Annotated in this window: 54 protein-coding genes and 1 pseudogene (1 of these 55 running past the window's edge); 35 read left to right on the top strand and 20 right to left on the bottom strand. The window is 68.8% G+C overall.

Annotated features, from left to right (window positions below):
* The 4 genes from AB0I89_RS13085 to AB0I89_RS13070 all read left to right on the top strand — a co-directional run.
* On the top strand, positions 1 to 1873 hold the 3' portion of the coding sequence (locus AB0I89_RS13085) for a BTAD domain-containing putative transcriptional regulator (RefSeq protein ID WP_357124889.1). 1370 nt of this gene lie to the left of the window's left edge; 1873 of the gene's 3243 nt are visible here — the last part of the coding sequence; the start codon falls outside the window, past its left edge; its stop codon occupies positions 1871 to 1873.
* Between the two features lie 180 nt (positions 1874 to 2053).
* Positions 2054 to 2875, top strand: coding sequence for an AfsR/SARP family transcriptional regulator (locus AB0I89_RS13080; RefSeq protein WP_357124886.1), 822 nt, complete (start codon positions 2054 to 2056; stop codon positions 2873 to 2875).
* Between the two features lie 223 nt (positions 2876 to 3098).
* A complete protein-coding gene (locus AB0I89_RS13075; protein WP_357124883.1) occupies positions 3099 to 4346 on the top strand; it encodes an ATP-grasp domain-containing protein in 1248 nt (415 codons plus the stop codon).
* Complete coding sequence (locus AB0I89_RS13070) at positions 4343 to 5554, top strand: hypothetical protein (RefSeq protein ID WP_357124880.1); 1212 nt, start codon at positions 4343 to 4345, stop codon at positions 5552 to 5554. The genes AB0I89_RS13075 and AB0I89_RS13070 overlap by 4 nt, the downstream gene beginning before the upstream one ends.
* 70 nt (positions 5555 to 5624) lie before the next feature.
* On the opposite strand, the gene AB0I89_RS13065 is transcribed toward AB0I89_RS13070, so the two are convergent.
* Positions 5625 to 8528, bottom strand: a complete 2904-nt coding sequence (locus AB0I89_RS13065; protein ID WP_357124877.1) for a BTAD domain-containing putative transcriptional regulator — start codon at positions 8526 to 8528, stop codon at positions 5625 to 5627.
* A gap of 173 nt (positions 8529 to 8701) precedes the next feature.
* On the opposite strand from AB0I89_RS13065, the gene gntA reads away from it, so the two are divergent.
* The 15 genes from gntA (at position 8702) to AB0I89_RS12990 (ending at position 24126) form a co-directional block, all read left to right on the top strand.
* A complete protein-coding gene (gene gntA, locus AB0I89_RS13060) occupies positions 8702 to 9406 on the top strand; it encodes a guanitoxin biosynthesis heme-dependent pre-guanitoxin N-hydroxylase GntA (RefSeq protein WP_357124873.1) in 705 nt (234 codons plus the stop codon).
* Complete coding sequence (locus AB0I89_RS13055) at positions 9403 to 9870, top strand: GNAT family N-acetyltransferase (RefSeq protein WP_357124870.1); 468 nt, start codon at positions 9403 to 9405, stop codon at positions 9868 to 9870. The genes gntA and AB0I89_RS13055 overlap by 4 nt, the downstream gene beginning before the upstream one ends.
* A gap of 57 nt (positions 9871 to 9927) precedes the next feature.
* Complete coding sequence (locus AB0I89_RS13050; protein ID WP_357124867.1) at positions 9928 to 10674, top strand: SDR family NAD(P)-dependent oxidoreductase; 747 nt, start codon at positions 9928 to 9930, stop codon at positions 10672 to 10674.
* On the top strand, positions 10674 to 11708 hold the full coding sequence (locus AB0I89_RS13045) for an amidinotransferase (protein WP_357124864.1): 1035 nt from the start codon (positions 10674 to 10676) through the stop codon (positions 11706 to 11708). Before AB0I89_RS13050 ends, AB0I89_RS13045 begins: the two co-directional genes overlap by 1 nt.
* Positions 11709 to 11760: 52 nt before the next feature.
* The gene (locus tag AB0I89_RS13040) at positions 11761 to 12381 is read left to right on the top strand and encodes a LysE family translocator (RefSeq protein ID WP_357124861.1); all 621 of its coding nucleotides are present in this window, start codon (positions 11761 to 11763) and stop codon (positions 12379 to 12381) included.
* A 43-nt stretch (positions 12382 to 12424) separates the two neighbouring features.
* Complete coding sequence (locus AB0I89_RS13035; protein ID WP_357124858.1) at positions 12425 to 13135, top strand: MOSC domain-containing protein; 711 nt, start codon at positions 12425 to 12427, stop codon at positions 13133 to 13135.
* Between the two features lie 324 nt (positions 13136 to 13459).
* On the top strand, positions 13460 to 14497 hold the full coding sequence (locus AB0I89_RS13030) for a hypothetical protein (protein ID WP_357124855.1): 1038 nt from the start codon (positions 13460 to 13462) through the stop codon (positions 14495 to 14497).
* 217 nt (positions 14498 to 14714) lie between these two features.
* Positions 14715 to 15416, top strand: a complete 702-nt coding sequence (locus AB0I89_RS13025) for a 2OG-Fe dioxygenase family protein (RefSeq protein ID WP_357124852.1) — start codon at positions 14715 to 14717, stop codon at positions 15414 to 15416.
* Positions 15413 to 17509: a molybdopterin-dependent oxidoreductase gene (locus tag AB0I89_RS13020; protein WP_357124849.1), complete on the top strand. Its 2097-nt coding sequence runs from the start codon at positions 15413 to 15415 to the stop codon at positions 17507 to 17509. Before AB0I89_RS13025 ends, AB0I89_RS13020 begins: the two co-directional genes overlap by 4 nt.
* Positions 17510 to 17545: 36 nt before the next feature.
* On the top strand, positions 17546 to 18598 hold the full coding sequence (locus AB0I89_RS13015) for an iron-containing redox enzyme family protein (protein ID WP_357124844.1): 1053 nt from the start codon (positions 17546 to 17548) through the stop codon (positions 18596 to 18598).
* Positions 18595 to 19497 carry a diaminopimelate epimerase gene (gene dapF, locus AB0I89_RS13010; protein ID WP_357124841.1) on the top strand — a complete coding sequence of 301 codons (903 nt, stop codon included), beginning with the start codon at positions 18595 to 18597 and terminating at the stop codon, positions 19495 to 19497. The genes AB0I89_RS13015 and dapF overlap by 4 nt, the downstream gene beginning before the upstream one ends.
* Before the next feature lie 155 nt (positions 19498 to 19652).
* A complete protein-coding gene (locus AB0I89_RS13005) occupies positions 19653 to 20435 on the top strand; it encodes an enoyl-CoA hydratase/isomerase family protein (protein WP_357124838.1) in 783 nt (260 codons plus the stop codon).
* Positions 20432 to 21850 carry an asparagine synthase C-terminal domain-containing protein gene (locus tag AB0I89_RS13000; RefSeq protein WP_357124835.1) on the top strand — a complete coding sequence of 473 codons (1419 nt, stop codon included), beginning with the start codon at positions 20432 to 20434 and terminating at the stop codon, positions 21848 to 21850. The genes AB0I89_RS13005 and AB0I89_RS13000 overlap by 4 nt, the downstream gene beginning before the upstream one ends.
* Positions 21851 to 21864: 14 nt before the next feature.
* On the top strand, positions 21865 to 22674 hold the full coding sequence (locus tag AB0I89_RS12995; protein ID WP_357124832.1) for a TauD/TfdA family dioxygenase: 810 nt from the start codon (positions 21865 to 21867) through the stop codon (positions 22672 to 22674).
* Between the two features lie 9 nt (positions 22675 to 22683).
* Positions 22684 to 24126 carry a class I adenylate-forming enzyme family protein gene (locus tag AB0I89_RS12990; RefSeq protein ID WP_357124829.1) on the top strand — a complete coding sequence of 481 codons (1443 nt, stop codon included), beginning with the start codon at positions 22684 to 22686 and terminating at the stop codon, positions 24124 to 24126.
* Between the two features lie 97 nt (positions 24127 to 24223).
* On the opposite strand, the gene argJ is transcribed toward AB0I89_RS12990, so the two are convergent.
* The 4 genes from argJ to AB0I89_RS12970 form a co-directional block, all read right to left on the bottom strand.
* The gene (gene argJ / locus AB0I89_RS12985) at positions 24224 to 25366 is read right to left on the bottom strand and encodes a bifunctional glutamate N-acetyltransferase/amino-acid acetyltransferase ArgJ (protein ID WP_357124826.1); all 1143 of its coding nucleotides are present in this window, start codon (positions 25364 to 25366) and stop codon (positions 24224 to 24226) included.
* 430 nt (positions 25367 to 25796) lie between these two features.
* Positions 25797 to 27188, bottom strand: coding sequence for a hypothetical protein (locus tag AB0I89_RS12980; RefSeq protein WP_357124823.1), 1392 nt, complete (start codon positions 27186 to 27188; stop codon positions 25797 to 25799).
* Positions 27189 to 27614: 426 nt separating this feature from the next.
* Positions 27615 to 28232: a response regulator transcription factor gene (locus AB0I89_RS12975; RefSeq protein ID WP_357124820.1), complete on the bottom strand. Its 618-nt coding sequence runs from the start codon at positions 28230 to 28232 to the stop codon at positions 27615 to 27617.
* Positions 28229 to 28549 (bottom strand): ATP-binding protein, encoded by a 321-nt coding sequence (locus tag AB0I89_RS12970; protein WP_357124817.1) that lies wholly within the window; start codon positions 28547 to 28549, stop codon positions 28229 to 28231. The genes AB0I89_RS12975 and AB0I89_RS12970 overlap by 4 nt, the downstream gene beginning before the upstream one ends.
* 77 nt (positions 28550 to 28626) lie before the next feature.
* Between AB0I89_RS12970 and AB0I89_RS12965 the strand changes: the two genes are divergently transcribed.
* Complete coding sequence (locus AB0I89_RS12965) at positions 28627 to 28752, top strand: hypothetical protein (RefSeq protein ID WP_357124814.1); 126 nt, start codon at positions 28627 to 28629, stop codon at positions 28750 to 28752.
* 238 nt (positions 28753 to 28990) lie between these two features.
* On the opposite strand, the gene AB0I89_RS12960 is transcribed toward AB0I89_RS12965, so the two are convergent.
* The 4 genes from AB0I89_RS12960 to AB0I89_RS12945 all read right to left on the bottom strand — a co-directional run bounded on the left by AB0I89_RS12960 (position 28991) and on the right by AB0I89_RS12945 (position 33721).
* Entirely contained in the window at positions 28991 to 29812 is an 822-nt protein-coding gene (locus AB0I89_RS12960; protein ID WP_357124811.1) for an ABC transporter permease, read from the bottom strand.
* Positions 29809 to 30648: an ABC transporter ATP-binding protein gene (locus tag AB0I89_RS12955; protein ID WP_357124808.1), complete on the bottom strand. Its 840-nt coding sequence runs from the start codon at positions 30646 to 30648 to the stop codon at positions 29809 to 29811. The genes AB0I89_RS12960 and AB0I89_RS12955 overlap by 4 nt, the downstream gene beginning before the upstream one ends.
* Positions 30649 to 30821: 173 nt before the next feature.
* Positions 30822 to 32987: an FtsX-like permease family protein gene (locus AB0I89_RS12950; protein ID WP_357124805.1), complete on the bottom strand. Its 2166-nt coding sequence runs from the start codon at positions 32985 to 32987 to the stop codon at positions 30822 to 30824.
* On the bottom strand, positions 32984 to 33721 hold the full coding sequence (locus tag AB0I89_RS12945; RefSeq protein WP_357125693.1) for an ABC transporter ATP-binding protein: 738 nt from the start codon (positions 33719 to 33721) through the stop codon (positions 32984 to 32986). The genes AB0I89_RS12950 and AB0I89_RS12945 overlap by 4 nt, the downstream gene beginning before the upstream one ends.
* 406 nt (positions 33722 to 34127) lie before the next feature.
* Here AB0I89_RS12945 and zwf point away from each other — a divergent pair, with 406 nt between their 5' ends.
* A complete protein-coding gene (gene zwf, locus AB0I89_RS12940; RefSeq protein ID WP_357124802.1) occupies positions 34128 to 35621 on the top strand; it encodes a glucose-6-phosphate dehydrogenase in 1494 nt (497 codons plus the stop codon).
* Between the two features lie 268 nt (positions 35622 to 35889).
* Here the strand turns inward: zwf and AB0I89_RS12935 are convergent, their stop codons facing one another.
* On the bottom strand, positions 35890 to 36105 hold the full coding sequence (locus AB0I89_RS12935) for a zinc-binding dehydrogenase (protein WP_357124799.1): 216 nt from the start codon (positions 36103 to 36105) through the stop codon (positions 35890 to 35892).
* Entirely contained in the window at positions 36060 to 37631 is a 1572-nt protein-coding gene (locus AB0I89_RS12930; RefSeq protein WP_357124795.1) for a nucleotidyl transferase AbiEii/AbiGii toxin family protein, read from the bottom strand. The genes AB0I89_RS12935 and AB0I89_RS12930 overlap by 46 nt, the downstream gene beginning before the upstream one ends.
* Positions 37632 to 37731: 100 nt before the next feature.
* Between AB0I89_RS12930 and AB0I89_RS12925 the strand changes: the two genes are divergently transcribed.
* Both AB0I89_RS12925 and AB0I89_RS12920 read left to right on the top strand, forming a co-directional pair.
* On the top strand, positions 37732 to 38187 hold the full coding sequence (locus AB0I89_RS12925; protein WP_357124792.1) for a hypothetical protein: 456 nt from the start codon (positions 37732 to 37734) through the stop codon (positions 38185 to 38187).
* Positions 38188 to 38710: 523 nt separating this feature from the next.
* Positions 38711 to 38839, top strand: a pseudogene (locus tag AB0I89_RS12920) (IS481 family transposase); the annotation flags it as partial.
* On the opposite strand, the gene AB0I89_RS12915 reads toward AB0I89_RS12920, so the two are convergent.
* Together AB0I89_RS12915 and AB0I89_RS12910 are read right to left on the bottom strand one after the other, a co-directional pair.
* Positions 38836 to 39228 carry a nuclear transport factor 2 family protein gene (locus tag AB0I89_RS12915; protein WP_357124789.1) on the bottom strand — a complete coding sequence of 131 codons (393 nt, stop codon included), beginning with the start codon at positions 39226 to 39228 and terminating at the stop codon, positions 38836 to 38838. The pseudogene AB0I89_RS12920 and the gene AB0I89_RS12915 overlap by 4 nt on opposite strands.
* A gap of 211 nt (positions 39229 to 39439) precedes the next feature.
* Complete coding sequence (locus AB0I89_RS12910; protein WP_357124786.1) at positions 39440 to 40039, bottom strand: helix-turn-helix domain-containing protein; 600 nt, start codon at positions 40037 to 40039, stop codon at positions 39440 to 39442.
* 92 nt (positions 40040 to 40131) lie between these two features.
* Between AB0I89_RS12910 and AB0I89_RS12905 the strand changes: the two genes are divergently transcribed.
* The 4 genes from AB0I89_RS12905 to AB0I89_RS12890 all read left to right on the top strand — a co-directional run bounded on the left by AB0I89_RS12905 (position 40132) and on the right by AB0I89_RS12890 (position 43478).
* Positions 40132 to 41100 (top strand): NADP-dependent oxidoreductase, encoded by a 969-nt coding sequence (locus AB0I89_RS12905; protein WP_357124783.1) that lies wholly within the window; start codon positions 40132 to 40134, stop codon positions 41098 to 41100.
* Positions 41101 to 41601: 501 nt separating this feature from the next.
* Complete coding sequence (locus AB0I89_RS12900; protein WP_357124780.1) at positions 41602 to 41856, top strand: hypothetical protein; 255 nt, start codon at positions 41602 to 41604, stop codon at positions 41854 to 41856.
* Between the two features lie 136 nt (positions 41857 to 41992).
* Positions 41993 to 42841, top strand: coding sequence for an alpha/beta hydrolase (locus AB0I89_RS12895; protein ID WP_357124776.1), 849 nt, complete (start codon positions 41993 to 41995; stop codon positions 42839 to 42841).
* A 106-nt stretch (positions 42842 to 42947) separates the two neighbouring features.
* A complete protein-coding gene (locus tag AB0I89_RS12890; protein WP_355047774.1) occupies positions 42948 to 43478 on the top strand; it encodes a VOC family protein in 531 nt (176 codons plus the stop codon).
* A gap of 157 nt (positions 43479 to 43635) precedes the next feature.
* Here the strand turns inward: AB0I89_RS12890 and AB0I89_RS12885 are convergent, their stop codons facing one another.
* Together AB0I89_RS12885 and AB0I89_RS12880 are read right to left on the bottom strand one after the other, a co-directional pair.
* Positions 43636 to 44733 carry a tartrate dehydrogenase gene (locus AB0I89_RS12885; protein WP_357124773.1) on the bottom strand — a complete coding sequence of 366 codons (1098 nt, stop codon included), beginning with the start codon at positions 44731 to 44733 and terminating at the stop codon, positions 43636 to 43638.
* Entirely contained in the window at positions 44730 to 45419 is a 690-nt protein-coding gene (locus AB0I89_RS12880) for a GntR family transcriptional regulator (protein ID WP_357124771.1), read from the bottom strand. The genes AB0I89_RS12885 and AB0I89_RS12880 overlap by 4 nt, the downstream gene beginning before the upstream one ends.
* Positions 45420 to 45517: 98 nt before the next feature.
* On the opposite strand from AB0I89_RS12880, the gene AB0I89_RS12875 reads away from it, so the two are divergent.
* Genes AB0I89_RS12875 through AB0I89_RS12855 form a run of 5 tightly spaced genes read left to right on the top strand, consistent with a single transcriptional unit; the run spans position 45518 to position 51161 of the window.
* Positions 45518 to 46777, top strand: coding sequence for an MFS transporter (locus AB0I89_RS12875; RefSeq protein WP_357124767.1), 1260 nt, complete (start codon positions 45518 to 45520; stop codon positions 46775 to 46777).
* Positions 46777 to 47721 (top strand): NAD(P)-dependent oxidoreductase, encoded by a 945-nt coding sequence (locus tag AB0I89_RS12870; RefSeq protein ID WP_357124764.1) that lies wholly within the window; start codon positions 46777 to 46779, stop codon positions 47719 to 47721. Before AB0I89_RS12875 ends, AB0I89_RS12870 begins: the two co-directional genes overlap by 1 nt.
* Positions 47718 to 49382, top strand: a complete 1665-nt coding sequence (locus tag AB0I89_RS12865) for an FAD-binding dehydrogenase (RefSeq protein WP_357124761.1) — start codon at positions 47718 to 47720, stop codon at positions 49380 to 49382. Before AB0I89_RS12870 ends, AB0I89_RS12865 begins: the two co-directional genes overlap by 4 nt.
* A gap of 29 nt (positions 49383 to 49411) precedes the next feature.
* The gene (locus tag AB0I89_RS12860) at positions 49412 to 50785 is read left to right on the top strand and encodes an acyclic terpene utilization AtuA family protein (RefSeq protein ID WP_357124757.1); all 1374 of its coding nucleotides are present in this window, start codon (positions 49412 to 49414) and stop codon (positions 50783 to 50785) included.
* On the top strand, positions 50775 to 51161 hold the full coding sequence (locus AB0I89_RS12855) for a DUF4387 domain-containing protein (RefSeq protein ID WP_357124754.1): 387 nt from the start codon (positions 50775 to 50777) through the stop codon (positions 51159 to 51161). Before AB0I89_RS12860 ends, AB0I89_RS12855 begins: the two co-directional genes overlap by 11 nt.
* On the opposite strand, the gene AB0I89_RS12850 is transcribed toward AB0I89_RS12855, so the two are convergent.
* The gene (locus AB0I89_RS12850; protein WP_357124751.1) at positions 51143 to 52153 is read right to left on the bottom strand and encodes an NAD-dependent epimerase/dehydratase family protein; all 1011 of its coding nucleotides are present in this window, start codon (positions 52151 to 52153) and stop codon (positions 51143 to 51145) included. The two genes, AB0I89_RS12855 and AB0I89_RS12850, sit on opposite strands and share 19 nt — an antisense overlap.
* A gap of 48 nt (positions 52154 to 52201) precedes the next feature.
* On the opposite strand from AB0I89_RS12850, the gene AB0I89_RS12845 reads away from it, so the two are divergent.
* Entirely contained in the window at positions 52202 to 52774 is a 573-nt protein-coding gene (locus tag AB0I89_RS12845) for a TetR/AcrR family transcriptional regulator (RefSeq protein ID WP_357124748.1), read from the top strand.
* Between the two features lie 35 nt (positions 52775 to 52809).
* On the opposite strand, the gene AB0I89_RS12840 is transcribed toward AB0I89_RS12845, so the two are convergent.
* Positions 52810 to 53610: an SDR family oxidoreductase gene (locus tag AB0I89_RS12840; protein WP_357124745.1), complete on the bottom strand. Its 801-nt coding sequence runs from the start codon at positions 53608 to 53610 to the stop codon at positions 52810 to 52812.
* Between the two features lie 139 nt (positions 53611 to 53749).
* On the opposite strand from AB0I89_RS12840, the gene AB0I89_RS12835 reads away from it, so the two are divergent.
* Complete coding sequence (locus AB0I89_RS12835) at positions 53750 to 54295, top strand: TetR/AcrR family transcriptional regulator (protein WP_357124741.1); 546 nt, start codon at positions 53750 to 53752, stop codon at positions 54293 to 54295.
* Between the two features lie 130 nt (positions 54296 to 54425).
* On the opposite strand, the gene AB0I89_RS12830 is transcribed toward AB0I89_RS12835, so the two are convergent.
* The 3 genes from AB0I89_RS12830 to AB0I89_RS12820 form a co-directional block, all read right to left on the bottom strand.
* On the bottom strand, positions 54426 to 54731 hold the full coding sequence (locus AB0I89_RS12830; RefSeq protein ID WP_357124738.1) for a hypothetical protein: 306 nt from the start codon (positions 54729 to 54731) through the stop codon (positions 54426 to 54428).
* Positions 54732 to 54799: 68 nt separating this feature from the next.
* Positions 54800 to 56221, bottom strand: coding sequence for an NAD(P)/FAD-dependent oxidoreductase (locus AB0I89_RS12825; RefSeq protein WP_357124735.1), 1422 nt, complete (start codon positions 56219 to 56221; stop codon positions 54800 to 54802).
* 1 nt (position 56222) lies between these two features.
* On the bottom strand, positions 56223 to 56783 hold the full coding sequence (locus tag AB0I89_RS12820) for a hypothetical protein (RefSeq protein WP_357124731.1): 561 nt from the start codon (positions 56781 to 56783) through the stop codon (positions 56223 to 56225).
* A 181-nt stretch (positions 56784 to 56964) separates the two neighbouring features.
* Between AB0I89_RS12820 and AB0I89_RS12815 the strand changes: the two genes are divergently transcribed.
* Positions 56965 to 57573, top strand: coding sequence for a TetR/AcrR family transcriptional regulator (locus tag AB0I89_RS12815; RefSeq protein WP_357124728.1), 609 nt, complete (start codon positions 56965 to 56967; stop codon positions 57571 to 57573).
* Positions 57574 to 57671: the final 98 nt, after the last annotated feature.

The raw sequence follows: 57671 nt of genomic DNA, 5'->3' as shown, positions 1-57671 counted from the left end.
CTGCGGTCGGCTCCCACTGGCCCTGCGGATCGCGGCGGCACTGCTGCACGACGAGCCGGACCTCGCGGTGTCGGCGTACGTGGGGCAGTTACGGCAGCGCAGCGTCGCCGCCCTGGCGATCGACGACGACCCGAGTGTCGCCGTGCAGACGGCGTTCGACCTCTCCTACACCCGGCTCCCCGGCGAGGCCCAGCGGATGTTCCGCCTCCTCGGCACCGTTCCAGGGCTCAGTCTGTCGGTCGACGCGGTCGCACACCTGGCGCAGACATCGGTGGACGCGGCCCGCCGGACGCTGGCCCGACTCTTCTCGGCACACCTGGTGGACTTCGACGACGATCGCGTCACGCTGCACGACCTGCTGGGTCGCTACGCGGGCCAACACAGTGCGCGGCAGGCCGGCCGGCCCGAGGCGCCTGCCGTCCTCGCGCGCCTGTTCGCGTGGTACCTGGTCCGCGCCCAGGCTGCCGGCGACCTGTTGGCGCCGGGGCGGGTCCGCCTGGAGCTGCCGACGGGCCTAGCGGCGGGTGACGCCGGCATCGGTGACCGTGCCACGGCACTGGCCTGGCTCGAGGCCGAGGAGTCAAACATGGTGGCGCTGATCAGGGCCGCCGCCGACAGCACGTCGAGGGCCGCTGCCGCCCTGCTCGCCGACCAGCTACGAACATACTTCTGGGTCACCCGCAACTCACTGAACTGGCTGCTCGTGGCGCAGGCGGCGCTGCACGCGTCAAACGGGGACGCGCACCCGTCTCTGCGGGCGTCGGCACACATGAGTCTGGGCAACGTGTACCACCTCACGGGCAACCAACTGGTCGCAATCGCGCACCTACGACGGGCGGGTCACCTGTTCCGCAGCGCCCGGCACGCGCAGGGTCAGGCCGCCGCAGCCGGCTCGCTCGGCGCGGTCTTCGGTGATCTCGGGCAACTGGCGACGGCGGCGGCCTGCTTCGAGCACGCGTTGCGGCTCAACGAGCGGATCCGCCACCGTTACGGCATCGCGGTGATGGCGAGCAACCTCGGGACGATCTACGCCATGGCCGGTCGACTGCGGCTGGCGGTCGAGCGACTCACCGCCGCCATCGTCATCCACCGGGAGGACGGCGGACGACCCAACGAGGCGGTCATCCTCACCAACCTCGGCCTGGTGCGCACCGTCCGGGGTGAGTACCCGGCCGCCCTGGGCGATCTCCACGCGGCGGTGCGGACGGCCCACGAGGTCGACATGGCCTCGATCGAGGCGAACGCACTGGCCGGGATCGGCCAGATCCACACACTACGCGGCGACGTGCCGGAGGCGAGGTCGGCGCTCGCAGCCGCGCAGCGTCTCGCCGACCGTACCGACGACTGGCACTGCAAGGCGTCGATCGACATCGCCGAGGGGGGCCTGCTCCGGCTGACCGGCAACCTCACCGGCGCGGCAGCCCGATATACCCGGGCCGCCGAGTGGGCCAGGTCGGCGCGCACGTTGGCGACGGAGGCCGAGGCCCTGGTCGGCCTCGCGACGTCCGTCGCCGAGCGGACGCCGCTGTTGGCCAGCTCCTCGTTGGAGCGGGCGGTCACGCTGGCCCGACAGTCCGGCGCCGCGGTGATCGAGATCGACGCGCTGGCTGCCTTGGGCGAGGTCGCCCGGCAGAACGGCGACGCCGTGCAGGCGGCCCGCCTCGCCGGCGAGGCGGCACATCGCGCGGAGGCGATCGGGGCACCCCTGGTACGCGCCCGCGCGCTGATCACCCTGGGTCACCTGGAGGACTCCTCGCGGGCCTGGCCGGAGGCGCTGGGCATCCTGGAAGCGCTCGGCAGTTCCGAGGCGGACGTCGTCCGGGCCCTACTGGAGCGGCACGACGGCCGCCCGGTCGGCGTCCCGGCCGGATAGCCGACGTTGCTCCGGGGCGGGAGCGGCGTCCGGGCGATGCGACGGTGATGGCGGGCTGACGTCGGGGGTGCTCCGGTTGGTCGGCAGCGCCGTACGACGCTGCCAAGGAAACGCCAACCCGTGCTGGGCAACCTGGTGACCAGGCCGTGCGAGGGGTGCGGTCGGCATGGAGGTCATTGCATGGATTTCCGGATCCTCGGTCCGCTGGAAGCGTCCGTCGAAGGAACGCCCCTGCCGCTCGGCGGCCGCCGGCAGCAGCGGATCCTGGCCGTGCTGCTGCTGCGGGTCGGCCGGGTGGTCCCGGCCGACAGGCTGGTCGACTGCCTGTGGCCGCTGCGGCCGCCGGCCACCGCGGCCAGTCAGATCCGCAACTGCGCCGCGGCCCTGCGCCGCCTGCTCATCGCCGGCGGCCTGCCCGAGCGCTCGCTCGTCCGGCGGCCGGGCGGTTACCTGCTGGATGTGGAGCCCGGCGAGCTGGACCGGACACGGTTCGACGACGAGGCCCACCGGGCTCGGCGGTCGCTGGCTGCGGGTCGCGCGGCGGAGGCCGTCGGGTATTTCCTGCGGGCGGAGAACCTGTGGCGCGGGCCGGCCATCGCCGGTCTCGCAGATGGCGTGCTGGAGCCCGAGGCCATGAGCCTGGAGGAGTCGCGGCTGCAGGTGATCGAGGATCGGCTGGAGGTCGAGCTGAGTCTGGGCCGGCACGCGCGAGCCGTACCGGAACTCACCGCGCTGGCCCGAACTCATCCCGGGCGTGACCGCCTGCAGGCGGCCTTCATGGTCGCGCTGTACGGCAGCGGGCGGGGTGCCGACGCGCTGGCCTCCTTCGACCGGCTGCGCTCGTCGCTGCGCCGTGAGCTCGGCCTGGAGCCGAGCCGGCGGCTGCGGGACCTGCGCCAGGCCATCCTCACCGAGGACGATGCCCGGCTGCCGCCGACGGGCGGGTGGGGGCCGGCGCGTGACGGCGAGCCGTACCGGCAGGCAGCTCTGCTTCGGCCGTGAGGGAGGTGACGCAATCGCGTCCACGCTGCCTTGTCAAGAAACCGTCAAGGTTTGTGCAACGCCGGGCGTGCAATCTCTGTATGGCAGGCATCGGTCACGAGAGGACGCAGCCGGTGCGACTGTCTGTTGTGGATGGTGCTAGCTTGATCGATCGTGTCCATCTGTCCCGCCACCGCCGTCGTCGTATGACAGTCGATGTGCAGTACACGACTCAAGAGGAACGATGACATCAGTACTCATCGTTGAACCGGTATCTTCCGGCAACGAACTCGTCGTCCGAGCCGCAGCCATGGGTTGGCACACCGTGGTTGCCAGCTTCGATGCCGACGACCGAACTCTGACGGCGGCGACCAAGGATCTGGCATCCGCCGTCGTGCGGGTAGATACGAATGACGCACACGCCATCGTTGAAGCGGTGAGTCGCTCGCCAGTGGGGGCGGGGCTCGATGGTGTCGTTGCCGGTTCGGAGTTTCACGTCGAGATCGCGGCCCTGGTTGCGGAGAAACTCGGCCTGCCGGGCCTGAACACCACCGATGTCGCGCTCGTTCGGAACAAGGCCGAGATGCGTGAGGCGCTGCAACGCGCAGGCGTCCCGTCGCCCCGGCATCGGAAGGTGGCCTCCCGCGCCGAGGCGGAGCTCGCGTGCGCGGCGCTGACGTTCCCGGTGGTGGTCAAACCGGTGGAGTCGTCAAGCAGCATCCACGTCTTGAAGGCGAGCGACACGGCCGAGGCGGTACGGGCGTACGCCGCCATCGAAGCCGATGGCATGATCGACCTCGGCAGGCCGCTCGGTGACGAGGTCGTCATCGAGGAGTACGTCTCCGGCGACGAATACAGCGCCGACGGATATGTTTGGCGCGGCGCCGTGCACATCGCCGCAGTGACCAGGAAGCTCCTCGGCCCCGAGCCGACCTTTGTCGAGTTCGGTCACATCACGCCCGCCCCGCTGGGACCGACCGATCTGGGTGCGATCGAGCGGTACGTCGGCCAGGTGGTCCGGGCGGTCGGGCTGGACAACAGCGTCTTCCATTGCGAGGTACGCCTGTCCACGAACGGACCGGTACTCATGGAGATCGCCGCACGGCTGCCGGGAGACCAGATCGTGCACCTGGTAGCCGACGTCACAGGTGTGTCGATGGCGGACGCCGCCTTGTTGATGGCGGTCGGCGCGAACCCGGAGACCTGCCTCGACGAACACGCGGCATCCGGGAGGGCTGCGGGCATTCGCTTTGTGGACCCCGGCGGCATCACCGCCTACACGCGTATCGAGGGATGGGACGACGTGCCGCGCTACGCCGATGTCGTGGAGCGAAAGGTGCTGGTCCCCGCCGGCGAGCAGATTCCCTCGACCTATGAGGCCCTTCGGCGTGTGGCCTATATCCGCTATCGCGCTTCCGATCCAGACACCGCTTTGACGATCAACGAGCGACTGGGTCGGGAACTGCGACCAGTCGCAGCGTATTTGTCGTGAGTATCGCGCGATATTATGCGATGCGGTTTGCCAGCTGGCTGTGCGACTACCTGGTCCTGTTCGCCGTACCGGTGCTCGCCTACAGCTTGACCGCCGATGTGCGCTGGTCGGGCGCAGCGGTCTTCTTCCAATGGGGACCGAGACTCCTGGGACTGTCGGCAGCGATCCTGCGGCTCGACAATATACGGCAGCGGACCCTGATGGTCGTGGCGGATCTGACCAGGACCGCGACGGCGCTCGCGGCTGGGCTGATAATGGCGGTGTATCCCGGTGCGGTGCTGCCGGTGCTGATGATATTCGCGATGGTCGTGGGCCTCTGCTTCGAATTGACTTTCGTCGGTGGCGAGAAGGTCGGACTGTCCTTGGTCCGCCCCGAGGGGCAGGAGCGATTCCAATCGCAGCTGACCGCCTTTGAGCAGGCGGCGATAGTCCTGGGGCCGGCGGCGGCGGGCGTGGTGCTGTCGTTCCCACCGCCGGTGCTGATGTTCGTGGCGGCGGGTTTGTTCGGAGTCTCGCTGCGGATGTCGATATCGGTCCCCTCGGACGGTACGGCGCACATCTCGACAGCGAAGCGGACCCTGCGCGCGACCGTACGCGGTGCGCTCGAGGACCCCGTCCTGCGCCGGATCGTCCTGGTCACCATGGGCCTGAATTACGTGCTCGCGCTGATCAACGGGGCTGCGCCCCAGATCGCGTTCGGAACGTTCGGGACAAGCAGCAGTGAGCTGGGCCTGATGTACGCGGCGAGCAGCGTGCCGGCCATCGTCGGTCTGTTGACCTTCCACCGGCTGACCTCGCGTGTGCCGCTGTCGACGATCGGGATCGCGGTCGCGGTGGGGATGTGCCTGGCCGCGTTGGGCGTAGCGCTGGGGGCCCGGCTCTGGGTTTTCGCTGGATGCCTCGGTGCGTTCCTGTTGCTCGACGCGTTCTTCAGCGTGTACATCCGGGTCGTTAGAGCGCGTCGGGTGCCACTGGAGAACTACGCGGCGACCGTGGGGCTCTTTGGCATGCTGCTGATTGTGCCGATGCCGCTCGCCGGGCTCACACTAGCCGCTGTCGGAAATTTCGTTGCCCCAGCGGTGCTCATCTCGGCGTCCGCTGCGGCCGTGCTTATCGCCGCCGTCACCGCATTACCGAGAGGGCGAGCCCTCCTGGTTGCCCCCGTCGCCCTCCCGGTAGGGACGGCCCACACCAGTCACGATTCCTGAGCCAACGACTCTGCCCCCGTTGGGCTGCCGCGAGCTCGGCCGGCCGGCCCGTGCCCGGCCGGCCGGGCGATCAGCGCCCCCAGCCGATCCCGGATTGCGCCTGCTCGAGACCGGTCAGCCTATCCCGCACCGTCTCGGCGTCGGGGTGATTCAACTCGTCGAGGATGACCACGGCCTGCTGCCAGCATCCCTTGGCACCCGCGAAGTCGCCCAGTGTCATCAGAGTGTTGCCGAGGTGGTGCTGGCTGTCAGCCTCGGCGTAACGGTTCCCGGCCTCCCGGTTCAACCTGATCGCCTCGCGGTAGCACTCGATCGCCTCGGCCGAATAGTGCAGCTGGTGGTTGATGTAGCCCAGGCTATCCCAGGTCGCCGCCTGCCCAGACGGATCGCCGACCTCCCGCAGCACCATCAGAGCCCGGCCGCAGTGGTCCTTGGCGGCCTCGTACTGCTCCAACATGGCCAGCGACCAGCCGACATTGTTGAGCGAGACCGCGTGCGCCAGCCGGTCATTCGCGATCTCGGCCAGCATGAGGGCGGCCTGATCGTGGTCGAGCGCCTCGCGGTGGCGGCCCTGCCGCTCGAAGACGCGCGCCAGGGCCAGATGCGCCTGCGCCTGATCACTCGTCGAACCGACCTCGCAGGCGAGGTCGAGCGCACTCCGGCTGTGTGTGTAAGCGTCGTCGTACTGGCCCAGCCAGGCATGGGCCACCCCGATGCCGCGGTGCGCCTGACCCATGGCGCGCCGGTCGCCGAGCCGCCGGGCCGCGTCCAGGGCGAGCCGCTGCGTGTTGATCTGATCCCGCCAATGGCCCTGGCGGTTGAAGTACTCCATCAGCGATCGAGCGAGGCTGCACAGGCTCGCGTCATGACCCTCGTCCGCGGCCCGGCGAACGATGTCGAGCAGCATCGCGTGCTCGGCGGTAAACCACTCCACCGCCTCCCGGGCCGTCGTGAGACGGGAAGATCCGGCGTCCGGGCCCTCCACCGCATCCTGGGACAGATGCCGCTCGAGCAGTACGGCGGCGCGGCGCGACGAGGTCACGTAGTGGGTGAGCAGCCGGCGAACAGCGGCCGACCGCTCCTCCGCGGTCTCCACCGCGCGGACCAGGTCCATCGCATAGCCCCGGAGCAACTCGTGCAAGGACAGCCGGGCCGGCTTGTGCTCGCTGACCATCTGGGCGTCCTGCAGCTCATTGAGCAACATCCTCGCCGTGGGCAGGTCCAGCGCCGCGAGGTGGGCCACGGCCAGTTCGTCGATGTCCGGACCGGGCGAGAGTCCCAGCAGGCGGAACAGTCTCGCCGCGGCCGGGCTCAGCGTCCGGTAGGTCCACACGAACACGACGTGGACGCCCCTCCCGGCCTCAGCCGGCGTTTCGGTCGATCCAACAGCCACGTCGAGCTCGTCGGCGAGCGTACGAAGATCCAGGTCAGGGTGGGTCGCGACGCGTGCGGCGACGAGGGCCAGGGCGAGCGGCAACCCGGCACAGCGGGCGATGAGCCGGTCGACGGCGGCACTGTCCGCCGCGACCCGCGCGGCGCCCAGCCGGTTGGAGAGCACCCGCCTGGCCTCGTCGTACGGCAACGGGCCCACGGCGATCGGATGAGCGCCCTCGCTCGCCACGAGGCTGGGCAGCGCACGACGACTGGTGACCAGGACCAGACAGTCGGCGGTGCCGGGCAACAGGGGCCGGACCTGGTCGACGTCACGCGCATTGTCCAGAACCACGAGCATTCGGCGACCAGCGACGTAGCTGCGGTACAACGCCGCCTGTGCCTCCAGGCTGACCGGGATGCTCTGCGGCGGCACCTGGAACGTGTCCAGGAACATGCGAATGACCTCTTCCGGCCGCACCACCACGCCGCTCGGCTCGAAGCCTCGCAGGTTGGCGTAGAGCTGCCCCTCCGGGAACTGCTGCGCCACCCGGTGTGCCCAGTGCACCGCCAGTGAGGTCTTGCCTGACCCAGCGGCACTCCAGAGGACGCACAGCGCGGGCTGCTTCTCCGCCTGGGAGCTTTCGAGAATGTCCGTCAACTGGGCCATCTCCGATTCGCGGCCGGCGAACCCCCGGACGTCGATCGGCAGCTGCGCTGGAACGACCAGGTGCCGACGCGGTGCGGGCCCAGCGACGGCATGGGTCGGGCGCTGCGGCGGGATCCGGACCTGCGGTGCGAGAACGGCGTCACGGCTGATCGCCGGGCCGGTAGGTCCGATCCGGTCGCCCTGCAGGATCGCCTGCTGCACCTGCTGCAGCTCGGGACCCGGCTCGATGCCGAGCGCATCGACCATCTGCCGGCGCACCGTCGCGTAGCGGTCGAGGGCCTCGCTCGTGCGTCCAGCAGCGTACTGGGCCTGAATCAGCGTCGCCGCCAGGCTTTCCACCAGCGGAAAGTCGTAGGCCAGCGCGTTCAGCTCCGCGATGACCGCCTGTGGGTCCCCGATCGCCAGCTCCGTCCGGGCCCAGGCGACCACGGCGTCCAGCCGCTCCAGCGTCCACGCGTTCCGAGTGCGTTCCGCCCAGGCGCTGGTCAGGCCGGCAAGTGGCTCGCCGCGCCACAGGGCGACGGCTTGCCGGAGCAGTACCCGCGCGTCGGCCTCGGAGCACAGCCGCCTGTCGGCCCGCTTCACCAACCTGCGGAAACGGTGTAGGTCGATGTCGTCGGGCTCCATGTCGAGGCGGTAGCCCCCGGAGCCCAGCAGCAGCCGGGCCGGATCCCCGGATCCCGTGTCGATTGTCTCCAGCGATCGCCGGATGCGGGTGATGTGACTGTGCAAGGTGCGCCGCGCCCGCTCGGGTGGCTCCTGGCCCCACACCCGCTCGACGAGCACATCGGCCGGCACCGTCCGTCCGACCTCCACGGCCAGCGCGGCCAGGACCGTGCACTGCTGCGGTCTTCCCATCGACGACGATCGACCCTGCGATCGACCCTCCACCGGCCCGAGAATGATCAAGCCCACAATGCCCCCGTAGATCACCTAAGCCCGAAATACCCTGCGGCCCAGGTAGCACCTCATCGTGTCGACGTCGCTGTCAACTCGCCGTCAAGAAATCAGCCTACATCACTGACCATGCTTGACCAAGACAGATGACCGGGGGGTCATGTTCGTGCCTATATCACGGTGGTGCAATCAAGTTACGGGGAATTTCAATGGCTCGACAGGATGAGTTTGCCCAGAAATCTAGGCCTCTGACATCAGCATTCGAGGATTGGATTGATGGTACCGCTTTCTCCTGCCTCGGAGCACGCGCGTCGTTGCGTCAGAAGCAATTGTATTGCGTCGAACTGAAGTCGATGCTCGACGTCGACAGCACTCGGGAACTGCACCGGGAGATTGTCGGCTTCGTCGACCGGACCCGGCTGCACGAAACCAGGTTCAGCTCCTTCGCAGCGATCTTCGAGAATCCGCGGCGGCTGAGCGAGGCGGAGTTCGAGCAAACCCTCTGGACGCAGCTCGCCATGCTTCGCCAAGTGGATCGGGAGAAATACGCGTGGGCGCCGGGTGTCTCCAGTGACCCCCACGCCCTGGACTTCGCCTACAGCGTCGCCGGACATCCGTTCTTCGTGGTGGGTCTGCACTCCCAGGCGTCGAGGATCTCCCGTCGGTTCACGCACCCGGTACTCGTCTTCAACTCCCACAAGCAGTTCGACCAGTTGAAGCAGGATGGGCTCTACGCCTCGCTGCAGGACAAGATCCGGGCCCGCGAGCTGCGGCTTCAGGGGTCCATCAACCCGAACCTCGCGGACTTCGGGGAGCAGCCGGAGGCCCTCCAGTACTCAGGACAACCGCAGCCGGCGGAGTGGCGGTGCCCGATCTCGAGCGCCTCGGCGACGTTCGACGGGATGGCTCGGTGAAGACCGCCGTCAGTAAGGCTCGCCTCCTGTCGCTGCGACGAGCCCGCTGGGCGGACGCGGAGGCCCTGCACGACCTGTCCGCTCCGTTCGTCGCGCTCGGTCGGCTGCGCCATCGCGACGTCGGTGAGTTCGCCCGGCGGCACGCCGACTTCCTGGTCGTCGAGGACGACAGCCGGATTGTGGCCTGCGTCGGCGTCCAGCGTTTCGGGAGCGACTGGGTCCTGGACAACCTGTGCGTCCAGAGCAGCTTCCAGGGCCGCCGGACCGGGAGCCTCCTGCTCGACAGGATCCTCCAGGAGGCGGCCCGGTCATCGGCACGTGCACTGTACGCGGCGTCCAGCCCGGCCAACGCGTGGTTCCTCGGACACGGGTTCATTGAGGTCGGGCCCTCTGCCGGGCCTCGGCGCTGGGTGAGCCAACTGGATCCCACGCGCAATTCCGTCGTCTACCGCCGCCAGATCTGACGGTCGTCGACCTACGGGAAAGGGTACAGAACAGTGACAAACCTGCCTTCTGCGATAGTGACCGGCGCCTCGTCGGGATTCGGCCGGGCCACCGTCGAGCGACTGGTGAAGACCGGGCGGCCGGTCGTGGCGCTGGCCCGTCGCACCGAACGACTCACCGAGCTCGCCGACCGCCTCGGCCACGACCTGGTGCATCCGCTGACCGTCGACGTACGGGACGGAGACGCCGTCGCCCAGGCTCTCGGCGACCTACCCGCACCGTTCTCCGATGTGGGCATCCTCGTCAACAACGCCGGTCTCTCGAAGGGCTTCGGCCCGATCCAGGACGCCGATCTGCGCCACTGGCGCGAGATGGTCGACACGAATGTGCTGGGACTCCTGCACTGCGTCCGCGCGGCCCTGCCCCTCATGCTGGCCGCCGGCCGCGGCCACGTGGTGAACATCGGCTCCATCGCCGCGGTGTACCCCTACCTCGGCGGGAACGTCTACGGCGGCACCAAGGCATTCGTCCACCAGCTCAGTCTCAACATGCGAACCGACCTGGAGGGTCGCGGCATCCGCGTCAGCTGCATCGCCCCCGGCATGGCCCGTACGGAGTTCGCGGTGACCCGGTTCGACGGGGATCAGGAGCGAGCAGACGCCCTGTACGACGGCACCGACCCGCTCACCCCGCAGGACATCGCCGAGGCGGTGGAGTGGTGCATCTCCCAGCCTCAGCGAGTCAACGTGAGCCTCATCGAGCTCATGCCCACGGACCAGCCATTCGGCCTCAGTTTCCGCCCGAGCCGAACCAAGGAGCAGTGATGACGCAACCCGTCTGGAGTGTCAACGACTGGGATCCGCTGGAGGAGGTCATTCTCGGCTCCGCGGCCGGCCTCACCCCGCCTCCGGTGGACGTTTCGCTGAAGCACTTCTTCGAGCCCCCGGCGGACGCCGGGGACGAGCGGATCGACGCCAGCACGCTGCAACGCGTGGTGGACGAGACCGAGGAGGACTTCGCCCAGCTCACCGAGACGCTGACGAGTGCCGGCGTACGGGTGCGCCGTCCGGACGCGAGCACCGTGGGCCGGAGCTACGCCACTCCGGAGTGGGATTCCGTCGCCATGCACGCGCTGATGCCGCGGGACTGCCTGCTGGTGATCGGCGACCGCATCATCGAGGCGCCGATGCCGATGCGTGCCCGCTACTTCGAGACCGCCCCGTTCCGGGGCCTGCTCCGGGAGTACTCCGATGCGGGCGCCTCCTGGTTCTCGGCACCGAAGCCCCTGCTGCCCGACGAGACCTACGTGTACGAACCTGGTGCCTCGGTCGTGGCGGAGCACGAGCCGTTGTTCGACGCCGCCAACATGCTCCGGTGCGGGACCGACATCTTCTTCAACGTGAGCAACACCGGCAACCGGCGGGGTGCGGCCTGGCTACGTCGGCAGCTGGGCTCGGACTTCCGGGTGCACGAGATCTCCATCTGCAGTGATCACGTCGGAACGACGTTGCACATCCTGCGGCCGGGGCTGCTGCTGGCCAACTCGGAACGCCTCACCGCGGATCGGATTCCCGCCCCCCTGCAGTCCTGGAAGACCATCTGGGTGGACACACCAGAGGACGACGGCTATGCCTTCGACTGGCCGCGCGCCTCAGTCTGGGTCGGCATGAACATTCTGGCCCTCGGCCCCGACACGGTCGTGGTGCCGGCCAACCAGACCCGGGTGATCAAGCAGCTGGAGAACGCCGGGATCACCGCGGTCCCCACCAGCTTCCGGCACGGTCGCACCTTCGGCGGCGGACTGCACTGCTGTTCGCTGGACGTACGCCGGCGCGGCGGACTCGAGACGTACCTGTGACTCCGTCGCGTTGGCGACGCTTTTCCTGAGCTCAGCAGAAAGGGCCAGCCGGTTGACGCTCACCATCCTTGCCTCGTTCGCTCTCAGTGCGTTCCTGCTGAACCTGAGCCCCGGGCCGTCGATCCTCTACGTGATGTCGCGCAGCGTCGTCAACGGACGGATCGCCGGAGTGTTCGCGGCCTTCGGGCTGGCTAGCGGGAGTGCGATGTGGGCGCTCCTGACGGCGATCGGCGCCTCCGCCCTGATCGCCTCGTCCGAGCTGGCCTTCACGATGCTGCGGATCGCCGGTGCGGCGTACCTGCTCTATCTGGGCATCTCGGGGCTCCGTGACCAGCCGTTCACGGTAAGAACCGAGAGACCGGCCAGGGTGTCCGGCTTGCGCAGCTACCTGCAGGGGTTCCTGGTGGAGGGCACGAATCCGAAGACGGTCACCTTCTTTCTCGCCCTGGTCCCGCAAATCATCGTCAGTCTCGACGATCCGGGCCTGCTGGTCCTGATCGGGTTCTGCTTGATCGTTCCGCTGACCGCCCTGCCCATCGATGTCACCGTCGGGGTCACCGGAGGCACCCTGGCCTCCAAGATCGCCAGACGTCCCCGGGTCGGGCGTGCGCTCAACTACCTGTCGAGCGCCGTCCTCATCGCTCTGGCCAGCCTGGTGCTGTTCGACCGATGACCGGCCCAGCCAACCGTCCGGGCCTCGCGCGAAGGAGTCTCTCGTGTCCGCTGTCGAGGCGACAGTCGAAGCACTCTACCGATATCCGTTCAAGTCCATGCAGGGCGAGACGGTCGATGACGTACGGCTGGACAGCCGCGGAGTTTCCGGCGACCGCGAGTGGGCCGCCACCTTCCCGGACGGGCGGGTGGGCAGCTGCAAGACCTGGAAGCACGTCCGTCGCCTCGACGGCCTGCTCGCCTACGCGGCGCGCACACGCCACGGTCGCGTCGAGGTTCACACGCCGAACGGCGCCGTGCTGGCTGCCGGCGACCCCGACCTCGACGCGGCGCTCACGGCGTTGGCCGGTGAGCCGGTGCGGGCCGCTCGGGAATCGGGCACACCTCACTTCGACATCGGCGCGGTCCACCTGATCTCACGCTCCTCCCTCACCGCGCTGGCGGCCGAGGTGCCGGAAGGAACCGTGGTCCCGGTGGCCCGTTTCCGGCCCAATATCGTCATCGACGGGGAGTGGGGGCCAAGATTCGAGGACGACTGGATCGGCCGCGAGGTGTCCATCGGGGAGACCACGAGACTCGAGATCACCGAGCAGACCGAGCGGTGCGTGACGGTCACGCTGCCGCAGCCGGGCGTGCCCCGCGACAAGGACGTCCTGCGGGTGCTGGCCGAACAGAGACAGACAAACTTCGGGGTGTACGCGAGGGTCATCTGTGCGGGCCCGGTCCGGTTCGGCGACCGTGTCCGCGTGAGTTGAAGCGGTCTTCGCCCAAGACGCGGGCCTCCCGAACTGACACGGCCACCGGGATTCTGACGCCGGTGACAGCCGACGGACGCCGCGTCTGGCCCGCCGTCTCGTCGCGATCCACAGCGACGGGCACGGCACGCCATCGACGTCGACGCTCACATCAGTCTGCCGTGCGCCGCGAGAGAACCGGACGTGCCTACTCGACGATCACCGACGTCAGACGGACAAGGCCGGTAACGCACCTGCGCGGCCCGGCAGCTTTGATCGTGCTGCGCGCGACCCCAGCGGCGTGGATGTGCCCGGCTACCTGCCACCTGATCGAGGGGATTGCCGATGACCGTTAACGCCGTGTGGAGCAGTAACGACTGGGACCCGCTGGAGGAGGTCGTGCTGGGCACCGCCGTCGGCTTCACTCCCCCGCCCGTGGACCCCTCCCTGCGCCACTTCTTCGAACAACCGGTCGAGGCGGAACGCGAGAAGATCCCCAGCGCGTTGCTGGATCGAGTCATCGACGAAGCGGAGGAGGACTTTCACGATCTCACCGCGGTACTCGAGTCGCACGGTGTCGCCGTTCGACGCCCCGAACCCCTGGTGCCGGGACAGCATTATGCGTCGCCGGACTGGGCGTCCGTCGCGATGCATGCGCTCATGCCGCGAGACTGCCTGTCGGTCATCGGTGACATGCTGATCGAGGTCCCGATGCCGATGAGGTCCCGGTACTTTGAGGTCTTCCCGTACCGCGACCTGCTGCGCGGGTATTTCGATTCCGGAGCCCGATGGCTGTCGGCGCCCAAGCCGAGGCTGCCGGACTCCACGTACATCTACGAGTCGAATGCTTCGGTAGTTGCCGACGAGGAACCCTTGTTCGATGCCGCAAACCTCCTGAGATGCGGGTACGATATTTTCTTCAACGTCAGCAGCACCGGTAACCGGCGAGGTGCGAGTTGGCTTCAGCGAATCCTGGGGCCGGATTTCACGATCCACGAGATGTCCATCTGCGCTGATCACGTCGACACGACACTGCACATACTTCGGCCGGGCCTACTGTTGGCCAATGCAGTTAAAATGACGCCCGAAATGATTCCGAGCCCGCTGCGGAGCTGGAAGACGCTGTGGGTCACCGATATCGAGGATGACGGTTTCGCCTTCGACTGGCCACGAGCTTCTCGCTGGGTCGGGATGAACCTCCTCGCGCTGGGCCCGGATCGCGTGCTTGTCCCGTCCAACCAGGTCTCTCTCATGCTTCAGCTGGAGCAGGCAGGCGTGGAGCCGGTGCCCGTGCGGTTCCGGCACGGCCGTTCCCTCGGGGGCGGACTGCATTGCTGCTCTCTCGACATCCGACGCCGGGGAGAGTTGACCAGGTACTTCTGATCGAGTCGGTGGCGGTCCTCGATGCTGGCGGCATCGAGGGTTTCGGGGTGCCCATTTTCCGTTGCAATTTTCGGTGAGCAAAGTCTTGCACGGACGGGCTTGACGCTCAGGAGAACCACTGGATAGTATTCACACCGATCAATATAAATACCCAGGCCACAGAGAAATAGCTCGGCGACGGCTCGGCCACGACTGCCCAACAGAACGGAAGACTCGAATGTCAAGACTCATCGACGGGTATGCCATCATCGATCTGCCTCCGGTCTCGCAGGAGGTGTTGAACAGCTACGACAATGTCCCGCTCGACGTCTACATGGGAAACAAGACGCGCTACAAGCGCTTCTCGCAGTACAAGATTGACTACATCTCCGACGCCTGGTCGTTCGAGCTGCTTCCGCACCGCCCCTACGGCCAGTCCCGCGAATACAACACGGTCGCGGGCGGCATCATGCGCGAGTACGAGCCATTGCAGGCCGACTTCCTCCCCTACCTGCACGCGGTCGCCGCCAACCTGCCACTGGACCGCTCCGAGAGCTGGCAGGTGAACGTTCACCAGAACCGCAGCCGCGCCACGGAAGCGAAACCAGGGCTGGTCACCCCGGAGGGCGTCCATAAGGACGGGCATGAGTACGTCGCGATTCTGGTCTTCAACAGGCACAACGTGACCGGGGGTGAGATGCGGCTGTGGAAGGGCCTCGACTCCTCCGAGCCGTTCTGGCGTGGCACCGTCCAGCCTGGTCATGCTGCGCTGCTCGATGACCGCGCCGTCGCACACGACGTCACAGACTTGCACCCTGATGCCTCCGGCGAGGAGGGGCACCGCGACATCGTCATCGCCGCGTTCTCGCGCTGGTCGGAGCGTTGGTACGGCGAGGAGCACGACCAGGCGGTGCTCAACAGCAAACCCTCGGCGCAATGAAGGCATCGGGTAGACGTGTCACTGTGGTCGACCGTGAGGTCGCGGGCGGATGCCCGTTGGACTGCCCGGATGCCTGCAGCTGGATAGTGGGCGTCCGCGACGGTGCGGCCGTCACGTTGCGCGGTCGCCCCGAGCACCCCTTCACCCACGGCACTCTCTGCGTGAAGGTCAACCAGTACCTCGACCACGCGGCGTCGCCCGACCGCCTCCGTCATGCGCTGCGTCGCACCGGCCCGAAGGGCACCGGCAGGTTCACGAGGATCAGCCTCGACGCGGCGTTCGACGAGATCGCCGAACAGTTCGACCGGGTTCGTCGCCAGTACGGCGGCGAGTCGATCTGGCCGTATCAGGGAACGGGCAACCTGGGGTTCCTCCAGGGGCTCCAGGGCCAGGCCGGCGCACGGCTGTGGAACGTGCTCGGCGCCTCCGAGCACGACATGACGATCTGCTCGGTGGCGGGGCTGGTCGGCGCGGACCTTGCCACCGGGACCCACCGGGGCATCGATCCGGAGTCGCTGGCCCACTCGCGGTTGATCTTGCTGTGGGGCGTCAACACTCTCACCACAAGCCATCACCAGTGGCGGTTCATCAACAAGGCACGCGAGCAGGGCGCGCACGTCGTCGCGATCGACCCAGTGGCCACAAGGACCGCTCAGCAGGCCGACGAGCACCTGGCGCCGCGGCCCGGTACCGACGCAGCCCTCGCGCTGGGCTTGCTCAACGTGGTGGTCGCCGCCGGCGGGGCGGACCATGCCTACCTGGCCGACCACACAGTGGGGTGGCCCGAGTTCCGCGCCCGCATCGAGCAGTTCCCTCCGGAACGGGTCGCGGAGTTGACCGGCGTCTCCCGCGCGCAGATCGAGCATCTGGGGGAACGGATCGCCGCCACGAGGCCCACCGGCATCCGCGCCGGCAGCGGGATGCAGCGCCACGCGGGCGGCGGCGCGGCCGTTCGCCTGCTCGCCTGCCTGCCGGGCGTCACCGGTGACTGGGGCAGGCTGGGCGGTGGCCTCACCTACTCGACCGACGGGTACTTCGGCGGCAACCGGCAGGCACTCCTGTGCAGCGACCTGCGTGCGGCGCCGGTGCGACGGCTCTCCATGACCCGCCTCGGCCAGAACCTCCTCGACCTGACCCCGCCGGTCAAGGCGCTGTTCGTGTACGGGGCCAACCCGGTGGTCAGCAACCCGGATCAGCAACGCGTTCGCCAGGCGCTCGCCCGCGAAGACCTGTTCACGGTCGTCGTCGACCACTTCCAGACCGACACCGCCGACTACGCCGACATCGTGCTGCCCGCGACCATGCAGACCGAGCACCTCGATGTTCTCGACGGCTACGGCCACATGTACATCGCGTGGAACGAGCCGGCGACGGCCCCTCCGGGTGATTGCCTCTCCACCACGGAGATCTTCCGCCGAATCGCCCGGCACATGGGGTTGTCCGAGCCGAGACTCTACGATTCGGACGAAGAGATGGCGGCTCAGTTGCTGGCCACGGACCATCCATCGCTGGCCGGTATCGATGTTGAGTCCCTGCGCCGAGACGGGTGGGCGAGACTGAGTTATCCGGCCGAATTCGTGCCGTTCGCCGACGGCTTCCCGACACCGTCCGGCAAGCTGGAATTCCGGTCCGAGCGAGCCCTGGAAGCCGGGTTCGAGGCAGTGGCGGGATACACCCCGCCACGCGAGTCGACCGACCCGGAACTGGCCGCGCGGTACCCGCTCTCGCTGATCGCCGGCGCCTCGCACTTCTTCCTCAACTCGGTCTTCGCCAACAAGCCGGAACTACGGCGCCGGGCTGGTCCGCCCCGGGTCGAGCTGCACCCGGACGACATGGCCGCCCGTGGGCTCCACGACGGCACACCGGTCGCCGTCTTCAACGACCGCGGTTCATTCGTCTCCACCGCGTACGCCTCCGAGCACGTCCGCAGCGGAGTCGTCGGGACCACGAAGGGCCATTGGATGAAGCTCACCGGCGGCCCGACCGTCAACGCGACGGTGAACGAGCGGGACGCCGACATGGGCGGCGGTGCAGTGTTCCACGACAACCGCGTCGAGGTCGAAAAATGGCAACCCTCCGCGGCGCGGGACTGACATCAGATGACACATCATTTCCATGGGGGTACAACCGTGCAACAAACAGCTTCCGTTCAAGGTGCAGCGTCTGTCGTCGACGACATCTCCAATTGGCTGTCTATATCGGCGGATCAACTTGACCGCGCGGTGCACGGTGCGCTGCGAGAACAGGTTCTCGATCGGGTGAGAGAGCTGAACGACCGCGCTACCGCAGGTGACCCGGACGCATTTCTGCAGCAGCAACAGATCCTCGCCCGAATCTACGATCTCGGGTTGCGGATCGCTCCGGGTAGACCGAGCGCCGAGGGATCGGTCGTGATTCACGAGATCGCCCGCCTGGTGGAGTCCGCCACCGGCGCGGCGGAGGACGCCCGCATCCAAGCCGGCCTACTGGACGGCATGCCGAGCGAACCGGCCGCCTACGTCTCCTGGTTGAAGGCGCTGGCCAAGCAGCACCGGGTGTACAAGCATCCCTACTACACCGATTTCATCAGCAACCACGCAGACTCCGAGGACCTGCGTCTGTACATGATCCAGGAGTCGGTCATCGACGCGAGGTTCGACGACCTGCTCGCCCTCATGCAGGTCGGTACCGACGGTCCCGCCAAAATGGAGATCGCGGCGAACTACTGGGACGAGATGGGCAACGGCCGGCCGGAGGAGGTGCACACCACGCTCTTTCGAAGGATCTTCGAGGTCTTCGACGTGCGGGAGGATGAGGTCGCCGACCGGCTCACGGGCACGGCGCTGCTGTCCGGGAACCTCGCAGTGATGTTGTCGCGCTATCGGTACCGGTACGCCGAGGCGGTCGGCTACCTCGGGATGACCGAGTGGCTGGTGCCGGACCGGTTCGTGTGCGTCGTGCGCGCATGGGAGCGGCTGGGGCTGCCAGAGGTCGGGATCACCTACCACAGACTGCACATCACGGTCGACTCCCAGCACGCAGCCGGGTGGTTCCATAACGTGGTGAAGCCGGCGGCGACCTCCGAGGCTATGCGCATTGGCATCGCCCGCGGGACACTGTGGCGACTCAACTCGTCCGCGCGCTACCTTGACGAGCGGCTCGCCGAGACCGCCCCGCGGTGGGCTGACGGCAGCCGCAGGTGACCTCGCCCCGAGGGGCCGGCCTTCCGCGCTTCGCGAAGTACCAAGCGTTGGGCAACGACTACCTGGTCGTGGATCCGGAGGACGGGCTGCCCGCCGCACCGGCGACGGCGGTCGCGATGTGCGACCGGCACTTCGGGGTCGGCGCGGACGGAATTGTCTTCCGGGGACCGCCCGCGGGCGCGGGGCAGCCCATGCCGGTCCGGTTGTTCAACCCGGACGGGAGCCCGTGCGAGCGGAGCGCGAACGGGTTGCGCATTCTCGCCCTGCACCTGTCCCGAGACGGCGGCGCGGAGTTCGTGCTGGACACGGGGTTCGGCCACACCAGCGTCCGGGTACTGGACCGGCTCGCAGGGCTGGTGTCGATCGACCTGGGTCGTCCGGACTTCGACGCGGACATCGTCGGCCTGGTCGGGGGTTCCGGCCCGGTCGTCGACCACCCGCTGCCCGTGGCGGGGCGGACCCTTCGGGTGACCTGCGTCCACAACGGAAACCCGCACGCGGTCGTCGTCCTGCCGGCAGCCGATGAGGCGGCCGCGCGGGAGCTGGGGCCGCTGATCGGCCGGCACTCTGCGTTCCGCACCCGGGTCAATGTGGAGTTCGCGGTGGTGCGCGATCGGCGGTCGCTGGAGGTCGTGGTGTGGGAACGCGGTGCCGGGCCGGTGCTCGCGTCCGGGAGCGGGGCCTGCGCCGCGGCAACTGCGGTGCGGCGTCTCGGTCTGGTGGGCGACGAGGTCGACGTCCGGATGCGCGGTGGTGCCGTGACCGTGTCCGTCGACGCCGGCGGCGCGGTCCGACTGACCGGACCGGTCGAGGAGGTCGCCACCGGGCGGGTCTCCGCCGGCCTCGCCACTCGAGCGGGTCGACCGACCCGGCCGGCCCCGACCTCAAGCTTCTCCTGACGGAGGAGGAGCTGCGGCGGCGTGGCGGGCGCGCAGAAGGCACCGATCGGATGTGCCCGACAGGAGGCGAAAGAGGTGCCGCAGGACCCAGGACGCACTGGAACGGCCCACCAAATGCACATCTTTCACCCCGATAACTATGGAGGACCAGCTTGATGAACAACGCTGTCCACACACAGCCCCGCGACACCTTCACCGTGGTGACCAAGAACGGCGTCGCGCAGGTTACGTTCGAGGGCTCGCATCACTCGAACGCGATGAGCAACGGCCGGATGCGCGCACTCACCGGGATCCTCCGCGAGGTCGAGGCCGACGACGCGGTGGCCGCCGTGGTGCTGCACGGCGGCGAGGGCAATTCCTTCGCCGTGGGCGGCGATTTTCACGAGGTCAGCCACTTCTCGGGCGGTGACGAGGTGGACGAGTGGATCGACAACATCACCGAGCTGTACGTCGCCAGCCTCGAAGTCACCAAACCCACCGTGGCTGCCGTCGAGGGTTACGCCATCGGGATCGGCCTGCAACTCCTGCTCACCTGTGACTACCGCGTCGGTGCGGAATCGTCGATCCTGCGGATGCCCGAGTTCAAGGTGGGTATCGCATGCAATTTCGGCGCGTTCATGCTGGAACGCTCGGCCGGGCGTTCGGTGATGCAGCACATGCTCCTGTCGTGTGACGAATGGTCCGCCGAGTCCTCCCTGCGGGACGGCCTACTGCACGAAGCGGTGCCCGCAGCGGACGTGCTGCCGACCGCGCTGGCCCGCGCGGCGGCTTTCGCCGATTACAACCCGGCGGCCGTGCGCAACACGAAGCCGCAGATGAACCACGACTACATCCAAGGCTTGCACGTCCTGCGGGACAACGCGAAGAGATCACACCGGGCAGGATTCGCCTCGGGGCGGCCGCAGCGGGAAATGCGCCGGATCGTGGGCCAGGCATGAGCGGCGGTTGGGTGGTCGTCGCCAACCGGCGCCTGACCGGACTTGAGCCGATGGGCGCGTGCGTCGAGGTCGGTGATCTGTTCGTCTACCACCGTGGCCTCGTGGCAGGGCTGCCCACGACCGCGCCGTTCGATGTCGACGTCCGTACGCTGACGGCGACGCCCGCGCTCGGGGAGCTGCCCACGCAACCGGCGCAGCGCACCGTGCTGCAGGTGGGCGAGGACGCCGTGACCGCGTTCACCTCGGTGTTCAACGAGGACGCCATCTACGTCGCCGAGGACCCCGCGACCGATGGCTTCGCCTTCTTCACCGACCTGCTGCTCGCCGCGGCTATTCTGCCCGCGTGGGGCCTCGCCGCCCGGGTGCGCTCGGGTCCGGTGAGCACCGATGCGGAAGCCACGCTCGTCGACGGGATACGACGGTTGGACCACTCGGTCCGGCAACGCCGCGCCCGGACCGCTTCGGGCTGGCTGACCAGCACCGCCCCGCCGGCCGAGGACTTCCTCGAGCAGTTCCGCAGGCCGTTTCGGGACGATCCGCTGGCTGCCGGGCAGGCGCAACTGGCCGAGCTGGATGCGGTGATCGCCGGCATCGCCGCCGTCCGCCCCGAGGCCACGTACGCGTCACTGCTCTCCGGCGGGATCGACTCGGGCACCGTGACCTACCTGGCCGCGGCGCGGAACCTCGACGTGCGGCCGTACAGTGTCGGAACGCCCTGGGGAGACGAGTTTTCCGACGCCGCGGAGCTGTGCGAGGTCGCTGGCCTCAAGTTGCATTCGCTGCTGCTCGACGAGGACAGCATCATCCGTGCCGTCCCCGCCGCCGTCCGCTGGCTCGGCGTGACCACGCCGGAGGTGGTCGAGGTCGCGCTCACGGCCACGGCGTTCTACCAGTCCGGCGTGGTCGAACCGGGTCGCGTGCTGCTCACCGGGTACGGCAGCGACCTCATCAATGCCGGGCTCTTCACCCCGTTCGAGCACCCGGACGAGCTGATCGACCAGGGCATCGCGGCGGTCGCGCGCACCCGCACCAGCGGTGAGCTGGCCAACCGGATGGCGCTGGCGTACGGCGTCGAGACGTTCCACCCGTTCTGGACACTCCCGGTGATGCGCACCGCGCTGGAGACCACGCCCGCATGCAAGGTCCACGACGGCCGGGAGAAGTTCCATCTGCGGACCGCGATGGCCGCCCATGTCACCCCCGCTATCGCGTGGCGCCGCAAGATCGCCGTACACCACGGCGGGAACCTGCAGGAGGGGGTGCGGCGGCGGCTCGCTGCGGACTCCGGGCAGAGCGACCCTTCCCGCGTCTACCAAGCATGCTTCGCCGACCTCCTGGCACTGGCCGGTCAAGGACACCTCGACGACTGGAACGCCGACGAGGTCTACGCACGCGCGCTCGCCACAATCCGATGAACGAGGAGATGACGATGACCGAGAACACACTGACCGAATCAGGTTTCGGCACGGTGTTGACGTCGCCGCCCGGGGAGACCGTCGAGGAGATGGCCCGGCGGTCCCGGGAGGCGGCGCTGACCAGCGGGGTCGCGCTGACGCGCGGCCTGGACTTCACCGAGGATGCCTTCCAGCGGCTCGTCCACCACCTCGGCCAAACTGTGGATCACAAGTTCGGCGAGGGCCAGGCCGATCTGTTGATGCTCAACGCCTCAAGGGACGCAGGGAAGGTGGTCACCGGCCGCGGCCCCCTCCCGCTGCACACCGACGGACTGTTGGTCGGCGAACAGGTCGACCTGATCGTCCTGTACGCCAAGGACTTCGCCGACGAGCCCGGTTCCGGTGAGACCACGGTGTGCGATCAGCTCACCGCGTGGCGTGAGATCCCGCCGCACCTCGGCAAGGTTCTTGCCGACGGCCGGCTCGAATACCTCGTCGAGGAACGCGGCTACTTCCCGCAGGTACCCGCCGACTGGTACGAGATCCCGACCACCCGCGACTACGGCCGCGTGCGCTCGCTGAACCTGGCACTCGGATTCCCGCCGGATGTGCCGCAGGGTTGGCAGGTGCGCGTCGCCGACGTGAGTGCCGACGACTCTGCCGCATTCTTCGCGGAGCTGTCGGCGCACCTGCATTCGCCGCGCTACCTCTATCAGCATCGTTGGCAGACCGGTGACCTGCTGGTGATCGACAACCAGCGGACGCTGCACGGCCGCACCGCGATCGGGTCCGACGGGGTGCGTCTGCTCTATCGCGGCCAGGTCACCCTGCCGACGGCCGCGTGAGGAGAGACGATGCTACTGACCGAGTTCCGTTCCGTGGTGGCCCGCAGAGCCGACGCCCTCGCGGTGGTGGTGCCCGACGGCGAGCGCCTGACCTACGGCGAGCTGTCGCTGCGGGTCGACCGTGCCCTCGGCTGGCTGCGGGCCCGGGGCATCGGCGAGGGCCAGGTGGTGGCGACCTGGCTGGACAACGGAACTGATTACGTGGCACTGGTGCTCGCCCTGGCGGGCAGCGGTGCTATCCACGTGCCGATCAGCAGGTCGGCGGCGCCGGAGCACATCGCCTGGCTGGTCGAGCAGACGAAGCCGGCACTCGTCGTCGGCGCGGAGCCGCTGCCGGACGTCGTCGTCGAGCAGGTGACGACCGCAGAGCTGGCGACCGGCTCCGAGCTGGTCGGCGCGCGGCCGTTCAAGGCGTACGAGGGCGCGTTCCGGCTGCTGGAGACGTCCGGCTCCACGGGGAAGCCCCGGCTCGTGACCTGGCGTCAGGATGACCTGCTCCACGACCGGCGACAGTGGATCGCCTACACCGCGACGACCGCCGCGGACGTGCTGTTCAACCGCCACACCCTGGACGTCGCACACGGCTGCGACGTTCATCTGTTCCCGGCGCTGCTCTCGGGGGCCCTCCTGGTGCTGGCCGATCCGTCTGCCGCGCCCGACCAGTTGCTGCGGTGGCTGGAGGAGACCGGCGCCACCGTGTGCAGCGCGCTGCCGAGGCACTACGAGTTGCTGACGCAGGCCGCACGCGGCCGGTCCGTCGACCTTTCCGCGTTGCGGATGCCGCTCTGCGGCGGTGCGTACCTGAGCGGCCAGGTCGTCGCCGACGCGGCCGCGGTGCTCGGTATTCACATTCGACGCATCTACGGCTCGACCGAGTTCGGCATCATGCTGGGGAACATGGACGATGTCGTGCAGGACACCCGCGGCATGACCCCGGTCACCGGTGTGGAGATCAGGCTCGCTCCCCTCGACGAGGCTTGGCCTTCGATCGGTGAGGTGCTGGCCCGCTCGACGTACACGAGCGTCGGTTACTTCGGTGACCCGGGGGCGACCTCCGCCACGTTCCGTGACGGCTGGTACCACACGGGGGATGTCGCCGAGTTCGACGGCGAGTACCGAATCCTCGGCCGTGTCGCCGACCTGCTCGGCGGCTCGGCCGGTCCGGTGTTCAGCCCGGGCGTCGAGGCCGCGCTGACGGCCGCGTGCCCGATCACCGAGGCGGCCGTACTGGCACCGCTGCCCGGGGAGACCGAGCGTGGGGCGCTCGTGGTGGCGACCCCCGTGGCCGGGGTCGAGGACGAGCGCGTACGCGCAGCGATCCGTGCCGTGCTCGAGGACCTGGGTGTGCGTGCGGAAATCGTGCTCGCCGCCACCATCCCCCATACCGCCGTCGGAAAGGTGGACAAGCCCGCCCTGCGCAAGGGGCGGACGTCGAACGTGCGCCACCGCTGACCGATGCGTTCCGGCAGCTGTGGGCTCGCGAACTCACTGCTCGCCCGGCAGGGCGGGGACGTCGCCGAGATGTTGGCGGCCAGGATCCCTGGCCTGATCAGGTCGTGTAGTCGGCGTTGATGCGGATGTAGCCGTCGGTGAGATCGCAGCCGTAGACGGTGAACGAGCCGGCGGCGATCCCGAGGTCGATGTCAATCACGACTTCCTTGCCGCGCATGTACTCCGCGGCCCGGTCCAAGAGGTCGTCGGCGGAGCTTTCGGGGAACATCAGCAGATCGCCGAAACGGATCGCCACCCGGTCGGGGTCGATGTCAGTCTCGTCCTCCAGCTTGCCGATCGCCATAGCGACCCGGCCCCAGTTCGGATCGGCGCCGTGTACGGCGGTCTTGACCAGCGGCGAGTTCACGACGCTCTTGCCGACCAGCTTCGCCTGCGCGTCGTCGCGGGCACCACTCACCCGGACCTCGATGAGCTTACTCGCGCCCTCGCCGTCGGAGGCAATGTCTCTGACCAGGTGCAGGGCCGCCCGGTGCAGCGTCTGCTCGAACTCTCCGAGGTCGGTCGGGCCGGCAACCCCGTTCGCGAAGACTGCGGCGGTGTCACTGGTCGAGGTGTCGGTGTCGATGCTGAGCGCATTGAATGTGCGGTCGACCACCCGGCGGAAGATCGCGTCGAGGTCCTCCCTGCCGACCTGCGCATCGGTGAAGAAGAACGTCAGCAGCGTCGCCATGTTCGGCTCGATCATGCCGACGCCTTTGGCGATGCCGACGATCACGGCGTCACCACAGCGCAGCCGGACCACCTTGTGGCGCGTGTCCGTCGTCATGATCGCGCGCGCGCTGGCGTCGAAGTCGGCGGCGGGGAGCGGCCACGACAACTCGTCGAGCCCTCGCCGGATCTGCGTCATCGGATAGGGCCGCCCGATCACTCCGGTCGAGCCGATCAAGAGCTCGCCGGCGGGGATCCCGGCGGCCTCGGCGACCCTGAGCTGAATCTCGGCGGCGTTCTCGGCGCCGACCTTCCCGGTCGCGACGTTGGCATTGCGGGAGAGCACCACCATGCCCCGGAAGCTCCCGGCCGCCGCGGACTGCCGACTGAGCTCGACGCTGGGTCCGGCGAACCGCGAGCGCGTGAACACCGCCGCCGATGTCGCGGGGACCTCGGACACGATGACCGTAAAATCGTCACCGACGTCTTTGAGGCCCAGGTTCCTCGTGACGCCACGGAAACCCTTTGGCACAAGAGGAGCCTGTGGCCCGAGAAAATCTTGCGATTCAGCTGTCGACGACATCCGCTCACCAGTCTCATCCGTTGCCGGCATTGTCCCACAGTCGCGTCCGGCCGCCCATCGCGGCGAACCTCGCCGGTACGCCGCCGTCGCCCTGGCCAACGCTCACCGCTACGACAGCACGGCCACCCTCGCCCGGCAGAGCTCCCCGGTCTCGACCAGCCGAGCAGCCGACCACGCATATCGAGCGGCATCACCTACCGGGTCGAGTTGAACTCACCCGTGTGGGCGACGAATTTAGCATGCTGGTGGGTCGTGTCGACGATGTCGCCGAGATGCCGCGGGCGATTCGAGCCGGCGCCACGGTACGAAGAAGCTGACTCGCCTTTTCCCCACGTCGCGCTCGGGCGACGTGGGGAAGGGCCGGATCACCCAGGTGGGATCAGGTGGTGGGCCGGCACAGCGAGTTCTGGTTGGCACTACAGTCGGTCAGCTGCAGTGTGTCCACGTGCATGGTCAGGGTCGACGGTTGCGAACCACCGGCCGGTGCCACCACGGAGATCTGCACGCTGGCCGCGTTCGCCGGCGCGACCGCCTCGTGGGACCACTCCCACCAGTTCGACGTCAGGCCGAACGAGTTGCCGGGCGACGTGGACAGTAGCGTGCCCGCCGAGTTGTACCACCGCATCCGCAGCGCGGCCGTCCCGGAGTCGGCGCGTAGCCGGACGAAGAACTTGTAGTTGTGCCCGGCCGTCACCGACGGCCTACGGCTCACGATGACCGACTTCTCGGCTGACTGCGGCGAGCTGACGAACTGCAACGAGCGACGGTTGTCGAAGTAGCGGGCGGAAATGCCGGCATACGAGCCCTGCGGTGTCACCGAGATGGCTGCCCCCGATCCGGAGGTGGTGAACCCGGTGGGGTTCGAGGTGCCCGGCGCCTGCGCCTCGATGGTCCGTTCCTGCGCGGTCAGCAGGTCATTGTTGGCACCGACGTCGCAGCACACCGGCGAGGTGAGCAGCGGGTGAACCGCTGCGTTGTTCGTCGTCGTCGACGGATAGTTGTCCACATAGAACCGCGCGCTGGTCTCGCTCGGGTCGTAGTTCTGGCGGTAGCCCAGGTCGAAGGCCCACCAGTCGCCAGCGCACATCATGATGTCGGGGCAGTACTGCTCGGCCTGCCAGTTTCCGTTGGAGTCCTGCCACACGTGCTCGCTCATGTAGGCGTGACCGGCACCGAGCAGGTGCGCCATCTCGTGCCCGACGACCCCACTGTCCCATGCCTCAACGATGGAGACGCAGCCGCTACCGCCACTGCTCGGACACCAGTGCGCCGACGCGGACGGCGCGGGGAACTCCGTCAGGACCACATACCAGCGGTTGCTGTCGTCGTACCCCTTGGCCGAAAGCTCGTTCGCGATCGACCAGAAGTCGGTGTTCGTGGTGTCGATCTTCACCGGCGTCACCAGCGCCTGCGCGTACTGGTTGTACGTGCTGGTGGTGGTCGACCGGCAGCTCACCTTCACGTGCTGGTCGTAGTTGCTGGCCTGGTCGAGCAGCCAGTCAACGCGATCCACGACGCGGGCGGCGTGCTCGACGTTCGTCGCGTACTGGTTCCCGGTGGAGTTGTTCCACGCATAGATCACCTGCACCGCCGCCGGGCTGCTGGCCGGCGGATTCGTCGGGTCGGTGGCGGTCGTGTCGCATCCCGCTCTGGGCAGGCTGGCGTTGTTCGGCTGCGCGTAGGGCAGGGTCGGCTCGCTGCCGAGGTTGGCGGCATAGACCGGTTGCCCGGACGACACCATCACCAACACCGTCACGAGCAGGGAGGCCAACCCCAGACGGTGACCGCGGCCAGACCAGCGTCCTTTGCCGAGCATGTAAATCCTCCCTTGCCTAGGTCTTTGTCATGGCGTGTCGTCGGGCGTCGGCCTGCCAGTCGCAGCAGACCGATCGACCATATTGGTCGCCAGGTCTTGTATCGACACACTTCGTCGTGACCAAAAGCGGCACCCGGTGGCGCGAAATGTCATTTCGCGTCCCACACCACGCATCGATAAAGGCTGAAGCTAGCCCTCTTTCGATATCGACCTCAAGGCGACGAGGCCGGTGTTTCCGTTCCGAACAGTCCCGAACATGTCTCGGAGATCCGGCAGATCGCCTATTGCGGGTGGCCCCTTGCGCATCGAGGCCGGCATGTTCGAGTTCCACTGGGAGGACCAGCGGACACCGCTTCGCGTTGCTGAGGCGTACCCGTGGGGTCAGATCAGGCCATGGTGCAGCGCCGTGGTGACGGCGGCCGTGCGGTCGGCGACGTCCAGCTTGCCGAAGACGCGTAGTAGGTAGGTCTTCACGGTGGCCTCGCTGAGGTAGAGCTCCCGCCCGATGTCGGCGTTCGTGAGCCCTCGCGCGACCAGGCGCAGAACCTCGGCCTCGCGGGCCGAGAGGGCCGGCGGCGCGGGGTGCCGCACCTGTCGCACGAGCGTGGCGGCGACGCTCGGCGCGAGCACCGTCTCGCCCCGGGCCGCGGCCCGGACCGCCTCCGCCAGCTCCGCCGGTGTGGCGTCCTTGAGGAGATAGCCGCTGGCGCCGGCCTCGATCGCCCGCAGGATGTCCCGATCCGCTTCGTACGTCGTGAGCACCACCACGCGGACGCCCGGAACGCGGGTGCGGATCCGCCCGGTCGCCTCGACTCCGTCCCCGCCCGGCATGCGCAGGTCCATGAGCACGATGTCCGGGTGCTGCTCAGCGGTGAGCCGCACGCCCTCCGGCCCCGACGACGCCTCGCCGACCACCGTCAGGTCCTCCTCGGCGTCGAGCATGCCGCGCAAGCCCATCCGTACGACCGGGTGATCGTCGACGAGCACGATGCGGATCACGCGGGCACCTCCAGCTCGACGATCGTGCCGCCCCCCGGTCCGCCGTGGACGGTGAGAATGCCGTGCACCTGCTCGGCGCGCGAGCGCATGCCGGCGAGCCCGAACCCATCGAGGCCGTCGGACGCGAACCCGCGTCCGTCATCCCGCACGACCAGGCGTACGCCCCGGTCGTCGTACGCCAGCACCACCTGCACCTCGGTGGCGTGCGCGTGCCGGCGTACGTTGGTCAGCGCCTCCTGAGCGGCCCGCAGCAGGACCACCTCGACCGGTGTGGGCAGCTCCCGGGGCGCCCCGATCACCCGGACGGTGGCGGTCACGCCGGTTTCCTGGCTGAAGTAGGCGGCTCGACGGCGTACGGCGTCGGGCAGGCTCCTCGACGAGGTTGACCGCCGGGGTGACCAGGTTCGCGAGGATCGCCAGCACGATCCCCGCGCGCACGTCCGTGAGCTGGAAGATGAGCGGGATGACCGCGAACAACAGCCAGGTCGCGAAGGGTGCGGCCGCCACCGCGACGACGTAGAACGTGAGGTACGTCAGCAGGACTGCCAGGGCCGCGCCGTCATCCGCGTTGCGCCGGATCTGCCGCCGACCGACCGTCACGTGCAGCATCGCCATGGCGGCGATGGCGCCCACTGCCAGCCAGCGGCGCCACAGCAGGTGACCGTCGATCACCACGGTCGCGGCGGCCACCGCCGCCGCGACCAGTCCGAAGTAGGCGTCCCACCAGAACAGGTAACCGGCGTGCGCCTCACCCTGCCTCAGCGATCTTTCTGGTTCCACCGGAAGGTCACCAGGCATAGCACCAATCCGATCACAGTCCAGGCGCCGAGCACCAACGCCGTGCGGCCGAGCTCCCACCGGCCGTTGGCCTCCAGTGCCCTCATGCTGTCGGGCAGAAAGACGTAGCGGAAGCCTTGACTCATCCATTTCACGGGAAAGAACGAGGCCACCACGATCAGCCAGTGCGGCAACTGCGTGATGGGGTGGATGAAGACGCCGGAGATGAATTGCAGCGCGACCACCGGCACGTTGAGGATCGTCCCCGCCGTGCGCGCGTGCGTGACCATCGCGCTGACCGCCACGCCGAGCAGCCCGCACGACGCGGTCGACAGCAGGAAGAGCCAGCCGAACGTGAGCCAGTGCGACGTGTCGGGCAGCGGTATGCCGAAGACGAGCGCACCTACGCCGACCAACACGACCACCTCGGCGATGCTGAGCACGAGCACCAGCACCAGCTTGCCGATCAGATACGCGGCCGCCGGAAGCGGCGTGCCGCGCAGGCGCTTGAGCGTGCCGTCCTCGCGGTCCATCGCCAGCCCCGAGCCCATCGTCACGAACGCGGTCGACAACGCGCCGTACGCGATCATGCTGGCGGAATAGACCTGACTCGCGCTGACGCCGCTCCGGTCGTCGCCGCCGTCGAAGATGGTCCCGAACAGCAACAGAATCATGGCCGGAAACCCGAAGGTGAACACCACGGCGGTGCGGTCACGCAGAAACATGAGCAGCTCGACGCGCCCTCGGTTCAGGCCGCTTGCCAGGGTGGATGGAAGGGCGGCCGACAGCAGGACGGCGGTCATTCCCCCGCTCCGATCAGGGTCAGGTAGACGTCTTCGAGGGTCGGACGGGTGACCGTGAGGCTGCGCAGGTCAGCGTCCCCGGCGACCAGCCGGCGGACCAGATCGGTCGGATCGGTCACCTTCTCCACGCGTCGCCCGTCGTTCTCCCGCCAGCTCACCGTGGCGGTGCCGACCGTGCCGCGACCGCCGAGCGTGGCGGGAGTGCCCTCGGCGACGATGCGACCGCCCGCGAGCACCGCGAGCCGGTCGGCCAGGGCCTCGGCCTCCTCAAGATTGTGGGTGGTGAGCAGGATCGTGGTGCCCTCTGTGACGAGCGAGCGCATCAACTCCCAGACCTGCCGGCGCGCCTGCGGGTCGAAGCCGGTCGTCGGCTCGTCGAGGAAGAGCAGATCCGGGCGTCCCACGATGCCGAGCGCCACATCGACGCGGCGACGCTGCCCGCCGGAGAGCGTACGGATCCTGCTGTCGCGCTTCTGGGTCAGACCGACCAGCTCGATCACCTCGTCGGCCGGCCGCGGGTCGGAATACAGCCCGGCGATGTGCCGTACCAGTTCGCGGACGGTGAGGTCGGCCGCGTCGTCGGCGTTCTGCAGGACGATCCCGATCCCCGCCCGCCACGCCCGTCCTGCGGTGCCCGGGTCCTCGCCGAGAACACGGACATCGCCGGCGTCGCGGCGGCGGTGTCCCTCAAGTATCTCGACGGTGGTGGTCTTGCCCGCTCCGTTGGGGCCGAGCAGCGCGAAGGCCTCGCCCCGGGCGACCGTGAGATCGATGCCGCACACCACCTCGTGTCCCTGATAGGCCTTGCGGAGGCCGATGACCTCAATGGCTGTCATACCGTCGACAGTGCCGGTCACGGCCCTTCCCGCGGAACGACCGCTCGACCGTCAGCGACTGTCCATCGAACGGTGGACCTCATCGAGCTGGGCGAGCAACTCGGCTTCGACAGCACCTGACGGGGGACGACCAGCCGGCGTCGAGCTGCTAATTCACCCGGACAGTTTGCGCGTCACTCCCTGGAACCCGCGGCGCGGACCGGTGGGGTCCGCAGCAACCGCCGAACCGGCAGGATCGTGGTTACCAGGGCCAGCGCGGTCGCGCCGCCCAGCACCGCGGCCCAGCCCAGCGGTGGGACGTACGGGATCAGCGTGCCGGTGAGCGCGTGGACGACCGCGATCAGCGTCATCCCGGCGATCGCCACACCGAGCGTCAGCGCCGTCGCGAGCAGGCCCACCTGTTCGGCTTCGACCATCCGCCGGACCTGCCGCCGGGTCACCCCGGCCAGGCGGAGCACCGCGAGTTCCCGGCTGCGGGCCAGCGCGGCCATGACCATGGTGTTGCCGGCGGCCAGGGCCGAATAGCCGATCAGCACGGTGATGAGCAGCTTGTTGAGCCAGGCTGAGATGGCCAGGTCGCGGTTCAACCGCCCGGTCACGGTGCCGGCGTCGGTCACCGTACCGAAGGCGGCCAGCCGTTGGTCGACGTCGCCGGTGGTACGCACGAGCATCTCGTCGTAGACACCGCGTTCCTGTGGCAGCAGCACGTCGCCGAAGCCGAGCCCACGGTCGTAGGTCGCCACCAGGCGCGGATGGACCGGTGTGCCGTCCGCCAGCCAGATCTCGGCCGTCTGGCCGACCTTCCAGCCCGAGGACGAGGCCTGCAGGGCCGAGGCGGCGATGGTTCCGTCGGTCAGCTCGGCCAGGCTGCCCTCCCGCACCTTCACGTCGATCGTCGACGTAAGCCCGCTCGGGTCGACCGCCCGGGCGACGACCGGCTCAGCACCGTCGAGGACCCGGACCACCACCGACGTGTTCCGGACGCCGGTCGCCGCCTCGACCCCGGGGATCTGGCGTACGTTCGCCACCTCCGTCGACGAGATGCCGTGCGGCGCGGTCAGCACCCGGTCGGCCAGCATGCCGTCGCGGCTCTGCGTGACGGTCTGCCGCTGGAGATTGTCCTGAAGGAACCAGACCGAACCGCCGAAGCCGATCGCCAGCACGAGCGCGCTCAGCACGACCGACATTCCGCGCGCGTTGACCCGCAGGTTGGCCGCCGCCAGTTCCCCCGGCGCGCGCCACACCGTCCGCAACACCGGCGACATCAGCCGGGCGGCCAATCCGTTGATCCAGGGCGCGAGCAGCGCGACGGCGATCACGAGCAGGTAGAGCATGCCGACCGCGGTGGCCAGCGCGGCCGTGCCGGACAGCCCGGCGGCGAAGAACAGCGAGACCACGCCGCCGCCCAACGTGACCAGGCCGGAGACGAGCCGGATCCGGCCGCCGCGAGTTGGTTCGATCGCGGCCTCACCGAGCGCCTCGGCCGGGCGGATGCGGGCGATGCGCCGCGCCGCGATCCACGCCCCGGAGGCTGCCACCAGGACGGTCACCGCGACGGCGGCCGCAGCGGCAACCCCGGCGTTGACGATCGGAAAGTCAGCGGGCAGGAAGCCCCGGGTGACCAGCTGGTGGTGCACCCAGTGGGTGGACCAGAGACCGGCGGGCACACCGAGCACGGCGGACGCCAGAGCCACGAGGACCCCCTCGGCCACGACCAGCAGGCGCGCCTGGCGCGGGGTGGCGGCTACTGCCCGCAGCAGTGCCAGGTCGCGGCGACGATGCCGGACCGACAGGCCGATCGTGCCCGCCGCCACCCCGACGATCAGCAGGACCACGTAGCCGCCGAACGCCGAGCCGGCCGTGAGCAGGAACGAGCGGGCCGCGATCGAGTCGGACTGCTCGGCCCAGCCGCGGTCCATCCCGGTGTACGACTCGACACCGGCCTGCCGGGCGAGCCGGTCGATCGCCCCGTACGCGTCCGCGCGGGCCTGGACTTCGACAGCCGACGCGACGCCACCCTCGGCCCCCACCAAGCGGACGTCGGTGACGCCGGGGAGCGCGCGGATCTCATCGGCCAGCCCGACCGGGACGGTGCCCTCGGGCAGCGGCACCCGGGTGGTGGTCGTGTCGCCGAACTCCCTGGTGGTCACGGTCAGCTCCCGATGGGCGACCACCACGTCGGCCGCCGCGAACTGCTCCGGTGGGGGCCGGAACAGCAGCGCGGACTGCACGAAGACCGCCAGGGTCATCAGGATCATCACCCCACCGGCCAGGGCCACCAGGGTGGCGATGGCGGAGGCGGGGCGCTGCCGGAGCAGACGCAACGCGAGACCGGTCATCGAATGGCTCCCGTCATGCGCGTCGTGGCCAGCACCTCGGCGATCTTCTCAGCGCCCAGGGGCGGCAGGTCGCGGACGATGCGACCGTCGGCCAGCACGAGCACGCGGTCGGCGTAGGCGGCGGCGACCGGGTCGTGGGTCACCATCACCACGGTCTGGTGGAAGTCGTCGACCGCCGAGCGCAGCAGGGCCAGAACGTCGGCGGCCGACTCGGTGTCGAGGGCCCCGGTCGGCTCGTCGGCGAAGATCACGTCGGGCCGGACCGACAGTGCCCGGGCGATCGCGACCCGCTGCTGCTGGCCACCGGAGAGCTGGGACGGCCGACGCGACCGACGATCCGCCAGCCCGACGCGTTCGATGACCTCCGCCAACCATCGCGGATCGGGCCGCCTGCCCGAGAGCTTCGAGGGCAACTCGATGTTCTCGTCGACGGTGAGCGCGCCGACCAGGTTGAAGGCCTGGAAGACGAAGCCGATGCGATCCCGCCGCAGTTCGGTCAGCTTGGTCTCGGAGAGCGTGGACAGCTCGGTGTCGCCGATCCAGACGTGGCCCGACGTCGGCCGGTCGAGGCCGGCGGCGGTCTGCAGCAGCGTGCTCTTGCCGGAGCCGGACGGACCCATGACCGCCGTGAACGTACCGCGGGCGAAGCTCGCCTCAACGCCGGCGAGCGCAACGACCGGCTCCCCGTCGGTGGCGTAGGTCCGGCTGACTCCTTCGACCCGGACCGCGACCATGTCGATCATCACTAGGCCTCTCGGTGTGCGCTTTTCGCTGACACCCGAACGCTAGGTCGCCCGGCGGCCGAGATCGCTGAAGCCAGCGGGCGTCTTCCGGTACAGCAGGCTGTACCTCCCGTGGCGTCCGGCCCGAGCGGTCCAGCCACCAGGGGCAGGGCGACGGCCGAGAGGTCCCGGACTGGGCCTGAGCAGCCTTACCGCCCAGCTCTGCGTGCCGATCCGGCTCAGCGGCGGGGCACCCGATCGTCACCGGGTCGCCGACCCCCCGGCCGGCATGCGACGCTCAAGCTCCGCAACCAACGGGCCACGCCGGGGGGCCGCCGGACACTACCGCCACACAATCCCCGGCATGACAGCACTGCACCCCCAACCCACACCCCTTGTGCCCGGAGGAACGCAGATCATGGACCACGCATCCCCGCTCATCCAGGAGCGGAGTGCCCCGCCGGCCACGCTGGTAATCTTCGGTGCCTCCGGTGACCTGACCCGGCGCAAGCTGCTGCCCGCGGTAGAGAGCCTGGCCCGGCACGAGCGGCTCCCGGACCAGTTCGCGCTCGTCGGTGTCGCGCGCACGTCGATGACCGACGAGCAGTTCGCCGAGAGCGCACTCGGCGAACACGCCGTCGCCAGCAAACGCCAACTCCAGGGCGGCGTGCGGTACGTGGCCGGCGGCTACGACGACCCGGAAACCTACAAGCGACTCGTGGAGACCCTCGACGAACTCGACGCACAGCGGGGCACGTCCGGCAACCGGCTCTTCTACCTGTCCACCCCGGCCGGGGCCTTCGAGCCGGTGATCAACGGACTGGCCCGAGTCGGGCTGAACCAGCCACGCGAAGGCTCATTCTCCCGCCTGGTCATCGAGAAGCCGTACGGGCGGGACCTGGTCACGGCACGCGAACTCGATGGCGTCGTGCACAGCGCATTCGACGAGCACCAGGTCTTTCGTATCGATCACTACCTGGGCAAGGACACCGTCCAGAACGTCCTGGCGCTGCGCTTCGCGAACTCGATCTTCCAGCCCATCTGGGATCGCTCCTGGGTCGACCACGTGCAGATCACCGTCGCCGAGACCCTCGGCGTCGGCAGCCGCGGCGGCTTCTACGAGGACGCCGGCGCGATGCGGGACATCGTGCAGAACCACGTGCTCCAGGTCCTCGCGCTGGCACTGATGGAGCCGCCGGCCTCATTCGAGGCTGAGGGCCTGCGCAACGAGAAGGTGAAGCTGCTGCAGGCGATCCGCCTCCCCACCGACCGGGACATCGCCGACGCCGCGGTCCGGGGTCAGTACACCCGGGGCGGCACCCGCGAGGAGCTGATGGCCGGCTACCGCGAGGAGGCCGGCGTCGATCCCCTGTCGCGGACCGAGACCTACGCCGCCATGCGGCTCAACGTGGACAACTGGCGCTGGGCCGGGGTGCCGTTCTACGTACGCACCGGCAAGCGCCTGCCGGCCCGGCTCACCGAGGTGGCACTGCAGTTCCAACGGCCGCCGCACCTGCCGATCCCGACCGATCAGCTCACCGGCCTCGACGCTGACGCGCTGATCCTGCGGATCCAGCCGAACGAGGGCATCTCGTTGCGCTTCGGCGCCAAAGTGCCGGGCCACTCCTTCCGGGTCCGCACCGCCACCATGGAGTTCTCGTACGACCAGACGTTCGTCGAGGAGTCTCCGGAGGCGTACGAGCGGCTACTCCTGGACGCGCTGATCGGTGACGCGTCGCTCTTCATCCGCAGCGACGAGGTGCAGCAGTGCTGGAGGATCGTCGACCCGATCATCGACAACTGGGCAAAGGACGAGTCGCCGATACCCACCTACGAGGCCGCCTCCTGGGGCCCGACCGACGCCGACCGGCTCATCGGCCGAAATGGCCGCAAGTGGCGCAACTCCGCGTGACCCTGCCACGAGACGATGGACGGGTCCGTCGGTCGCGGCGCACTCGGCCACCTGCGGTCGGCCGAGGGCGAGCGGCAGCGGCGTGGCCAGCCCACGGGGTGGTCGGGACGGGTGGGCCGACTGCCTCCTGGTGGTCGGCCCGCCGGCCGGGCGGCCGTAACGTCACCCCGTACTCGGTCGGAGACCCGTTCGTCCTCGGCACGACGCGAAGCGCCGGTCGCGCCCGCAGGGCGACGACCGCCGCCGTCGATCAGGGGTAGCGGGCTCCTCAGGGGACGAGTACGACCTTGCCGAGCTGCGTGCGGGCCTCCATCAGCTCGTGCGCCTTAACCCCCTCGTCGAGGGGCAACCGCGTGTGCACGATCGGACGGACCCGGCCGGACGAGCACTGACCCCGTCCAGCGCCGGGACACCCAGCACAAATATCCGCCTGGCGATTCAGCTCCAGGCGTGATCGAGGGCCAGCGCCAGCCGCCTGGTCCACTGATCGGCGGTGCCCGTGATACCGGGACACTCGTCGGTGAAGTTGATCCAGTCGACCTGCCAGGACAAGGCGGTTTCGGCAGTGAAGTTGTCCGCTTCGGCGCCGAGTTCGGGTCGCATGAGCTGGCGGACGAGGGCTCGGTCGACGGTGGTGTGTTCGGCGAGTAGGACCGCGTCGTAGAGGTCCTTGCCTTGCGGGTACCTGTCGGTGGCCAGCCACAGCAGCTTCCACGCCAGCGCCAGCGAGGCGGGCGCGGCCAGTACCGGCTGATCGATGTCAGGCAGTGTCAGCACCTCTGGTGGGAGGGGAAGCTCTTCACCGAAGACGACGTCGACCTGTACGTGGCCGTCCGGTGCCCCCGGGGTGCTGAACGGGATCACGAGGCGGCGTCCGTCAGCTCGTTCGTACGTCCAGATGGCGGCCTCGGTTATCCGGTCTGGTTGCAGGCCGGCGCCGGGCACGGTTCGCACGGCGGTCTTGATGTCATCGAGCAGCGCGCGAGCGTCGGTGCTGTCGCTGGCGATGGTGTGCGGAGTGACGACGAAGTCGAGGTCGCCCGGCTCGCGGGCGGCGTCGCCGACCCAGGTCGCCATGGTGACGCTGCCACGCAGGACCAGGTGCCGAACCCAGGTTGTTGTGGCGATAGCCGCCAGGACGTGATTCATGGCGGCACGCCGGGCGGTGGTCCACAGCTGGCCGGTGGCCTCCACGACGAAGTCGGGCTCTCCGGCGTGGTAGGCGTTCGGGTACTGCCGGAGAGCGGGGTCGAACGCCGCCTTCTGACGCACGGCCGGGCTGACGGGTAGCGGCCGGTAGGTCGGCGGGTAGTCCGGCGAGCCAGCCGGCGCCGACCTCATCCGGTTCTCACGCTCCCGCGCCCAACCGCTCGCCCTCGGCGTGGCCGACTCCAGCCAACCGTGGTCGTGGTGCAGGTCGCTGTCGGAGACGACGTACTCCTGCTCCACGGCCCTAGGCTCGTGGCCGGCGGCCCGGAGGGTCGCGACAAGCTCGTCCAGCCGCCGCCCGGCCGTGGCGAGCCCGACACCGTGACATCGCTGGTTGACGAACCGTTCCTGCGCGCCGTCCACCAGCTCCCGGCGAGCGTTACGTGACAACCGTGCCCCGTGCGGAGCGACCAGATCAGTGAGAGCCATCAGATCCGCCACCGTCGTACTGGGGAGCAGCAGTTTGACGTGGTGCTCGAAGTACCGGTCAGCGGGTTCGACTGCCGCCTGCTCATCCGACTGCGGTACGCCGACGCACCACGGCGCCGCCTCGATCTTCGAACGGCACGGGTGGATCCCTGCCTCGCGCAGTTCGCGTCGCCAGTGCCGCACCGCGGCAACCTGATCGGTCAGGGCGCCTCGGCCGGTCAGGGTGAGCATCGGTTGAGAGACGTTGGCGCCGCGATCGAGCACGATATGGACGAACTTCAGGCCGCGTTTGGCGGCGAACGCCGACAGCTTCTCGGCGTGATGAGCGAGCGCCGTGATGTGGATCTCGAAGTCCCCCGACACCGCAAGCACCGGCGGAGTCTATGGCACGGCCAGCAGGCCGGGAAACGTGTTTCCCGCACGGCATGGACGGGGCACCGAGGATTTCTCGCATCCCCTACCGTCCATACCCATGACCCACCCGTACCAGATGCCCCAACCGCCGAAGCGGCGGACGTTGCGAACCGTGTTGATCGTCGTTGGCGTGCTCGTCGTGCTGTGCTGCGGTGGCGCCGGCATCGGCGGCTTCTTCCTGTACAAGGGAGTCAAGGGGGCAACGGATCCGGCGCGGCAGGCCGCCGAGTCGTTCGTCAGCGACCTGGAGGCGGAGGATGCGGACGCGGCGTACGGACTGTTGTGCGGCGACACGCGCGTCAGGTACACGAGAGAGGCCTTCGTCCAGGGCGTCGCCAAGCAGCCGAAAATCCGCGGCCATAAGGTCACCGGCGTCAATGTGTCGAGCGTCAACGGCCGCACGTCCGCGACGGTGAACATGGCCCTGACCCTGGACAGCGGCTTCACCGACCGGCACCTGTTCGCGTTGGTGAAGGAGGACGACGCCTGGAAGGTGTGCGGCCAGCCGTACTGAGCCCGCACGGGCGTAGGTTCCGCGGCGAAAACCCGTTGTCGCACACCGTGGGGTCGCCGAGCATGGGCGATGTGAGCCGAAGCCTGCGTACAGATCCCCGGGCGCGTCAGGCGCTCCGTCGCGCTCCGGGGTTGGACCGGATCCGGATCCACGTACACGCAGCGCGGCCGGGATTCGCGCATCCGGCCAGCGGATGTGACGTTCGTGAAGTGCTGGAGGTCGTCGGGCCCGCCGCCTGGTACGGACTACGCGTCATCGAGTTGCGGCAGACCGAGGACTTCGACCGCCGATCAGTCCTCTACGGCAAGACCAGAGCACCGGGCGAGATCCTTCTCTACGAACAACCGGCACGCGAAGCGGTTCGGCTGCGGGACTTCATGCGATTTGACGTACTGCTGCACGAGCTTGGCCATCATCTGCTTCAACACCGTGTGCGAAAGGTGGGCAACGTCCAGCGACGGTCGGACCACGAGCGATTCGCGGACACCTTCGCTGCCCAGTGGAAGCCCACTGTCCAGGCTGCACTGAACGCCTCACGAGAGCAGCTCTACCCGCCCGGCTCCACCACCACAATCACCGCGGCCCCACACCGCTACCGCCGGCAAACCCGCCCATCACCAGGTTGACCAACGTCCCTGGGCAATACACCTAGCCGGTGGTCGCCTCGCGCTGGATCTGGTCGAATTCGGCGCCCATTGCGGCGGCCAAGGCCTGCACGGCGGACAGCGGACGAACCATGACCGTAAACTGGTCGACCAGGCCGCTCTCATCCAGATGCAGGAAGTCACAGCCTTCTACGGCGACATCACCCATCCGCGCCTCGAACACCAGCGCGTGATCCGGACCGCCCTCGCCGCTCAACTCCCGGAGGTACCGGAAGTCCTCGAACACCCGCAACACACCCCGCAGAATCGCGGCAGTGATCGGCTTGCCCTGATAGGGCTTGAACGCGACCGGGCTGCGGAACACCACGTTGTCGGCCAGCGACGCCTCAATGGCGTCGAGATCGCCCGCTTCGACCGCCGCACGAAAGTCGATCACCTTCCCAGCGTACGGGCTCGCCGTTTATCTTGGGTCGGCCGATCCGCTGGTGGATTGTGCGGTGATGTTGCGTCATAGACATGTCCATGACGTTGCTTGCCACCGTGCTCAACCAGGTGCGGCCGGCGGTCTCCGTTCCCCCGTAAGCGCGTTCAGCCGAGCGAACCCAGACGCGCCAGCAGCATCGGCGGTCAGACCCTGTGTTGCGGCGTCAAGGGGCGGCTGGTGGCGGGTGGGGCAGCGGGTGGGCACCTTCCGGACGTAGGCCGTCGAAGATGATGGCAAGGTATCGCTGCCACAGGTCGGGCGGGGCGTCCGGCACGTAGCTGGTGACGTAGTTGGGTGCGCACATCAGCAGGATGACGTCGGCGCCGGTGACGTCGGCCCGCACGGCGCCGTGTTCACGAGCCCGATCGACAAGCTCGTGCACTGTGCGGAACATCTGCTCGCGGGCCCTGGTGACGTCCGTGTTCAGTTCGCCGGCTTCCTGCAGGAACGACAGGTCGCGTTGCCGTTGTTGGTCTGCGGCGACGGTGAGGAACTCCAGCAGCGCGGCACCCGGGTCCGCTGCGTCGAGCAACTGTTCGCCGACGGCGTTGAGCGCGTCGATCCGGTCGAGGACGATCGCGGCGAGCAGGTCATCCTTCGTGGCGAAGTGACGGAACAGGGTGCCCTTGCCGAGGCCGGCCCGGCGGGCGATGTCGGCGACCGAGACGTCCAGGCCACGCTCCGCGAACTCATCGGCGGCGGCCGCCAGTAGCAGCCGCCGGTTTCGGGCGGCGTCGGCACGCAACGGGCGGGTTGAGGTCACGCTGCCACCCTAGCAAGTTGACCGCGCGGTCCGTTTATTGCTAGCTTGGCGACCGATAACATGACCGCCCGGTCCGTTTATGGAGGAAGCGCATGAAGGCAGTTGTCGTGACCGGCTACGGGCCGCCCGAGCAATACACCGTGGGGGACGTGCCGGTGCCCCAGCCTGGGCCGGGGCAGATCCAGGTCCGGATCGCCGCCGCCTCGATCAACCCGGCCGATGTCCGGCTGCCCAGCGGCGATTTCCGTGACGTCGTGCCACTGGAGTTCCCACACGTGCCGGGCAACGACTTCGCCGGCACGGTCAGCGAGGTCGGCGCGGGCGTGATGGCCTACCAGGTCGGCGACGAGGTCTTCGGTCAGGCTGTGCCGCGGGCGCTGCGGGCGATGGCCGGTACGACCCGGCCGTCGCTGAGCACCGGCTCACTGGCCGAGTACGCGGTCTTCGAGGCCGACACCCCGTTCCTGGCGCACCGCCCGGCCGGCCTCGACATCGAACAGGCGGCCGCCCTGCCCATCGTCGGCCTGACCGCACGGGCGCTGATGGCAACCGCCAAGGTGCGGCCAGGAGAAACCGTCCTGGTCGTCGGCGCGACCGGCGGCGTCGGAACCGCGGTGGTCCCGCTGCTCGCCGCCGCGAAGGCTCGGGTGATCGCCACGGCGACCGCCGCTGACGCCGGCATCCTCCGCGCTCTCGGCGCCGACCAAACCATCGGGTACGCGGAATCCGAATACCCCTCCGACGTCGACGTCGCGATCAACCTGACCCTGCCGAGTGACGACCTTGCCGGAGTCGCAGGCGTCATCCGCCCGGGTGGACGCCTTCTCACGATCACTTACCCAGTACCGCAGCAGGACTGGATTGGCCGTGACGACGTCGGTCTGCATTTCGTGCTGGACATGGACGGCGCCTTCGGCGGGATGCGGGAAGTCGGTGAACTTGCGGTCCGTGGAGAACTACCGGCCACGATCGGCCGCCGCTACACCCTCGACCAGGGCGCTCAAGCATGCGTCGACTTCGTCCGCCGGCACACGACCGGCAAGCTCGTCGTCACGATGTGAAACACACTGCCATCAGCGCTTCTCGACAAAGGCTTTTTACCACCCCACGCGCGCGCGACAGGACCCTCACGTGACAGCTGACATCCGCGAACTCCAGCAAGCATTCGACCACGCCGAACTGCACGCCGACACCGACCGCTTGAACGCCCTGCTGGCGGATGACTTCATGTCCATCGGCGAGCGGGGCTGAACGCCTCATCAGCGCCCACTGGGCATCGGGCAGATCGGAGGGGTAGCCAAGACGCGCAGCCGCCGCGCCACCTGCCGGCCCGGATCGCCGTTGTTATGCGGCTACGCGGCCCACAAGGACCCTTCCCAACCACGCTCTCATGGGATCTCACCAGTTACGTGCCCGGAACCTACCTGGTCGCGGTAGCTTGACCTCAGGCGCGCAGGACTGGTCGATCATGGCCGATATGGCGGTTCGTGGCGGCGACAGCTCTACGCCGTCTGGAAACAACTCGGAGAGGAGCTATTGAAAAGTGGCTCACAACAGGCTGCTTGAGCGGCTTCGTCCGGCGGCCCGCGCTCGCTGAGGCACAGCGCGATCGGTCCATCGCGCCGGCCCGCGAGGTGAAGACGGTCGAGGAAAAGGCCGCGGTTCTCGGTGGCCGCACGATCACCTTGCCGCTGGACGTGACCGATGCGGCGGCAGCCAAGGCAGCGGACGCAACGGCGGTCGAGACCTTCGGCGGGGTTGACGAGGCGGTCGACGACGACGACGCCCGGCTTCGTTCGGCCCGATCGCACACCTGATCGCTGAGCGAAGGCCGACTGCCGTCCGCTGCGATATCGACGCCTGGCGGAACACACGCCCGCCATCGAATTCGACCAGCCCTGAGCGCTGGCCGCGAACCCTGTCTGAACGTCAACCTCTGACTGGAGGGCGGCCATGATCGCAACCTTGAAGGGGTTCAGCCAGCAACTGGTGCCGGCGAATGGCATCAAGGTCAACGCCGTCACCGGAGGCTCAGGCCCGCCGATCCTTCTGCTTCACGGATGGCCGGAGACCTGGTGGGGATGGCACCGTGCGATGCCGCTGCTGGCCGAGCATTTCAGCGTGGTGGCCATCGATCTGCGCGGCGCGGGTTTTTCCGACTGCCCGCTCGACGGCTACGACAAGGCGACGATGGCACGCGACGCGCACGAAGTCATGGTTGCCCTTGGGCATAAGCGCTATGCCGTGTGCGGACATGACATCGGCGGGATGGTCGCCCTGCCGCAGGCCACCACCTATCGGGAGGCTGTCAGCCACCTGGCCGTCCTGGACGTTCCGCTTCCCGGCTGGACAGAGTGGGAGGCGTCGACCGCGAAGCTCTGGCACTTCAGCTTCCACATGAACCGGGATCTGCCCGAGCGCCTGATCCACGGCCGTGAGTATGAGTATATTTCGACCTTCATGGCTGAGCGGTTCTACGATCACAGCACCTTCAATCCGGCGGACATCGAAATCTACGCGAAGGCGATGGCGCTTCCTGGTCGCACCCGCGGCGGCATGGAGTGGTATCGAACCCTCGCCGCCGACCATGCGGCCGCGCTCGACTACAAGAAGCAACCGCTCGATATTCCGGTGCTGGGTCTCGGCGGGGACCAGCGCTTCGGCGCACAGATGGTGCCGATGCTCAAGGAGTTCGCCAGCAACGTGACGGGCGGCCCGATCGCGCGGTCCAGCCACTATCTCGCGGAGGAACGGCCGGATGAGGTCGCGGCCGCCCTGATCGAGTTCCTCACGGCCAAGTGAAGCTCTGCGACTGCGCCATCGCGGGCCGGGCGGATCGCGACACTACGGGCGAACTGCGTTCACACCCCGTGCCGGTCGATCGGTTGAACAAGAAAGGAATACGGTCATGACCCCACCTGTCATTCGCGGCGTCAATCATATCGGCATCACGGTGCCCGACATCGAAGCCGCGAAAACGTTCTTCGTGGAAGCGTTCGGCGCCCAGGTGATCTACCAGTCCTTCGGACCGGAGGATCCGCCCCGACAGGGACCCGAATTCGAGCGGGCCGTTGGCGCTCACCCCGGAACGGCCGTGCGCGCGCAGGCGATGGTCAAGATCGGAACCGGACCCGATTTCGAACTCTTCGAAATGCACGGCCCCGAACAAGCCCAGCCGGTCCGACCGAGTGACTTCGGCATCACGCACTTCGGCCTCTACACCGACGACATCGACGCCTCGGTCGAGCGCCTCAGAAGAGCCGGCGGCACTCCCCTCACGGAGCCTCGCGCTATTCCCTATACCACCGAACAAGGTCCCGGAAACAAGGTCTGCTACTGCCGCACGCCCTGGGGCACGACGATGGAATTCATCACCACGCCCGACCGCATGCCCTATCACGACCAGACGGATCTGCGCAGGTGGCAGGACGAAGACTGAGCAATGTCTCGTCACCCGGTGACGGCCCGCGGTTCGGGCCCCTCATCAGGATCGACGCAAAGGTGCCGCCCGTCGGTACCAGCATCACCCAGAGGTACCGGCATGCCCGACTCCGCGCACACCCAACGGCACCCGGAGCGGTCCGTTCGCCACCACCTCATGCGGTGGCGGACGGGCGTTCGCTGACCCTCTCGGCGATCGCCCGGCCCAGTTCCGCCGTCGTGCCGGTGCCGTGCAGGTCGGGGGTCAGTGGTGCCTGTCCGGGCCCGTACGCCAGGACGTCCTCGACCGCGCCGAGCAGGTGGGCGGCGGCCTCGGGGTGGCCGAGGTGCTCCAGCATCATCGAGCCGCACCAGATCTGGCCGATCGGGTTGGCGATGCCTTTGCCGGCGATGTCGGGTGCGGAGCCGTGCACGGGCTCGAACAGGCTCGGGTGCTCACGCTCAGGGTTGATGTTGGCGCTCGGGGCGATGCCGAGGGTGCCGGTACAGGCCGGGCCGAGGTCGGAGAGGATGTCGCCGAACAGGTTGCTGGCCACGACCACGTCGAACCACTCCGGGTGGAGCACGAACTGCGCCACGAGCGCGTCGATGTGGAACTTGTCGAGGCGAACGTCGGGGAACCGCTCGCCCATCGCGGCCACCCGCTCGTCCCAGTACGGCATGGAGATGGAGATGCCGTTGCTCTTGGTGGCGGACGTCAGGTGCCGCTTCGGGCGACGGTTGGCCTGCTCGAAGGCGAAGCGCAGGACACGGTCGACGCCGACGCGCGTCATGACCGTCTCCTGTAGGACGGTTTCCCGGTCGGTGCCCTCGAAGATCCGCCCGCCCACGCTGGAGTACTCGCCCTCGGTGTTCTCCCGGACGACGACGAAGTCGATGTCGCCCGGGTGCCGGCCGGCCAGGGGGCTGCGGACGCCGGGCATGAGCCGGCAGGGGCGCAGGTTCACGTACTGGTCGAAGACCCGCCGGAACTGCAGGAGGCTGCCCCAGAGCGAGACATGGTCGGGTACGACCTCCGGCCAGCCCACCGCGCCGAAGTAGATGGCGTCGTAGCCCCGCAGCGTCTGTTCCCAGTCGGGCGGCAGCATCGCGCCGTGCCGCTGCCAGTAGTCGGCGCTGGCGAAATCGAAGCTGTCGAAGGTGAGCGTCAGGCCGAAACGACGTGCGGTGGCGTGCAGCGCGTCGAGGCCGGCCGGGACGACCTCCTTGCCGATGCCGTCACCGGGAATGACGGCGATCCGGTGGGTGGTCACGGCGCCTCCCGAAGCGCCGCGAGGCCGCCCTGCGAGTCCTCGAGCGCGATGCGTTCCGCGGCGGCGGAGTCGCCCGCACGCAGCGCCCGGACCAGGGCCCGGTGGCTGCTGTATCGCTCCAGGCCGAACGTGTCGTCCTCCGCCACCCGTTGCAGAAGCAGCTCCCGACGCTGCGGGCGGGAGAACACGCGGCTCTGCTCGAGCATCCGGACCAGCACCGGGTTGTGCGCGCAGGCGCTGACCGTGTCGTTGAACTGCTGCATGGTGTCGAACAGCTCGGCGAGGTGCCGCTCGACCGGCCCGCCCTGGGCGGACCGCTCCTTGAGAAGGATCAGCAGGTCGTCAGCACGGTCGAGAATGCCGTCCAGCGCGTCGAGCTGCTCGGCGGTGGCGTGTCGGGCGGCGAAGCGGGCGACGAGGCCACGCAGGCCGACCTCCACCTCCGCGAGGTCGTCGATGGCGGCGTCGCGGATGGCGGCGACCAGCACGGTACGCGGCCCGATCCGCTCGATCAGCCCGTCGAGCTCCAGCCGGCGCAGGGCCTCACGCACCGGTGTCGGGCTGACCGCGAGCCGCTCGGCCATGCCGCGTTCGGTGACCTTCTCCCCCGGCGCGAGTTCGCCGGTGGCGATCGCGGTGCGAACTTGTCGGTACGCCTGGTCGGCGAGCGTGCCGGCTGTCGTCATGACCGCACTCTAGCGCATGACATAGCAAGTTCGTTTGCAACTGTTGACGAGTTTGCTACAGCAATTTAACGTGACCTGGGACACAAGGAGGTGGACGTGTGTCCAACCGGCGGATCACGTTCTTCATAGCCCTCGCACTCTTCGCTCAGGAATCAACCTGGAACTTCTATGACAATCAGGTGCCCGTGCTGCTGCGCGAGCACGTGACGAGCGCGGCGCTCGTGGGCGCGCTGATGGGGATGGACAACCTGCTGGGAATCTTCATCCAGCCCTGGATCGGCAACCGGTCCGACAACACCCGGACCCGGTGGGGACGGCGGATCCCGTACCTCGCGGTGGGCATGCCCCTGGCCGCGCTGGTCTTCGTCCTGCTGCCGTGGACCACGTCGCTGGCGACCCTGGTCGTGGTGATGTTCTGCTACGCCCTGATCGCCAACACCACACGACCGCTGGCGGAGTCGTTGGTGCCGGACTTCCTGCCCCCACAACGGCGAAGCCGGGCGAACGCCGTCGTGAAGATCGCGACCGCGCTGACCATCATCGTCGCGTCGCTGATCAGCCTGCTCGTGGTGGACGAGCATCCAAGGGCAGCCTTCGTCATCCCGTCGGTGATCATGCTGGCCGCCACGTTCGTGCTGCTGGCCAAGGTGCGCGACAGCCAGTCGGCGGCCTACCAGGCCGCGGTGGCCGAGGAGGCCTCCGCCGGCCCCGCCGCGGTCAGCCAACCGCTGCGGCAGATCGTCTCCGGCCTGTTCACCGACCAGGATCGCCGCCGGCTCCTGCTGCTGCTGACCGTCCTGCTCTTCGGCGGGGCATGGTTCGCCTCCCGGTCGCTGATCACCCCGTACGGCATGGAGGCGCTGGGTCTGAGCCGCGGCGACGCGGGCGGGCTCACCCTGCCCAGCGGCATCGTCTACGTGGCTGCCGCCTATCCGGCCGCACTGTTGGCCGAGCGCTTCGGCCGGCTGCGGATCATCGCCGTGGGCATCACCGTCTTCGCCGTCGCGCTGGCGGCGGGCGCCATCGTGCAGACCGCCACCGGTACGGTCGTCGCGTTCTGCGTGGCCTCGGCCGGCGCCGCCGCCTTCACGATCAACGCGGCGGTGGCGCTGTGGAACCTGGCGCCGTCCAGCCGGGTGTTCGGCGCCTACACCGGCCTGTACGCGGTCACCTGGTACCTGGGCGGCTTCGGCGGCCCCGCCCTGATCGGCGGCGTGATCGACCTGGTCGGCTGGGACGGGATGCTGCTCTACATCGCGGTGCTCGCCCTACTCGCCATGCTCGTCGTCGTACGTCTCGAACGCCTGCAGCGTGTGCACCGGGCCAACCGGGCCGGCACCCTCACGGGAAGCGAATGATGTCGACCATCCTCATCACCACTGACTACCTCGCCCCCGGTGACGAGGTGGACACCTACCTGACCGGGCTCGGCTTCACGACCCGGCACGACCCCATGCGGGGACCACGCCGGCCGGAGCAGCTGATCGCGGCCCTGGCCGGCGTCGAGGGGGCGCTGATCGCCAACGAGCCGATGACCGCGGAGGTGCTGCGCCAGGCATCGGACCTGCGCGCCGTCGTGCGTACCGGAGTCGGGTACGACTCCGTCGACGTGGCCGCCGCCGGCCGGCTCGGGATCAGCGTGAGCAATCTGCCCGGGATCAACGCCAACGCGGTGGCCGAGTACACCCTGGGGTTGCTGCTCGCCCAGGCCCGGTGCCTGGTGCCGATGGCCGCGGGGGTGGCCGCCGGCGGCTGGCCCCGCGCCGACGGCCACGAGCTGCGCGGCAAGACGCTCGGCCTGATCGGGCGGGGCGCGGTGGCCCAGCGGGTGGCGCCGCTGGCCGCCGTCTTCGGCATGACAGTGCTGTGCACCGGCAGCCTTCCCGCGCCGGTCACCCGGGTCACGCTCAACGAGTTGCTGCGCGCCGCCGACTTCGTGTCGGTCCACACCGCACTGACCCCGCTCACGCGCCACCTCATCGACAGCGCGGCGTTGGCCCGGATGAAGCCGGGCGCGCACCTGATCAACACCGCCCGCGGGCCACTCGTCGACGAGGTCGCCCTGGTCGAGGCGGTCCGGTCCGGCCGGCTGGCGGGCGCAGCCCTCGACGTGGTGGACGTGGAGCCGCTGCCCGCCGACAGCATCCTGCGCGGCGTGGCCGGCATCACTGTCTTCTCGCATATGGCCGGGCAGACTGCCGAGGCCCGGCTGGCCGCGGGGATGGAGGGCGCCAAGGAACTCGTCGCCGCCCTCGACGGCCGGCCGGCCCACTCGCTCACCGAACCGAAGGAGCCGGCATGACCACCACAACAGCGGACGCGGACGTGATGGTGATCGGCGCGGGCCTCGCCGGACTGGTGGCCACCGCCGAACTCGTCGCCGCTGGCCGATCCGTCCTGCTGCTGGACCAGGAGCCCGAGCAGAGCCTCGGCGGCCAGGCGTTCTGGTCGTTCGGCGGGCTGTTCCTGGTCGATTCGCCCGAGCAGCGCCGGATGGGCATCCGCGACTCGACCGAACTCGCCTGGCAGGACTGGCAGGGCAGCGCCGGTTTCGACCGCCCCGAGGACGCCTGGCCACGGCGCTGGGCCGAGGCGTACGTCGACTTCGCCGCCGGCGAGAAACGCGCGTGGCTGCGGGGCCTCGGCGTCAAGATGTTCCCCATCGTCGGCTGGGCCGAACGCGGGGGCTACGACGCCACCGGACACGGCAACTCGGTGCCCCGCTTCCACGTCACCTGGGGTACCGGACCGGGCCTGCTCGAACCCTTCATCGCGATCGTGCGGGAGGCGGCCGGCCGCGGCCTCGTCCGGTTCGCCTTCCGGCACCGGGTCGACGCGCTGACCGTCAGCGACGGCGCGGTGGTCGGTGCCACGGGCCGGGTCCTGGAGCCCAGCGAGGCCGTCCGCGGCAGCGCCAGCTCGCGGGAGGAGATCGGCGACTTCGCCTACACCGCGCAGGCCGTCATCGTCACCTCCGGTGGTATCGGCGGCAACCACGACCTGGTCCGCCGCAACTGGCCGGCACGGCTCGGTACGCCGCCCACCCACCTGATCAGCGGCGTGCCCGCCCACGTGGACGGCCGCATGCTGACCATCACGCAGGACGCTGGCGGCGCCGTGATCAACCCGGATCGGATGTGGCACTACGTCGAGGGCATCCAGAACTGGAACCCGATCTGGGACAAGCACGGCATCCGGATCCTGCCCGGGCCGTCCTCTGTCTGGCTCGATGCGCGCGGACGACGGCTGCCGGTGCCGCTCTACCCCGGATTCGACACCCTCGGCACGCTCGCCCACCTGCGCACCACCGGCCACGACCACAGCTGGTTCATTCTCACCCAGAAGATCATCGAGAAGGAGTTCGCGCTCTCCGGCTCCGAACAGAACCCGGACCTGACCGGTCGCAGCGTCAAACAGGTACTCGGCCGCCTCCGTGCCGGCGCGCCGGCGCCGGTGGAGGCATTCAAGCAGCGGGGGGCCGACTTCGTCGTGGCCAACCGGCTGGACGAGCTGGTGAAGGGCATGAACGCGCTCACCGACGAGCCACTGCTGGACCCGCTCGACATCCAGCGCACGATCGAGGCGCGCGACCGGGAGCTGGCCAACAGCTTCACCAAGGACATGCAGATCGCCGCCATCCGTAACTTCCGAAACTACCGGGGCGACCGGCTCATGCGGACGGCGGCGCCGCACCGACTCCTCGACCCGAAGGCCGGGCCGCTGATCGCCGTACGCCTGCATGTGCTCACCCGCAAGACCCTGGGCGGCCTGCACACCGACCTCGATGGTCGGGTGCTGGACGGTGCCGGTCAGCCGGTACCCGGGCTCTACGCCGCCGGCGAGGCCAGTGGGTTTGGCGGCGGCGGCATGCACGGCTACCGCGCGCTGGAAGGCACCTTCCTGGGCGGCTGTCTCTTCTCCGGCCGCCAGGCCGGCCGCGCCGTGGCCGCCACCGTCGGATGACCGGCTCGTACCCGCGAAATGAGGAAAGCGTGACCCCCGACCGCGTACGCATTCTCGTGCCCTCCGGCATGCTCGGCTCGGGATTCCCGCCCGAGATCGTCGACCGTGGGCTGGAACTCGGTGCCGACGTCATCGCCGTGGATGGAGGGTCGACCGACTCCGGCCCGTACTATCTGGGCACCGGCACGGCCAAGACCACCGCGGCGGCCGTGGCCCGCGACCTGCGCCTGCTGCTCCGGGCGGCGGCGAAAGCGCGTATCCCGCTGATCGTCGGCTCGTGCGGTACCAGCGGCACCGACTCCGGCGTGGACTGGGTCGCCGGGATCGCCCGCGGCATCCTGGCCGAGGAAGGGCTGGACCTGCGGGTCGCCACCATCTACAGCGAGCAGCGGGCCACCGACCTCAAGGACCATCTTGACCGGGGCCGGATCCACCCGCTCCCGCCGGCCGGCGACCTCGATCCGGCGACGTTGGACAGCTGCCAGCACATCGTGGCGATGATGGGCCATGAGCCGATCGCTGAGGCGCTGTCGGGCGGGGCCGACGTGGTACTGGCCGGGCGCGCCACCGACACCGCCGTGGCCGCCGCCTTCCCGCTGATGGCCGGCATGCCGGCCGGCCCGACCTGGCACGCCGCCAAGATCATCGAGTGTGGCGCGCAGTGCACCACGAACCCGCGCTCCAGCGGGGTCTTCGCCACCATCGACGCCACCGGCTTCATCATCGAGCCGCTGGACCCGGCCGTCGCCTGCACGCCCACCTCGGTCGCCGCGCACATGCTCTACGAGACCGCCGACCCGTTCTCGATGCGGGAACCGGCCGGCACGCTGATGGTCGCCGACGCCACCTACCGGGCCCTGGACGAGCGGCGGGTACGGGTGGAGGGCTCCCGGTTCGAGCCGGCCCCGTACACGAACAAGCTTGAGGGGGCCCGGATCACCGGCTACGAGACGATGTCGTTCACCGCCATCCGCGACCCGCACATCCTCCGCCAGATCACCACCTGGGCGCAGCTGCTGCGGCGGGTCACCACGGATCGGGTCGCCCAGACGCTCGGGCTCAGCGCCGACGACTACGCCTTCGACATCCGCCTGTACGGCTACGACGCCGTACTGGAGGCGAAGGACCCGGACACCCGGACACCCCGCGAGGTCGGCGTGATGCTCCTGGTCCGCGCCGCGGATCAGCAGACGGCCACCGCCGTCGCGAAGATCGCCAATCCGCTCATGCTGCACCTGCCCACGCCCGACATGGACTACCTGCCCAGCCTCGCGTTCCCCTACTCCCCCGCCGAGACCGAGCGCGGGGCGGCGTACGAGTTCGTCCTCCACCACGTCGTCGACGTGGACTCGCCCACCAGCCTCTTCCGCATCCACCTCCCGGAGGACAGTGTTGTCCGATAACGCCCACCCCCGCACCGTCGCCGACCTCGCGCTGGAGGTCCGGTCGAAGAACGCCGGCCCGTTCTGGGTGACGATGGAACTGTTCATGCGCGACACTGCCGGGTACGCCCTGGTAGCCGACCCGGGCTTCCTGGACGCGCCGCTGGTCGCCCGCCTCTACGGCGTACCGGCCGACACCATCCGCATCTTCCGGATACCGGCGCTGAACGTCGTCAAGATTTCGTTCCCGCGCCCGGTGGCGCAGGGCAGCCTGCGCGACCGGGACATCCACGCCGGGCAGCACCACGTGCCCCTGGCCATGCTCCCGCTGCCCGACTCCCCCGCCACCGACGACACCTCGGCTGACCAGGCTGGGGCTCACCTGTTCGCGACCTGATAGGAGCCGGAGCGTACGTCCTCCGGGAGGGCGGGACCGCTGGTGCTCCAGCCGAACGTGGTGCGCGCTCTGTCGGAGGTGATGCGCGCCGAGGATCGGAGCAACGCGGCCATCGGCCCCATGGCGCTCTCCGCCTGTTCGGCGGTGATCGAGGTCGCGGTGGCTCCGGTCAGGTCCGCGATCGCCTCGGCAAGTTCGCGGAAGCTGAACTGTTGCGGTCCGGCCGCGTTGTAGATGCCCGCTACCGGGCGCTCCAGGGCCGTCAGGTACAGGCGGGCGAGATCGTCCACGTGCACCGGGGTCCACTCGTTGTCGCCGGCGTCGATGTAGGTGGCCGCGCCCGAGCGGGTCGCGGCGTCGATCAGACTGGTCAACAGCAGGGAGCCGCCCCGACCGTAGACCAGACCCGCGCGGATGATGAGGCCGGTCAGGCCCGCCGCCTCGCGCACCAGTCGCTCGCCGACGAGCTTGAAGGGCTGCGGGCCCGGCTCCGGCAGTTCCGCGTCCTCGTCGCGGGAATGGTCGGGGTCGAGCCCGTAGACCAGGTTCGTGCTGGTGTAGAGGAACGGCTTGCCGGTGCCTGCCCTGCCCGCCCCACGGGTCAGCGCCGCCACGGCAGCGGCCTCTGCCCTGATCGCGTCCTCGCCACCGAAGTAGTCGACTGCGGTGTGCACCACCGCATCGGCTTCCGCGGAAGCCTGCTCAAGGAGCGCGGTGTCGGTCAGGTTGCCGAGCAGAGGAAACGCACCCGCCGCTGCCGCCTTGGCTGCTGATTCCGGGGACCGGGTCAGCGCTACCACGTCGTGGCCTGCCGCGACGAAGTGTTCGACGAGCACCGAGCCCAGGTAGCCGGTGCCGCCGGTGATGAGGATCCGCATGTTCTCTCCAGAGCCGAGCGATCGGTGAAACGGATGGACCATCCGTTTGCCAACCGTAGCACGAACCGGATGGGCCATCCGTTTCGCCGGCCTGAGCCGCCCATTGGGGGCCACGGCTCCAGGTGGGGGCAAGTGGAGCTGCTATCCGCTTATGCTGGAGGAGTGACCGCCTCGCCGCCCCGTAAGGACGCAGTACGCAACCGCCAGCGGATCATCGAGATTGGCCGGAAACTGGTCGCGGACGGCACCCCGATTCAGCTGAACGAGGTGGCCCGCGCGGCCGGCGTAGGCGTCGCCACGGTATACCGGCACTTCCCGACGCCTCAGGCGCTGATCGAGGCGGTGTCGGTGGACGGACTTGAGACGTTGATCCAGGCCGCCGAACGGGCCGCGCAGCAGGACGACCCCTGGACGGCCTTCCGTGATCTCCTGGTCAGGGTCGTGGACGCGCAACTACTCGACGCCGCCCTGTCCTCGGTCCTGTCCACGCCCACGACCACCCTGCCGGGCACCGCGGACCTGCTCGATCAGTTGTCCTCGCTGTTCAACACGCTGTTCGTACGGGTCAGGGCCGCAGGGCTGCTGGCGCCCGGCATCACGCTCGCCGACATGACGCCACTGATGTGTGGAGTCGCCTTCTCGGCCAGGATGCACCCAGCCACCGACACGCAACAGCAAGCCGCCGCCGGCCGCCACTACCTCGATGTCGTGCTGAACGGGATACGGGCCCGCTGAGCGCCGCAGGGACCACAACGCAAACCCGGTCGCGGCTACTCCGGCGGCCCCTGGTCGACGGAGAGACCGAGATGCGTCCCACCGGAGGCGTCGATCACCTGGCCGGTCACCCATCGCGCGGCTGGAGAAGCAAGGAAGGCGACCACGTCCGCGATATCCGCCGGCTCTCCGACCCGACGCAGGGCCGAGAGCCCGGTGACGACCTCGCGTAGCGCCGGTTGGGCGGCGAACCAGGCCACGTTGTTCTCGGTGGCGGTGGTCCCGGGCATCACCGCGTTCACCGTGATACCCCGAGGGCCCAGTTCCTGTGCCAGCGTGACGCTGAGCGTGTTGATCGCGCCCTTCGTCATGGCATACGCGAGAGTGCCGGGTATCGCGACCCGGGTGGCGACGGACGAGACATTGACGATCCGACCACCGTCGCGGAGCAGGTTCAGGCCCCGCTGGATCACGAAGAACGGCGCTTTCACGTTGATCGCGAACAACTCGTCGAAGTCACCCGGCCGTGCGGTGGAAAGCGTCGGCGTGGCCCCGCCGATCGCCGCGTTGTTCACCAGCACATCGATGCCGCGCGGCGCGCCGCGTTCGGCCAACCCGGCCTCCACGCCAGCCCAGAGCCGATCGGCATCACCCGCCACGCCGAGCTGCGCGCCGACCGCGAACGCGGCGTCACCCGCCTCGGTGATCTGCGCGACGGTCTCTTGCGCGGCCGACTCGCTCGTGCCGTAGTGCACCACCACCAGTGACCCAGCCGCGGCGAGCCGCTTGGCAATCGCGCGGCCGATGCCCCGGCTCGCGCCGGTGACGAGGCTTGTCGTGCCCTCCATCGTTTCCATGATCTCCCCTTCGTGTCGCGTATCGAAGCAGCTACCACGGTCCGACCCTCGTCGTAGGCTCGGCAACGGACTGAGGTATCGCGGCGTACGGTTGTTGCACTTCTTCATGCGGAGAAACGTCCACGCGTACGCTCGTTTGATGCGCTGGGACGCCGAGGAGAAGCGACGCCGAATCCTGGCCGCGGCACGGCGCGCCTTCGCCGAGAAGGGCGAGGACGTCACGGTGGCTCGGATCGCTCGCAGCGCCGGTGTGTCCGTCGCCACCGTCTACCGGCGCTTTCCCACCCGGGACCGTCTCATCACCGACGCTTACGGCGATCAGTGGAACGATTGCGCGGCCATGCACGCCGAAGCCCTCAGCGACCCGGACCCGGCGCGTGCGCTGCGGGAACTGATTCGCACGCTTTGCGCGTACCAGTTACAGGACAGAGGCTTCACCAGGGCCTACGTCGAGGCGGTGGTCACCGGACGCGGGCTCGACCACGAGCGGCAGGAGACCGAACGGGTCATCGCCCGGCTGCTGCAGCAGGCACAGGCGATGGGCACCGTCCGCGCCGACCTGACCGTCGCCGATTTCCGGCTGCTGATCGCGGCCCACCACGGCGTCGTCCTGGCCGCTGGGCCCGACGCCGCCACGGCTTCCCAGCGCTATCTCGCACTGATGCTGCGCACGCTCCAACCCTGAAATATCGCCGCCCGAAGCTCGAGGTCGACCAGGTCTTTCGTCGGCTGCGGTGGAAGCGGTCCCGAGGCCGCCGCAGCGCACGAACCGGGCGCAGGCGTCCTTTCCGCCTACGCCCGGGAAGCGCTGATCGTCAAGCCTGTTCGATGTCCGAGAACAGGCCCTTGAACGGGACCTGCGTCCCCGCGAGGGTGCCGAAAACATCAGCGGCAACGGTTGTCGCGACCGCCGCGGAGGCGTCGTCGTAGCTGTCGAAGTAGAGGTCGAGCGTCCGGTACGCGGGGGTAGCGGTGCCATCCTCCTTCGGCCACACCTTCGCAGACTCGAGTCGCCGCAGCTTCGGGAACTTCGCTGCGGCAGCCTTCACGTCCGCGTAGGCCCGCTCGAAGTCGTCGGGGCTCGCCGGGTTGTCGATGATGATTGTGATCTTGGTCGGCACGGGGCTCTCCTCAAAGTGGAAGGAATGATTGTTCTATTTCGGACACAACTAACGCCGCGGACCCGAATTCAGCGGCCGTAGGTCTCCAACAGCCGCAGCCACACCTCACTGACGGTCGGGTAGGCCGGAACCGCGTGCCACAGTCGGTCCAACGGGACCTCGCCGACGATGGCGATGGTCGCGGCGTGGATCAGTTCCGCGACGTCCGGGCCGGCGAGGGTGAGGCCGACGATCACCTTGCGGTCCTCGTCGACGACCATCCGGGCGTGTCCCCGGTAGCCATCGGCGTGCAGGGAAGCTCCGGCGACCGCCCCAAGGTCGTAGTCCACGACCCGGATCCGCAGCCCAGCTGCCTCGGCCGCAGCCGCGGTCAAGCCCACCGACGCGATCTCCGGATCGGTGAAGACCACCTGCGGCACCGCCCGCTCGTCAGCCGTCGCCACGTGCCGGCCCCACCGGCCGTCCTCGACCTTCGCACCCTTTGCCCGGGCCACGATCACGTCGCCCACCGCCCGCGCCTGGTACTTGCCCTGATGGGTCAGCAGCACCCGCCGGTTCACATCGCCCGCCGCATAGAGCCACTCGCCGCCGCCGACGACACGCAAGGTGTCGTCGACCGCCAGCCAGGCGCCCGGCGCCAGCCCGACCCGGTCGAGGCCGATGTCCTGGGTGTTCGGCGTACGACCGACCGCCACCAGCACCTCGTCAGCTTCGATCCGCTCGCCGGACGCGGTCTTGAGGTGGACGACTCCGCTGTCGTCGCGGTTGACGGCGACGGCCTCCGCGCCGAGGTGTACGGACACGCCGGCCTCGCGCAACGACTCGGTGACCAGTTCACCGGCGAACGGCTCCGCCGACGGCAACACACCGTCGCGGACCAGCACCGTCACCGCGGACCCCAGGGCGGCGAACGCGGTCGCCATTTCGGCGGCCACGACGCCACCACCGATGATGGCGAGCCGACGGGGAACCGAACTGGCCGAAGCGGCCTCGCGGCTGGACCACGGCGTCGCCTCGCGCAGCCCCGGGATATCCGGCAACAGGGCGCTGCTGCCCGTTGCGACGACCACGGCGTGCCGCGCGGTCAGCGTCGTCGTGACACCGTCGACGCCGGTCACCTCGACAACGCGGGCGGTACTGATCCGCCCCTGACCGCGGTGCAGCGCGATGCCCGCCGACGCCAGCCAGGACACCTGACCGTCGTCCTGCCAATGCGACGCGAAGGAGTCCCGCCGGCCCAGCACCGCAGCCGCGTCCAGGTCTCCCGTCACCGCCTCCCGCGCCCCCGGCAGTTGGCGAGCCGCGCGCAAGGCGGACGCGCTGCGCAGCAACGCCTTGGTCGGCATGCAGGCCCAGTACGAGCACTCACCCCCGACCAACTCCCGCTCGACGATCGCGGCGGTCAGCCCGCCCCGGACGACCCGATCGGCCACGTTCTCCCCGACCGGACCGGCGCCGATCACAATGACGTCGTACTCGATGGTGGTCATGTCAGTTGCCCTTCGCGGCGCGGCCGAGGCGGATGGCCGCGATGAGGAAGAAGATGGCGCCGGGAATGGCGTAGCCGGCGGCGTTGGTCAGCGCCGGGTTGTCCGCGGCGGCGCCGGCGATGAAGGACCCACCAGCCAGGACCGAGATGCCGCCGCTGATGATCATCGGCCACTGGCCGCCCATCTTGCGACGGGTGACACCGACGATCAACTGGACCAGACCGGCGACGATCGCCCAGGCGCCCCACACCCGCAGAACGGCGGGGATACCGGACGCGCCTGCGACACCCAGACCGACGGCCGTGATCAGGCTGACCGCGATGTTCACGTACAGCAGGGTCGGCGAGCCGGTGGTCCGCGACGAACGGAGGTCGTAGATGGCGGCGCCCACGTCGAACAGCGGGTAGATCACGAAAAGCGTCACCGCGAGCGGACCGATCTCCTTGGCGGTGGCGATCGTCACGAGGGCCCACACGATGGCGAACGCGAAGCGGACGAAGTAGAGCCGCCGCAGCGCGGAGGCCGTCTGGGAAATACCGGGCGAAGCAGCAATGGTGGTCACGGGTGACCCTTTCAGCGGAGGGGCTAGGGAGACCGATCGTTCTGTCTTGTCGAGCATGACACGCTCCACCAATATCGTCAAGACCGAACGTTCTATCCACTCCCCCGACCCTGCGCTACCCACCGCTGGCTAGCGCTGTCGAGACCCTTAGACCGAACGTTCTATCCGCTACCATGGCGACATGACGCCCACCGCATCCGGTGCCCGGCCCTCCGAGGCGCGCCAACGGCTCCTTGCCACGGCAACCAGGATCTTCTACTCGGAGGGCATCCATTCCGTCGGCGTAGATCGGATCATCGCCGAGGCGAAGGTGACCCGGGCCACCTTCTACCGGCACTTCCCCAGCAAGGACGATCTCATCCTCGCCTACCTGCGTGAGATCCATGAGATGGATCGCGGCGGGGTCGACACGGTCATCACCGCCGACGCACGACCGGTCGCCCCACTCCTGGCCATCGCCAACTCGATCGCCGAGAGCATCCAGTCCCCGGGGTTCCGTGGATGCGCGTTTCTGAACGCCGCGGCGGAGTATCCAGACACGGAACATCCCGTACGTCAGGAGATCATCGCCCACCGGCAATGGTTCCTGGACACGCTCACCACGCTGATGGCGCAGGTCCAGGAGGAGACGGCAGAGTCCGCCGCGCGTCACTTCGTCATGCTCCGCGACGGTGCCATGGCAGCCGGATGCCTCTTCGACCCCGCGTTGGTTTCCGAGACCTTCCTCCGCGGCATCGAAGGACTCCTCCGGATCACCGCCGAGCGCCAGTCGACCGAATCCGCCGGCTAGGGCCTGTTTCATAAGGGCGGTCGAGCCGAGGCGGAGTCCGGGCGGCGATCCGGCAAGGCGCGGTTTCGTCCGGATACCGGTGTTGTATCCGGACGAAA

It is taken from the genome of Micromonospora sp. NPDC049801 (genome assembly GCF_040656575.1).
In the GTDB taxonomy this organism is placed as follows: Bacteria; Actinomycetota; Actinomycetes; order Mycobacteriales; family Micromonosporaceae; genus Micromonospora.
The sequence above is the reverse complement of the archived record's forward strand: the minus strand, read 5'-3'. Positions and strand labels throughout refer to the sequence as shown.

Bases quoted from the DNA above. Each gene is read 5' to 3' on its own strand.
- AB0I89_RS13045 (WP_357124864.1), top strand. From the start codon at position 10,674: ATGACGCAACCCGTCTGGAGTGTCAACGACTGGGATCCGCTGGAGGAG.
- AB0I89_RS13005 (WP_357124838.1), top strand. From the start codon at position 19,653: ATGAACAACGCTGTCCACACACAGCCCCGCGACACCTTCACCGTGGTG.
- AB0I89_RS12840 (WP_357124745.1), bottom strand. From the start codon at position 53,610: ATGGAAACGATGGAGGGCACGACAAGCCTCGTCACCGGCGCGAGCCGG.
- AB0I89_RS12925 (WP_357124792.1), top strand. From the start codon at position 37,732: ATGACCCACCCGTACCAGATGCCCCAACCGCCGAAGCGGCGGACGTTG.
- AB0I89_RS13020 (WP_357124849.1), top strand. From the start codon at position 15,413: ATGAAGGCATCGGGTAGACGTGTCACTGTGGTCGACCGTGAGGTCGCG.
- AB0I89_RS12995 (WP_357124832.1), top strand. From the start codon at position 21,865: ATGACCGAGAACACACTGACCGAATCAGGTTTCGGCACGGTGTTGACG.
- AB0I89_RS12955 (WP_357124808.1), bottom strand. From the start codon at position 30,648: ATGACAGCCATTGAGGTCATCGGCCTCCGCAAGGCCTATCAGGGACAC.
- AB0I89_RS13025 (WP_357124852.1), top strand. From the start codon at position 14,715: ATGTCAAGACTCATCGACGGGTATGCCATCATCGATCTGCCTCCGGTC.
- AB0I89_RS12870 (WP_357124764.1), top strand. From the start codon at position 46,777: ATGTCGACCATCCTCATCACCACTGACTACCTCGCCCCCGGTGACGAG.
- AB0I89_RS13000 (WP_357124835.1), top strand. From the start codon at position 20,432: ATGAGCGGCGGTTGGGTGGTCGTCGCCAACCGGCGCCTGACCGGACTT.
- AB0I89_RS12890 (WP_355047774.1), top strand. From the start codon at position 42,948: ATGACCCCACCTGTCATTCGCGGCGTCAATCATATCGGCATCACGGTG.
- AB0I89_RS13080 (WP_357124886.1), top strand. From the start codon at position 2,054: ATGGATTTCCGGATCCTCGGTCCGCTGGAAGCGTCCGTCGAAGGAACG.
- gntA (WP_357124873.1), top strand. From the start codon at position 8,702: ATGGCTCGACAGGATGAGTTTGCCCAGAAATCTAGGCCTCTGACATCA.
- AB0I89_RS12895 (WP_357124776.1), top strand. From the start codon at position 41,993: ATGATCGCAACCTTGAAGGGGTTCAGCCAGCAACTGGTGCCGGCGAAT.
- AB0I89_RS12825 (WP_357124735.1), bottom strand. From the start codon at position 56,221: ATGACCACCATCGAGTACGACGTCATTGTGATCGGCGCCGGTCCGGTC.
- AB0I89_RS12960 (WP_357124811.1), bottom strand. From the start codon at position 29,812: ATGACCGCCGTCCTGCTGTCGGCCGCCCTTCCATCCACCCTGGCAAGC.
- AB0I89_RS13075 (WP_357124883.1), top strand. From the start codon at position 3,099: ATGACATCAGTACTCATCGTTGAACCGGTATCTTCCGGCAACGAACTC.
- AB0I89_RS12950 (WP_357124805.1), bottom strand. From the start codon at position 32,987: ATGACCGGTCTCGCGTTGCGTCTGCTCCGGCAGCGCCCCGCCTCCGCC.
- AB0I89_RS13030 (WP_357124855.1), top strand. From the start codon at position 13,460: ATGACCGTTAACGCCGTGTGGAGCAGTAACGACTGGGACCCGCTGGAG.
- AB0I89_RS12945 (WP_357125693.1), bottom strand. From the start codon at position 33,721: ATGGTCGCGGTCCGGGTCGAAGGAGTCAGCCGGACCTACGCCACCGAC.
- AB0I89_RS12880 (WP_357124771.1), bottom strand. From the start codon at position 45,419: ATGACGACAGCCGGCACGCTCGCCGACCAGGCGTACCGACAAGTTCGC.
- AB0I89_RS12815 (WP_357124728.1), top strand. From the start codon at position 56,965: ATGACGCCCACCGCATCCGGTGCCCGGCCCTCCGAGGCGCGCCAACGG.
- zwf (WP_357124802.1), top strand. From the start codon at position 34,128: ATGGACCACGCATCCCCGCTCATCCAGGAGCGGAGTGCCCCGCCGGCC.
- AB0I89_RS12990 (WP_357124829.1), top strand. From the start codon at position 22,684: ATGCTACTGACCGAGTTCCGTTCCGTGGTGGCCCGCAGAGCCGACGCC.
- AB0I89_RS12835 (WP_357124741.1), top strand. From the start codon at position 53,750: ATGCGCTGGGACGCCGAGGAGAAGCGACGCCGAATCCTGGCCGCGGCA.
- AB0I89_RS12865 (WP_357124761.1), top strand. From the start codon at position 47,718: ATGACCACCACAACAGCGGACGCGGACGTGATGGTGATCGGCGCGGGC.
- AB0I89_RS12905 (WP_357124783.1), top strand. From the start codon at position 40,132: ATGAAGGCAGTTGTCGTGACCGGCTACGGGCCGCCCGAGCAATACACC.